The sequence below is a fragment of the Enterobacter cloacae complex sp. S2 genome (assembly GCF_015159675.1).
GTDB classification, from domain to species: Bacteria; Pseudomonadota; Gammaproteobacteria; order Enterobacterales; family Enterobacteriaceae; genus Enterobacter; species Enterobacter intestinihominis.
In genome coordinates this window covers 1-56600 of the sequence record NZ_JADDTS010000038.1, presented here as the reverse complement: position 1 = coordinate 56600, position 56600 = coordinate 1, and the positions used below count along the sequence as shown (strand labels likewise).

Here is a 56600-nt window from a genome sequence, read left to right as displayed (position 1 = left end):
ACGCGACAGCACGCGCAGCTTGGTGATGGTTGGGTGGGTCGGAACAGAAACGAAGTCGCACTTCACGTTCACGTCCGCCAGCGACTGGCTCAGCGCACGCGCCGCATCGTCAATGCCGGTCAGGCCCACCAGCCGCGAATGCGCGCCCAGCGAGGCTATGTTCATCGCCACGTTTGCCGCGCCGCCTGGACGTTCTTCAATGGTGTCGACCTTAACTACCGGCACCGGCGCTTCCGGAGAGATACGGCTGGTCGGCCCATACCAGTAGCGATCCAGCATCACATCCCCGACAACCATAACTCCAGCACGTTCAAACTCTGGCAGTGTTACTTTCATTCCTGACTCCAGAAAGATTCACAATTTGCGCGCGATAATATCACACTTGTTTTGTTACGCACGGTTCCACCAGCCACTTCTGCCAGCTTGCGGTCACCTGCGCGCGTTCATCGGTGAAACCGTCCAGCGCCACATGGCCCGGCTGTTCCTGTAAGGCCAGATGGTGCAGCTCGTCACGCAGCGTGCTGTAGGCGCGGGTTAATGCCTGCGCCTCCTGCTCATCCATAATGTCGTTCTGCGCCAGCAGTTCCAGTATGCGCACGTTATCCGACCAGCGGGTCAGCTTCGGCTTATCGTGCGCGTGCAACAGCACCAGATACTGAGTGATAAACTCAATATCGGTAATCCCGCCCTCATCAGCTTTGATATCAAAGCGATCGCGATGTTTGTTGCCAAGGTGCGCGCGCATTTTCTCACGCATTTCCCGCACTTCGGTTTGCAGCGTACAGCCTTCGCGCGGGGTCGTCATGACCGCCTTGCGGATCGCATCGAACTGCGTTTTGAGCTGCGGATCGCCGTACACCACGCGGGCGCGCACCAGCGCCTGATGCTCCCACGTCCAGGCTTCGTTCTTCTGATAGTCGGCAAAAGCCTCCGTGGAGGTAACCAGCATGCCTGCCGCGCCGGACGGGCGCAGACGCGCATCCACTTCATACAGAATGCCGGATGAGGTGCGAGTGCTGAACAGGTGCATGATGCGCTGGGCCAGGCGCAGGTAGAACTGCCGCCCGTCGATTTCACGCTCACCGTCGGTCATCACGTCAACCGGACAGTCGTGGAGGAAAATCAGATCCAGATCGGAGCTGTAGCCCAGCTCCCAGCCGCCCAGCTTGCCGTAACCCACCACCGCAAAACCGCGGCCTTCACGGTCAGCAAGGTGCTTCGGCTGCCCGTAGCGGGCCACCATCTGCACCCACGCCTGGTGGACTACCGCGTCGATGATCGCTTCCGCCAGCCAGGTTAAGTGATCGCTCACTTTCATTACCGGCAGAGTACCGGCGATATCTGCCGCCGCCACGCGCAACATCTGTGCCTGCTTAAACTGACGCAGCGCCTCAAGCTGTTGCTCTTCGTCCTCTTCCGGCACGCGCAGCAAATACTGACGCAGCTCGTCGCGGTAAGCATCCGTCGCCGTCGGCTGATAGAGCGTATTCGGGTCGAGCAGTTCGTCGAGCAGCAGCGGATAACGCGCCAGCTTGTTCGCCACCATCGGGGAGGCGGCGCAAAGGGAAATCAGATGCTTCAGCGCGCCGGGAAACTCACTTAATAGTTCAAGGTAGGTGGTACGCGTGACGATCCCGCTCAGGAGCGGCATCATGCGCGACAGCGGCACCGGCGCATCCTCGCGGGAGCAGACATCGCTCAGCAGATGCGGCATCAGATGATCCAGCACCTGACGACCGCGCGGGCCAATGGCGCGTTTGTTCAGTTCGAGGCGGAAGTCGGCGATTAACGCCACCACGCGATGGCGGGCATCGTCGCTTAAGTGCGCCAGCACCGGCGTGGTGTCATCTTCCTGAAGCGCGTCCTGCCACAGTTCGCGCCAGTGCTCGGAGAGCGCATCGTCCTGCGATTCACTTTCGTCGTCGCCGATCAGATCGTTAAAGATGCGGCGCACGCCCGCCATATGCGCTTCCAGCCGTTCCGTCAGCGCCGCCCAGTCATCCACCCGCATCCCCCAGGCCAAACGCGCCCGGTTCAGCTCATCGCCCGGTAACGTCTGGGTCTGTTCGTCGTTGATACTTTGCAGCAGATTTTCCAGACGACGCAGGAAGAGATAAGCGTCACGCAGCGTTTGCGCGTCGCCTTCCGGCAGCAGATGCAGCTGATCGATAGCGCTGAGCGTTGGCAGCAGCGAACGGGATTGCAGAGAAGGTTCTCGCCCGCCGCGTATCAGCTGGAAGACCTGAACGATAAATTCGATCTCACGAATACCGCCCGCGCCGAGCTTGATGTTGTCCTTCAGGCCACGGCGACGCACCTCGCGGGCAATCATCCCTTTCATATTTCGCAGGGACTGGATCACGCTGAAGTCAATGTAGCGGCGGAACACGAACGGGCGCAGCATGGCGCGCAGCTCGTTGGCGTAGGCATCGTCGCTGTCGCCCATGATCCGCGCTTTGACCATCGCGTAACGCTCCCAGTCGCGCCCCTGCTCCTGGTAATAATCTTCCAGCGCGGCAAAGCTCAGCACCAGTGGCCCGCTGTCGCCAAAAGGACGCAGACGCATATCCACGCGGTAGACAAAACCATCCTGGGTGGGCTGATCCAGCGCCTTAATCAGCCGTTGCCCCAGGCGGGTAAAGAACTGGGCGTTGTCCAGCTCGCGACGACCACCGCGCGTGGAGCCGTTTTCCGGCCAGGCAAAAATCAGATCGATGTCTGAGGAAAAATTGAGCTCGCAGCCGCCCAGCTTGCCCATCCCCAGTATCAACAGCGGTTGCGGAACCCCGTCTTCGCTGCACGGCGTGCCCCACTCTTTACAGCAGGCGGCGTAGAGCCAGTCCCGCGCGGCGACGATCAGCGTCTGCGCCAGCTCGCTCAACTGCTGCAAGGTGCTCTCTTCACTCACCAGCTCCAGCGCCTGCGCCCAGGCAATGCGTACCATCACCCGGCGGCGGAACTGACGCAGAACGCGCATCAGCGTGGGTTCATCTGCCACCTCTGCCAGCGCGGTTTGCAGCCAGCCAGCATAATGCCGCCACTCGTCAGCCTGCGGCGGCGCGCTTTCCAGCGCTGCCAGCCAGTCCGGGTTAGCGCTGACGCTCTCCTGCACAAAATCACTGAACGTGAGCACGCTTTTCGCCTGCTCGCTTAACGATGACGCGGGTAACGACTCAGGCAGGCGTTCGCAAACGGTCTGCCAGTGCTGCTGTAACTGCGAAGAAAGCGGCATATCAGGGGTTCCTTGCCAGAATTAACGTTTTCCGCTGTGCAGCCAGTACGGATCCTGCGAAATGGCCTCGTTGCGGAAATGCTCGATCTCGATCTGCTGACGGGTCTCGATGGCATGCTTCAGCCCCTGCCAGTTCTCCAGCCAGGCCTGCGCCTTCACGCCCTCATACGCACCTGACAGCAGCAACATGCTGTCGATGTTACGCGCCAGGCGGGGAAGCTGATCGCCATACTGGTCGCCCAGCGGATGCGCAAAGGTGGTTCGCAGCTCGGCCGCGTGACGGGAGAGGTGGATATCCGCAAAACGTTTGAAGTTTTCCGCGATTTTGGTCTGCCCTTTCGCATCGAGGAACGTGCGCCAGCCGCGCGTCACCAGAAACTCGGTCAGCGCCAGTTTCGCGCCGGCGTTTTGCGGGCTGTAGATCGCCGTTTGTGCCGACACGTCGGAAAGCATCAGCGTTTCGGTTTGAGTGAGCAAATCACGTAAGTGAGTGCTGGCTTTACGCGGTACAATGCCGCCAAAGAGCGTCAGGGTATGACGCACCAGCCCCATAGCGGCCAGCACCTGTTTTTTGGCATTTTTCACGTTACGCGCCCACAGCTCCTCGTGGTACTGCCACTGAGAGAGCGCCAGCTCCAGCGCCGCTTCCATGCCCTGCTCAACGGAGGCTTTCGGCACAACGCGCAGAATCGGGGTTTCTCGCAGCACGCGCGGCGCATTCCCGGCGGCCAGGTGATAGCCGCGTGCCGCTTTACTCAGGCTGCCCTGACGCAGGCCAGGCTGGTTCACCAGCTTGTGCGCCAGCTTCAGCACATCACTCGCCTCGCCTTCCAGCAGTTCGAGTTCCAATTCGCAGATCGGCTCCTGCTCTTCACCCGCCTTAATTTCACCCCGATCAAACGCGATCTCAATGCGGCTCTTGCCTTCCGACACCAGCCATTTTTCGCGCCAGAAATCGGTGCTGAACAGCGGTTGCGCCTCTGCCGACAGCGTTGCGGGCAGCGTCCCTTCCGGCCACACTTCCGCCGGAAAACGATCCAGCTCAAGTTCTGGCTTACTGATGTCGATATTGTATTCCGGACGCTGGTGCAAACCGCCCACCACGCGACCGGCGATTTTCATCGTCATCTCGTAGCGCCCGTTCGCACCACGGATGCGCAGGCCCATATCGTGGTTGCGCAGCCAGTTGTCCGGCGTTTCGTAATAGATGTTGAGCAGCTGTACGGGTTCATGGTGCTCGCCGGACAGCGTATTCAGATGCTGGCGGAGCGCGTCAGCGCTGTCTTTTTCGACGATAAACTTTAATTCGATCTCTTGTGCCATAGCCTTGTACTTTTGCGTGCGTCACAGACGCGTCGATGAAGGCGAACTTCCTCGCCATTTGTTTGTCAGTACATAGTATTTTGCGCCAAATTGCCACGCAATGAGCAATTTGACGGGCGTAAAAGTTTAAAGCGGTGGAAATCATGACACAGATGATTCCGATTGATGATGAATCCTTTGCGTAGCGACACTGATACCACTACTATCGTTCCACTTTTTATGAAAATAACGACTGATATGCTTAAATTACGCCTGATTGGACTTACTTTACTCGCTTTTAGCGCCGCAACCGCGGTCCACGCTGAAGAGAAACGTTACGTTTCTGATGAACTGAATACCTGGGTACGCAGCGGCCCTGGAGACAATTATCGCCTCGTGGGTACGGTAAATGCCGGCGAGGAAGTGACTCTGCTGCAAACTAACGCAGACACCAATTACGGTCAGGTTCGTGACAGCTCTGGCCGCACCTCATGGATCCCGCTGAAAGAGCTAAGCACAGTGCCAAGCCTGCGCACCCGCGTGCCGGATCTGGAAAATCAGGTGAAAACCCTGACCGATAAGCTGAACAACATTGACGGTACCTGGAACCAGCGCACCGCAGAGATGCAGCAGAAAGTGGCGCAAAGCGACAGCGTGATCGCCGGCCTGAAAGACGAAAATCAGAAGCTGAAAAATGAGCTGATCGTCGCACAGAAGAAAGTAAACGCCGCGAATCTACAGCTGGATGACAAACAACGCACCATCATCATGCAGTGGTTTATGTATGGCGGCGGCGTACTGGGCGTCGGTCTGGTGCTGGGTCTGGTGCTTCCTCACCTTATCCCAAGCCGTAAACGTAAAGACCGCTGGATGAACTAACTCGTCTTCTCTGCCACACTTACGTATCATCTTGCGAAAAGAGAAAACGGGAGTGTTGGCGTGAAGAGTTATCTGGTCGGTGGTGCGGTACGTGATGCGTTATTAGGTCTGCCGGTCAAAGATAAAGATTGGGTCGTGGTCGGTGCCACGCCCGAAGCGATGATTGACGCGGGCTACCAGCAGGTAGGCCGCGATTTTCCTGTGTTCCTCCATCCGAAAAGCCGCGAAGAGTACGCCCTGGCGCGTACCGAACGGAAATCGGGTTCCGGTTATACCGGCTTCACCTGCTATGCCGCGCCGGATGTCACGCTGGAGCAGGACTTACTGCGCCGCGATCTCACCATTAACGCCCTGGCGCAGGACGAAAACGGACATATCATCGACGCCTACGGCGGCCAGAACGATCTGCGCGATCGTCTTTTACGCCATATTTCCCCCGCCTTTTCTGAAGATCCGCTTCGCGTACTGCGCGTGGCGCGTTTTGCCGCCCGTTATGCCCATCTGAGCTTCCGTATCGCCGACGAGACGATGGCGCTGATGACGGCCATGACCGACGCGGGCGAGCTGGAACACCTGACGCCAGAACGCGTCTGGAAAGAGACCGAAAACGCCCTGACCACCCGCAACCCACAGGTCTTTTTCCAGGTTCTGCGCGACTGCGGGGCGCTGAAAGTGCTGTTCCCGGAAATAGACGCGCTGTTTGGCGTGCCCGCCCCGGCGAAATGGCACCCGGAAATTGATACCGGCATTCACACCCTGATGACGCTTAGCATGGCCGCTATGCTCAGCCCTGAAGTGGACGTGCGCTTTTCCACCCTCTGCCATGACCTCGGCAAAGGTTTAACGCCAAAGGAGTTGTGGCCACGCCACCACGGGCACGGTCCGGCTGGCGTAAAGCTGGTTGAAGGGCTTTGCCAGCGCCTGCGCGTGCCGAATGACATTCGCGATCTGGCAAAACTGGTCGCCGAGTTCCACGACCTGATCCACACCTTTCCGATCCTGAAACCCGCCACCATCGTCAGGCTGTTCGATAACATCGACGCATGGCGCAAGCCGCAGCGCGTGGAGCAAATTGCGCTGACCAGCGAAGCGGACGTGCGCGGCCGTACCGGGTTTGAAGCGTCCGATTATCCGCAGGGTCGTTTGCTGCGCGAGGCGTGGGAAATCGCAAAAGCGGTGCCAACGAAAGAGGTGGTGGAGGCAGGGTTTAAAGGCCCGGAGATCCGCGAAGAGCTGACGAAACGGCGGATTGATGCGGTTGCGGCGTGGAAGGAAAAACGTTGCCCTCAGCCGAAAGACTGAGGGCGGTCGGTCATCAGAAGAAGACCACGTACACGGCAGCCGCGACGATAAAACGGTAGATCGCGAACGGAATAAACGAGATACGCTTAATCAGTTGCAGGAAGGTTTTGATGGCAATCAGCGCCACGATAAAGGCGGTGATAAAGCCCACGGCGAACATCGGAATGTCGCCTACGGTCAGGAAGCCGATGCTTTTGTAGAGATCCAGTGCGGTGGCGCCCATCATCATCGGTACCGCCAGCAGGAACGAGAACTCAGACGCCGCGTAACGGCTCACGCCCATCAGCATCCCGCCGGAAATGGTTGCCCCTGAACGGGAGAAGCCCGGCCACAGCGCCAGACACTGGAAGCAGCCAATCATAAACGCCTGGCGATACGTCATATCGTCCAGACCTTCTGCACGCGGGGTTTTTGGCTTCAGCACTTCGGCGGCAATCAGCAGGAAGCCGCCGACAACCAGCGCGTACATCACGTTAATCGGGTTGAAAAGCGATTTTATGGTGTCGTGGAACACCAGCCCCAGCACCACCGCCGGGATCATCCCCAGCAGAATATGAATCAGCGTCAGGCGCCCCTTGCCCTCTCCTTCACGCTGCGGTAAACGCCCGAAGTGGATGCCGATCAGACCAAACAGACGACGCCAGAACATGACGACCACCGCCAGAATAGAGCCCAGCTGAATCACCACCTCAAACGTCTTTGCGGTATCGCCTTCAAAGCCCAGGAGATGGCCAACGATAATCATATGGCCCGTACTGGACACCGGCAAAAACTCCGTCAATCCTTCGACCACACCCAGAATTGCCGCCACCAGCAGCGAGTGCATATCGCTCATCTATAAACCCCTAAAAAGATATAAAAAAACGGTGTCCCACGCGGACAACCGTGAAAGATACAGCTTTAAGACCGATATAACCTAAAATGGTTTAGCTATTATGACGTTAAATCTTTTCCTTTCAGATTTGTGCCACGCTCGATAATCACGCCCACATTGGCGGCGCGCGCCACCGCGCCCGGCTTGCTTAGTTTGATGCGCACCCACGGGGAGTTAAATTTGCTCAGTAGCAGGTCCGCTACCTCTTCCGCCACGCGTTCCACCAGCGCAAATCGTTGCCCTTCCACGTGGCCGATGACCGCTTCACTGATGTCGGCGTAGCTCAGACAGTCATTCACATCATCGCTTTTTGCTGACTTGCGGTTATCCCAGCCCATTTCGATATCGAACACCAGTTTCTGCTCGATGGTCTGTTCCCAGTCGTAAACACCAATTGTGGTGATTACCGAAAGTTGCTCTATAAATACAATATCCATCACGACCTGCCTGCTTTTTGGCTAAACCGGATACCACTTCCGGCGAATTATGCGTATTATCCACAGATGCTGAGAATACAGATACATTTTCAAAACGGAACAGCGTTATGAGTGCAATCGCGCCTGGAATGATTATCCTCGCCTACCTTTGCGGCTCAATCTCCAGCGCCATTCTGGTCTGCCGCATCGCCGGGTTGCCTGACCCGCGTGAAAGTGGTTCCGGGAATCCGGGGGCGACCAATGTACTACGAATTGGCGGCAAGGGAGCAGCCGTAGCGGTTTTGATTTTTGATGTTCTGAAAGGAATGCTCCCCGTCTGGGGTGCGTATGCGCTGGGCGTCACACCCTTCTGGCTGGGGCTGATTGCTATCGCCGCCTGCGTCGGCCATATCTGGCCCGTTTTCTTTGGTTTTAAAGGCGGTAAAGGCGTTGCAACCGCGTTTGGCGCGATTGCGCCGATCGGCTGGGATCTCACTGGCGTGATGGCGGGCACCTGGCTGCTGACCATCCTGCTGAGCGGCTATTCATCGCTGGGTGCCATCGTCAGCGCGCTGATCGCTCCGTTTTATGTCTGGTGGTTCAAACCGCAGTTTACCTTCCCGGTATCGATGCTCTCGTGCCTGATCCTGCTGCGTCATCATGACAACATTCAGCGCCTGTGGCGTCGCCAGGAGACGAAGATCTGGACGAAGCTCAAGCGTAAAAAGAAAGACGCTCAGTAAACCGTTCGTTATGCCTTATAACCAAATGTGATTTTTGTCCCCTTCTGCCTGTGGTAACTGTTAGGTACACAACACAACCACATAAAAGAAAATGGCAGAAATCACAGACACAACTCCCCTCCCAACGGCAGGAAACACCCCGGATGGCGACATCAAGTGGGTACGCAGCGCATCGGACGTTTCACGTCTCGTTAATGACGGCTCTCAGGGCCGGGCCAATGCCCGCATCGTGGTCGGTATCGCGCTTGGGGGAATTTTTCTCGATGCCTACGATCTCGGCGCGCTGGCATTCGGCATCAAAGACATCACCCGCGAATTTAACCTGACGCCCGCTGGTACCGGCATGGTGGCTTCAGCCATTACCTTTGGCGCGATTGTCGGGGCGCTGCTTGGCGGCTATCTTACGGATAAAATCGGGCGCTACCGCGTCTTTATGGCCGACATGGTGTTCTTTGTCGTCGCCGCCATCGCCTGTGCGCTGGCTCCGAACGAATATGTGCTGGCGGGCGCGCGCTTTGTGATGGGTCTTGGCGTCGGGATCGACCTTCCCGTGGCGATGGCGTTTCTCAGCGAGTTCGCCAGGCTGAAAGGCCCGGGGAATAAAGCCTCCAGCGTGGCAATGTGGTGCCCCACCTGGTATGCGGCCATCAGCATCTCTTATCTTCTGGTGCTCTTCTTCTACGCCGTGCTGCCGGAAGGCCACAGCGACTGGCTCTGGCGTCTGATCCTTGGCTTCGGCGCGGTGCCCGCGCTGGTGATTATCGCCATCCGCAGCCGCTATATGAGCGAATCCCCGGTCTGGGCGGCGAATCAGGGCAATCTGAAAGAGGCGGCGTCCATCCTGCGGCAGTCGTACAACATTAATGCCCACGTGCCGCAGGATGCGCTTGACCAGCCCGCGCCGGTGGTCAATAAGGCAAAATGGTCGAACTACCTGAATCTGTTCCGTGGTATCTACCTGCGACGTACCACGCTCGCCACGCTGCTGTCGGTTGTCTCCTCGTTCGCCTATAACGCCGTAGCCTTTGGCCTGCCTGTGATCATTTCCAGCTTCTTTGTGCAGTCGATGCTGACCACCATTCTGATCTCGCTGGCGCTTAACCTGCTGTTTGCGTTTGTCGGCGGGCTGCTGGCAGTGCGCTATGTTCCGCGCTTCGGCGCGTGGCGGATGTCACTGGCGGGTTACGCCTGCCAGCTGGTGGCGCTGCTCGGTCTGGCGCTGATTGGCCGCCCTGACGGGGCCACGGAAGGCGTGGTCGCCATCGCGATGCTGGCGCTGTTCCTGTTTGGCCAGGGTTTTGGTCCGGGTGCGCATACCATGACGTTTGCCTCTCTGAGCTACCCGACCTCGCTGCGCGGCGTGGGCGTGGGGCTTAACCAGACGCTGATGCGCAGCAGTTCAACGCTGTCACTGTTTCTGTTCCCGCTACTGGTCGCGTCGCTGGATACCGCCGTGTTCTGGGTGATTGCGCTGGCGCCGTTTATCGGCCTGGTATCGCTGCTGGCGATCCGCTGGGAGCCGTCGGGGTATGATGTGGATGCAGAGGATTATCGCTAGCCTTTCTTGCCGGGTGTCGCTGCGCTTACCCGGCCTACACTACTGAAACCGGCTCACATGAGCCGGTTTTTTATCCATAAGCGACTCATATGACAGCCTTCATTTCCGCCAGGGCATACTGAAACGTATCCCGATAGTGCGGAAGTGGAAGCACCATGTTAGCAACTCAGGTCACTGATAATTCATACAAAGGCTGGCAGGCCACGCTTGCCCTCCAGTTTTGTTATACCCCTGAGAAAACCCTCCTCCATTCCGCGCGTCACACCGGGCCGCTCACCGTTCAGCGCCCGTTTTATCCCGAAGGGGAAACCTGTCACCTTTACCTGCTGCATCCGCCAGGCGGGATTGTGGGCGGGGATACGCTGGATATTTCCGTGCGGCTCGACGCCAAAAGCCATGCCCTCATCACCATGCCCGGCGCCAGCAAGTTCTATCGCAGCAGCGGCCCGCAGGCCTGTCTGAATCAGCATCTTTACCTCGACGAAGAGGCCACGCTGGAGTGGCTGCCGCAGGACACCATAATTTTCCCCGGCGCTAACGCCGCGCTGCGTTCCGTCTTCCACCTTAAGGCCACCAGCACGCTGCTGGCGTGGGAGCTGTACTGTCTGGGCCGTCCGGTGATAAACGAATCCTTCAGCCACGGCACGCTGGAGAGCCGCCTTGAGGTGTGGGTGGATGGCGAGCCGCGTCTGATTGAGCGACTGCATCTTAGCGATGGCGATCTGTCGCCCGTCGCAGGCCATCCGTGGGTCGGCACGCTGCTGTTCTACCCGGCCCGGGAAGCTCATCTTGATACAGTGCGCGAGCGGCTCGCCCCACTGGAAAACTTTGGCGGGGCGACGCTCACCGACGACCTGCTGTCGGTGCGTTTTCTCTCCCACGACAACCTCATTTGCCAGCGGGTGATGCGCGATATCTGGCAGTCGCTTCGCCCGCTTTTAACCCCCAAAACCGCCTGTTCGCCGCGTATCTGGCAGACATAAGAGAAACGCTATGGAACTGACTCCCAGAGAAAAAGACAAGCTGTTGCTGTTCACCGCCGCGCTGGTTGCCGAACGCCGCCTCGCGCGCGGGGTAAAGCTCAACTACCCGGAATCGGTCGCGCTGATCAGCGCCTTTATTATGGAAGGCGCGCGCGATGGCGAAACCGTCGCCTCGCTGATGGAAGCCGGCCGCCACGTCCTGACGCGCGATCAGGTGATGGAGGGCGTGCCGGAGATGATCCCGGATATCCAGGTGGAAGCCACCTTCCCGGATGGATCCAAGCTCGTCACCGTCCACAATCCGATCGTGTAAGGAGCGCGTGATGATCCCAGGCGAATACCGGATCCAGTCCGGCAACATTGCGCTCAACGTCGGGCGCGAAACCCGAAGTGTGATCGTGGAAAACCACGGCGACAGGCCGATCCAGGTCGGCTCGCATTACCACTTTTACGAGGTCAACCCGGCGTTGAAATTCGATCGCGAAGCCACCCGAGGCTACCGACTCAACATCCCGGCCGGTACTGCCGTGCGCTTCGAGCCCGGCCAGAAGCGGGAAGTGGCGCTGGTGCAGGTGACGGGCGCGCAGCGCATTTTTGGTTTTCGCGGCGAGGTCATGGGCGAGGTGAAACATGGCTGAGATTTCACGCCAGGCGTATGCCGATATGTTCGGCCCCACTACCGGGGATAAAGTGCGGCTGGCCGACAGCGAGCTGTGGATCGAAGTGGAGGACGATCTCACGATCTACGGCGAAGAGGTTAAATTCGGCGGCGGAAAAGTGATCCGCGACGGCATGGGACAGGGGCAGATGACCGCCGACGACTGCGTGGATCTGGTGCTCACCAACGCGCTGATTGTCGATCACTGGGGGATTGTGAAAGCGGATATCGGCATAAAAGATGGGCGGATCTTCGCCGTCGGCAAAGCCGGAAACCCGGACATTCAGCCCGGCGTGACGATCCCGATTGGCGCGGCAACGGAGGTGATCGCCGCAGAAGGGAAGATCGTCACCGCTGGCGGGATCGACACCCACATCCACTGGATCTGTCCGCAGCAGGCGGAAGAGGCGCTGGTCTCCGGCGTCACCACCATGATCGGCGGCGGCACCGGCCCTGCGGCAGGTACAAACGCCACCACCTGCACGCCGGGGCCGTGGTATATCGCCCGCATGTTGCAGGCCGCCGATACGCTGCCGGTGAATATTGGCCTGCTGGGCAAAGGGAACGGTTCAAACCCGGACGCGCTGCGCGAGCAGATCGCGGCTGGCGCCATCGGGCTTAAGATCCACGAAGACTGGGGCGCGACGCCTGCGGCAATCAACTGCTCGCTGGAGGTCGCTGAAGAGATGGATATTCAGGTGGCGCTACACAGCGACACGCTGAACGAGTCCGGTTTTGTCGAAGACACGCTGGCCGCCATCGCCGGGCGCACCATCCACACCTTCCACACCGAAGGGGCGGGCGGCGGCCATGCGCCGGATATCATCACCGCCTGCGCGCACCCGAATATTTTGCCCTCCTCCACCAACCCGACGCTGCCCTACACGGTGAATACCATCGACGAGCACCTGGACATGCTGATGGTCTGTCACCATCTCGACCCGGATATCGCAGAGGACGTGGCGTTTGCGGAATCCCGTATTCGTCGGGAAACCATCGCCGCCGAAGACGTGCTGCACGATATCGGCGCGTTCTCGCTCACCTCGTCAGATTCACAGGCCATGGGCCGCGTGGGGGAAGTGATTATCCGCACCTGGCAGGTGGCGCACCGCATGAAGGTGCAGCGCGGCGCACTGCCGGAAGAGACAGGCGAGAACGACAACTTCCGCGTGAAGCGCTATGTCGCCAAATACACCATTAATCCGGCTCTTACCCACGGCATCGCCCATGAGGTCGGTTCTATTGAGGCGGGCAAGCTGGCGGATCTGGTGGTCTGGTCCCCCGCTTTCTTTGGCGTCAAACCGGCCACCATCGTCAAAGGCGGGATGATCGCCTGCGCGCCGATGGGCGACATCAACGCCTCGATCCCCACGCCGCAGCCGGTGCATTACCGCCCGATGTTTGGTGCACTTGGTGCCGCACGCCACGCCACGCGGCTGACGTTTGTCTCGCAGGCCGCTGATGCCAGCGGCATTCCGCAGCGGCTCGGATTGCAAAGCGCCACTGCGGTGGTGAAAGGCTGCCGGACGGTGAAAAAGGCCGACATGATCCACAACGATTTACAGCCGAATATCACCGTTGACTCGCAAACCTATGAGGTTCGCGTCGACGGCGAATTGATCACCAGCGAACCGGCAGAAGTTTTGCCGATGGCGCAACGCTATTTTCTGTTTTGAGGAGTGATGATGATTTATTTAACCCAACGCCTGGACCACGCGCACCCCGTCACCGCCAGCGTTACGCTGCCGATTGACGTGCGGGTAAAAAGCCGCGCCCGCGTGGCGCTGAACGACGGCCGCGAAGCCGGGCTAATGCTGCCGCGCGGCCTGCTGCTGCGCGGGGGCGACCTGCTGACTACCGACGACGGCAGCGAAGTGATCGAAGTGATCGCCGCCCCGGAGTCGGTTTCCGTGGTGCGCTGTGCCGACCCGTTCCTGCTCGCCCGCGCCTGTTATCACCTGGGCAACCGCCACGTACCGCTGCAAATCATGCCCGGCGAACTGCGCTACCACCACGATCACGTTCTCGACGACATGCTACGTCAGTTCGGGCTGGAGGTGGCCTTCGCCAGCCTGCCCTTTGAACCGGAAGCGGGCGCTTACACCAGCGATGCCCACAGCCATGGTCACTCCCACGCTCATTCACATTAAGGACTCATCATGCGTAAGTATTTACCGCTGTTTCTGCTGGCCTTTTCCGTTCCGGCGTTTGCCCATCCCGGTCACGGGACCGACAGCTTTCAGGCAGGTTTTCTCCATCCGCTGACCGGGCTGGATCACCTGCTGATGCTGACGGGGGCTGGCGTGCTGTCCGCCCTGAGCGGCCGCAAGCTGCTGCTGCCGTTAGCAACGCTCGGCATGATGCTGGCTGGCGCCGTTGCGGGCAGCCTGCTCGGCGGCTTTAGCGGCATGGAGATGCTGATTATCGCCTCGCTGGCGGTCTGCGGCGTGATGATGTTTAAGACTGAAAATCGCCTGCTGCTGGCAGTGCCAGCCCTGGCGATGTTCCACGGCTGGGCGCACGGCGTGGAGATGTCCGGCCACAGCTTCTGGCTCTTTACCAGCGGATTTATGTTAGCCAGTGCCACGGTGCTGTGCGCCAGCTTCGCGGCAGGGCTGCTGCTGCGCCGTCACGACGGCCTGCGTAAAACCTTCGGCGGCGGGCTGATCGTCTCTGCCCTGCTGGCGCTGATGAGCTGATGGAGCACGCCCGCCAGCGGCTGCGCCTGATGCAGCTCTCCAGCAGTAGCCTGCCGGTCGGATCGTATACCTGGTCACAGGGGCTGGAGTGGGCTGTCGAGGCCGGGTGGATCACGGACGCTGAGGCCTTCAGGCGCTGGCAGATCCAGCAGATGGAGCAGAGCTTTTTCTGCGTCGACCTGCCGCTGTTTATCCGCCTGTACTGTGCCTGCGAGCAGCAGGACGTCGCGGCAGCAAAACGCTGGACGGCATACCTGCTCGCCTGTCGGGAAACGCGCGAACTGCGCGAGGAAGAACGCAACCGCGGCGCAGCCTTTACGCGCCTGGTTAAAAGCTGGGAACCCGCCTGCCCGCCAGAATGGCTGCCGCTGTTGATGCAGAGCCAGCTCGGCGGTATGGCGTGGCTCGGCGTGCGCTGGGGCATTAGCGCGCGCGAGCTGGCGCTGAGCCTCGGCTACAGCTGGATTGAGAGCGCGGTGATGGCGGGCGTCAAGCTGGTGCCGTTTGGGCAGCAGGCCGCACAACAGCTGATTATCGACCTGAGCGACCATTTTGCCGCCGAGTTTGAACAGGCATTTTTACGTGGCGACGACGCGCTGGGGGCAGCTACGCCGCTGTCCGCCATCGCCTCCGCACGCCACGAAACCCAATATTCACGACTATTCCGTTCCTGAGGAGTCAATATGGCTGATTACAAACATCCCCTGCGCGTTGGCGTGGGCGGCCCGGTAGGGTCGGGCAAAACCGCCCTGCTGGAAGCGCTCTGCAAGGCGATGCGCGACACCTATCATCTTGCGGTGGTGACTAACGATATCTACACCAAAGAGGATCAGCGCATCCTGACCGAGGCGGGTGCGCTTGAGCCAGAGCGCATCGTAGGGGTGGAAACGGGCGGCTGTCCGCACACCGCCATCCGCGAAGATGCCTCAATGAACCTGGCGGCGGTGGAAGCCTTGAGCGAGAAGTTCGGCAATCTGGATCTGATCTTCGTCGAAAGCGGCGGGGATAACCTGAGCGCGACCTTCAGCCCGGAGCTGGCGGACCTCACCATCTACGTGATCGACGTGGCCGAAGGGGAAAAAATCCCGCGCAAGGGCGGGCCGGGGATCACCAAATCCGATTTTCTGGTGATCAATAAAACCGACCTCGCGCCGTACGTGGGGGCGTCGCTGGAGGTAATGGAGCGCGACACTAATCGCATGCGCGGCGAGCGTCCGTGGACCTTTACCAACCTGAAGGCGGGTGACGGGCTGGCGACGATTATTGCGTTTCTGGAAGAGAAAGGGATGCTGCGGATGTAGTGCGGTTTATTGCCGGGTGGCGGCTTCGCCTGACCCGGCCTACGATTTTTGCAGACCCGGTAAGCGCAGCGCCACCGGGCAAAAGACTTACGCCTCAGGCAGCTCCGCCAGCGGCCAGCGCGGACGCACGGACACGCTCAGGTCAGCCGTGGCGCCAGCGTTCAGGCGCACCATCCCGGCGTAGGCGATCATCGCCCCGTTATCGGTACAAAATTCCGGACGCGCGTAGAACACTTCCCCACGACGCTTTTGCATCATTTCGGCAAGCTTCGCGCGCAGCGTACGGTTGGCGCTCACGCCACCGGCCATCACCAGGCGCTTAAAGCCCGTCTGATCCAGCGCACGCTTGCACTTGATCATCAGCGTATCCACCACCGCATCTTCGAACGCGCGGGCGATGTCGGCACGCGTCTGCTCGCTGTCGTCGTTATTGCGAATGGTGTTCGCCGCGAAGGTTTTCAGACCGGAGAAACTAAAATCCAGCCCCGGACGATCGGTCATCGGACGCGGGAAGACAAAGCGCCCTTCCGTTCCCTGCGCGGCCATTTTCGACAGCATCGGGCCGCCAGGATAATCCAGGCCAAGCAGCTTGGCAGTTTTGTCGAAGGCTTCACCGGCCGCGTCGTCTATTGATTCGCCCAGCAGCTCATACTTGCCAATGCCCGTTACGCTAATCAGCTGCGTATGACCGCCGGAGACCAGCAGCGCCACAAACGGGAACGCTGGCGGATTGGCTTCCAGCATCGGAGCCAGAAGATGTCCTTCCATATGGTGAACCGGAATGGCCGGAACGTCCCACGCGAAGGCCAGCGAACGCCCTACCGTTGCGCCGACCAGCAGCGCGCCAACCAGGCCCGGTCCTGCAGTATAGGCCACGGCATCAATATCTTTTGCACTTAACCCGGCCTCTTTCAGTGCCGCCTTAATCAGGGGAACCGTTTTACGCACGTGGTCACGAGAGGCCAGTTCAGGCACGACGCCGCCGTAGTCAGCGTGCAATTTCACCTGACTATACAGTTGGTTGGCCAGAAGCCCTTTTTCGTCGTCGTAAATCGCGATGCCGGTTTCATCGCAGGATGTTTCAATACCCAGTACACGCATGACTTGTTTTACCTCGTTTCAGTACCGCGCAGTGTAGAGCCTGGGCGGGTTGATGTAAAACTTTGTTCGCCCCAGGAAGAAGCCTCGTGTATACTCTTCCCCCTTATAAAAGTCCCTTTCAAAATCGCATCGGTGCTTTACAAAGCAGCAGCATTTGCAGTAAAATTCCGCACCATTTTGAAATAAGCTGGCGTTGATGCCAGCGGCAAACCGAATTTATTAAAGGTGAGAGTTACATGCCGGTAATTAAAGTACGTGAAAACGAGCCGTTCGACGTAGCACTGCGTCGCTTCAAACGTTCATGCGAGAAAGCAGGTGTTCTGGCTGAAGTTCGTCGTCGTGAGTTTTATGAAAAACCAACGACCGAACGTAAGCGCGCTAAAGCTTCCGCTGTGAAACGTCACGCGAAGAAACTGGCTCGCGAAAACGCACGCCGTACTCGTCTGTACTAATCTGTTGAGGGCCACAGCCCTCAATTGACAGACAGAGTTGTAGTCGTAAGGCCGTGCTTCCGGAAGGAATGCGCGGCTTGTTTTCGTTTATAAGTCGCTTAAATTTTTGGGGCATATGGCCGGAAGAATCCCACGCGTTTTCATCAATGACCTGCTTGCCAGAACCGACATCGTCGATCTCATCGACGCGCGGGTGAAGCTAAAAAAGCAGGGCAAGAACTACCATGCGTGCTGTCCGTTCCATAACGAAAAAACCCCCTCTTTCACCGTAAACGGTGAAAAGCAGTTCTACCATTGCTTCGGCTGTGGCGCACACGGTAATGCCGTCGATTTTTTGATGAACTACGATAAGCTCGAGTTCGTTGAAACCGTCGAAGAGCTGGCGGCGATGCATAACCTTGAAGTGCCGTATGAAGCAGGCAGTGGGCCAAGTCAGATCGAGCGCCATCAGCGGCAAACGCTATATCAGTTGATGGATGGCCTGAATTCGTTTTACCAACAGTCTCTTAAGCACTCTGCGGCTGAGCCTGCGCGTCAGTATCTGAACAAGCGCGGACTGAGCGACGATGTGATTGCGCGTTTCGCTATTGGTTACGCCCCGCCCGGCTGGGACAACGTGTTAAAGCGTTTTGGCGGCAATAGCGAAGATCGTAAATCCCTCATCGACGCAGGCATGCTGGTCACCAACGACCAGGGACGAAGCTACGACCGCTTCCGTGAACGGGTGATGTTCCCGATCCGCGACAAGCGTGGCCGGGTGATAGGTTTTGGTGGTCGCGTGCTGGGTGATGCCCTGCCGAAATACCTTAACTCCCCGGAAACCGATATTTTCCATAAGGGCCGCCAGCTTTACGGTCTTTATGAGGCACAGCAGGATAATGCGGAACCTCCGCGTCTTCTGGTCGTCGAAGGCTATATGGATGTTGTTGCGCTGGCGCAGTACGACATTAACTATGCCGTTGCGTCGCTGGGAACGTCCACCACGGCGGACCATATCCAGTTGCTGTTCCGCGTCACCAACAACGTGATTTGCTGTTACGACGGTGACCGCGCAGGACGCGACGCCGCCTGGCGAGCGCTGGAAACCGCGTTGCCGTATATGACCGACGGGCGTCAGCTACGCTTTATGTTCCTGCCCGACGGTGAAGACCCGGACACGCTGGTGCGTAAAGAGGGCAAAGCGGCATTTGAAGCGCGGATGGAGCAGGCTCAGCCGCTCTCCACGTTTCTGTTTAACAGCCTGATGCCGCAGGTGGATTTGAGTACCCCTGACGGGCGCGCGCAGCTCAGCACGCTGGCGCTGCCGTTAATCAGCCAGGTGCCCGGCGAAACGCTGCGCATCTATCTGCGTCAGGAGTTAGGCAACAAGCTCGGCATTCTGGATGACAGCCAGCTTGAACGTTTAATGCCTAAACAGGCTGAAAACGGCACGGTACGCCCCGCGCCTCAGCTAAAACGCACAACCATGCGTATACTGATAGGGTTGCTGGTGCAAAACCCCGAACTTGCTCCGCAAGTGCCGTCACTGGCGGGTTTGAACCACGAAAAATTGCCCGGACTTGGCTTATTTTCAGAATTGGTCAACACTTGTTTGTCGCAGCCAGGTCTGACCACCGGACAACTTTTAGAGCATTATCGCGGCACAAAAGAGGCCGCTACCCTTGAAAAACTGTCGATGTGGGACGATATAGCAGATAAGGATATCGCAGAAAAAACGTTCACCGACTCACTCAACCATATGTTTGATTCGATGCTTGAGTTGCGCCAGGAAGAGTTGATAGCTCGCGAGCGCACCCATGGCTTAAGCAGCGAAGAACGCCGGGAGCTCTGGATGATTAACCAGGAACTGGCGAAGAAATAAAAAATTTAACGGCTTAAGTGCCGAATATCGATCGGGAAGCCCCCGGCAGCCGCACTGAGAGGCAGCGGCAAAAATATAAGTACGCCCTCGCTTTAAAGGTTGGCAGCCCTATCGCCGACACCAATCAAACGAATTAAGTGTGGATACCGTCTTATGGAGCAAAACCCGCAGTCACAGCTGAAACTTCTTGTCCAACGCGGTAAGGAGCAAGGCTATCTGACCTATGCCGAGGTCAATGACCATCTGCCGGAAGATATCGTCGATTCAGATCAGATCGAAGATATCATCCAAATGATCAATGACATGGGCATTCAGGTGATGGAAGAAGCACCGGATGCCGATGATCTGTTGCTGGCTGAAACCTCCAACAACACTGACGAAGATGCGGAAGAAGCTGCTGCACAGGTACTGTCCAGCGTGGAATCTGAAATCGGGCGTACCACTGACCCGGTCCGCATGTACATGCGTGAAATGGGTACCGTTGAACTGTTGACCCGCGAAGGCGAAATTGACATCGCAAAACGCATCGAAGACGGGATCAACCAGGTTCAGTGCTCTGTTGCCGAATACCCGGAAGCGATTACCTATCTGCTGGAGCAGTACGATCGCGTTGAAGCGGAAGAAGCGCGTCTGTCCGATCTGATCACTGGCTTTGTCGACCCGAACGCTGAAGAAGATATGGCGCCAACCGCCACTCACGTCGGTTCTGAGCTGTCTCAGGAAGAGATGGATGACGACGAAGACGAAGATGAAGAAGAAGACGACGACAGCAGCGACGACGACAACAGCATCGACCCTGAACTGGCGCGCGAGAAGTTTGCCGAGCTGCGTACTCAGTACGAAGTGACGCGTGACACCATCAAAGCGAAAGGCCGCAGCCATGCTGCCGCTCAGGAAGAGATCCTGAAGCTGTCGGAAGTGTTCAAACAGTTCCGCCTGGTGCCAAAACAGTTCGACTACCTGGTGAACAGCATGCGCGTGATGATGGATCGCGTACGTACCCAGGAACGTATCATCATGAAGCTGTGTGTTGAACAGTGCAAAATGCCGAAGAAGAATTTCATCACCCTCTTCACCGGCAATGAAACCAGCGAAACCTGGTTCAACGCCGCTATCGCGATGAACAAGCCGTGGTCTGAAAAGCTGCACGACGTGAAAGAAGACGTACAGCGCGGCCTGCAAAAGCTGCATCAGATTGAAGAAGAGACCGGCCTGACCATCGAGCAGGTGAAAGACATCAACCGTCGTATGTCCATCGGTGAAGCAAAAGCCCGCCGTGCGAAGAAAGAGATGGTTGAAGCGAACTTACGTCTGGTTATCTCTATCGCCAAGAAATACACCAACCGTGGCCTGCAGTTCCTGGATCTGATTCAGGAAGGCAACATCGGTCTGATGAAAGCGGTAGATAAGTTTGAATACCGTCGTGGTTACAAGTTCTCCACCTATGCTACCTGGTGGATCCGTCAGGCGATCACCCGCTCTATCGCAGACCAGGCGCGCACCATCCGTATTCCGGTGCATATGATTGAGACCATCAACAAGCTCAACCGTATTTCTCGCCAGATGTTGCAGGAGATGGGTCGCGAGCCGACGCCGGAAGAGCTGGCTGAACGCATGCTGATGCCGGAAGACAAGATCCGTAAAGTGCTGAAAATCGCTAAAGAGCCAATCTCCATGGAAACACCAATCGGTGATGATGAAGATTCGCATCTGGGTGATTTCATCGAGGATACTACCCTCGAGCTGCCGCTGGACTCTGCCACCACCGAGAGCCTGCGTGCCGCTACGCACGACGTGCTGGCTGGCCTGACCGCCCGTGAAGCGAAAGTGCTGCGTATGCGTTTCGGTATCGATATGAACACCGACCACACGCTGGAAGAAGTGGGTAAACAGTTTGACGTGACCCGCGAACGTATCCGTCAGATCGAAGCGAAGGCGCTGCGTAAGCTGCGCCATCCGAGCCGCTCTGAAGTGCTGCGTAGCTTCCTGGACGACTAACCCATGTAAACAGCAAAAAGCTCCCAATCGGGAGCTTTTTTTTTGTTTATTCCCTCTCCCTGTGGGAGAGGACCAGGGTGAGGGCATCAGGCCGCAGAGGAGCTAAAGCCCCCTCACCACCAGCGCCTCATCAAGTTCCCGATACGCCTCCACCAGCTTGTCCAGCGTCGCCCTGTTCAGCCCGCTCGGATTCGGCAACACCCAAACCTGCGTTACGCCAATGGTAATGTTCTGCTTACCCCACTTCGCACCGCGCTGGCTGAACGCCTGCTCGTACGCCTGTTTGCCGAGGATCGCCAGCGCCGCGGGCTGGTAGTCTTCAATCTTCTTCACCAGTTCCCGCCCGCCAGTACGCAGCTCATGCAGATTTACTTCGCTCGCCTGCACCGTTGGACGCTCGACCAGCATGGTGATGCCACAGCGCGTATCCAGCAGCTGCTGCTCTTCTTCCGGCTTAAGCTGTTTGTCGGTAAAACCGGCCTGGTGGATCACCTTCCAGAAGCGATTTCCCGGATGAGCAAAGTGAAAACCGGTGTGCGCCGAGGACTTGCCCGGGTTGATTCCGCAGAACACCACCCGTAGGCCAGGGGCCAGAATATCGTTGATCATCTCTACTCCTGTCTATGCATCTTAAGATAAGTATAAAGGATTGATTATGCGTTGTTTATAAAAACAGCAGGCAGGTGTGAATGGCTGGATTGCTGAGGTGAGTTACTTTATAATTCACCGCCACGGCCCCTTAGCTCAGTGGTTAGAGCAGGCGACTCATAATCGCTTGGTCGCTGGTTCAAGTCCAGCAGGGGCCACCAAATAAAACAAGGAGTTAGATGAGAAATCGTCTAACTCCTTTTTCTTTTCCTGCGATTTGGGTCAGGTAATGGGTCAGGTAAGGAATTGCCTCCTTGCTCTCTTCATCTCGCTGCAAGCATCCCCGGATAGTGATGAAAGCCAGTAGCACTGCCCGTATTATTCACCGTACCAAATTTTTACGGCTTTGCTGTAACAGACCAGTTGCCTGCCGCGCTCGCAGAATATCGACAGCCCGAATATAAGGAGATTGCTCCTGCCAGCTAAATCCCATTCTGTCGATACGCACCAGCTCGTATTTCTCCACCAGAAAATTAACGGCATCGGCCAGGGTGATACCGGCATCGATGTGTTCCTTAATCACAGCCTCATTGCAGAATGGCGTGTCGTTTATTGTCAGACCATAGTGCTGTTCCAGCAGACGTGTCAGTAACATTTGCCAGACAGCCACGGGTGACAGGCAGGGCTTCACCGCCCGCTGAGTTGTTGCAGGTAAAGTTTTCATGTTTGCTCTCGTGAAGGTAATTAACGCTGAGTGGGGTAAATGGCGATGTATACGTAGCCGCAACTGCCAAGGGTGTCGGCTTCGCAGGTTAAATCGTTGTGGTACAGGGTAACGCAGTGGGCATGGTGGGTGCTGAGTTCACCAGTGGTCAGCATCGATTCCATCTGGCGGATAAAGTGCGGGAATGTTTCATCCAGCTTCCGGCATTCGATGTCACTGAACTTGCCGGTCATGCTGGCCCGGTCAGCCAGATAATGCAGTCGGTTGCCTTCCTGCACCAGACGGGCTCCCAGACGTGGCGTGATATCACGCTGCAGACCCCATGTGATTTTGCTCATTGATAACCTCTTTATTGTCAGTTCAGGGTGATGCTCATCAGGCAGGCATAAGGCCCCTCGCGGTCCTGGCGGCGTTCGTCGTATACCGCCAGAACTCCTGTGATATCCGGAACGTCCCTGCCGGTGTAATGACAGACGCTGCCATGCCACAGGTATTTGCCGGTGCAGTAGCGAAAGATTCGGGACTTAGGATGCTGGCGGTATATCGTCATTGCCTTGCGTTTACTAATAATTTTCATGTCATACCTCACAACAGACCGTGTTCTGCGAACGAATAGATTTGCCTGCCGCCGACAATCAGGTGGTCAGGGACACGGATATCCACCAGCTGAAGTACCTGAACCAGTCGCTGCGTGAGGGTTTTGTCAGCCTGGCTGGGCGTCGTCTCGCCGGAAGGATGGTTATGGGCCAGTATCACCGCTGCGGCATTGAAGTGCAGTGCACGTTTGACCACTTCCCGGGGATGGACCTCGGTGCGGTTAATCGTGCCGGTGAAAAGCGTCTCATGGGCAATCAACTGATTCTGGTTGTCCAGATACAGCACCCGGAACTCTTCCCACTCAAGCGCGGCCATATGCAGTCCCAGCCATTCACGTACGGCGTGGGTGGAGGTGAAGGCTACCCCGGGCTCACGCAGGTGCCGGTCCAGAGCCCTGAGTGCCCGCTGGATAAGACGCCGGTCCTGTGGCGTCATTTCGCCGGGTAAAAAGGAAAGCTGTTTCATTCGTTGTTCCTCCGGTCAGTCAATGATGCGCAGAATGGCGTGGGCTTCTGGATGCTGCAGGGCGTAGTCCCGCAGACGGTAATAGTGCGCGGTCATCGCGTCACACTCTGTACGGCAGGCGTGATGGCTGTATTCAATCAGGCAGACGGCAATACCTGCGGCTTCTGCGCTCATTTCCACGCCATTACCGTTCAAATTATTGAACAGACTCCATGTCTCATTGCGGTCAGCATCGGGTGCCATAAAGGCCCCGCCGTTGCTCAGCGTGTAAAACTGCCAGATGCCACCGCTGTAATCCGCGCAGAAGCGGTTCATCCAGGCGAAGATGCGGGGCTCCAGGGTTATCCACTGCGGAATAGTGCCGAAGTGCTGCGGCCAGAAGCTGATACGCATTCCATCAGGCATCACAGTGGCATGAAGTAATTTATCTCCGGTCGGCTCTTTCTGGCTGTGATTATGATGATCATTGTGTTTTGACGTTGTGTCGTTATACATAGTGATTTTCCTTTCGGTTATTACAGTCGCAGATATGCCGCAGGCGGGTTTCCTGTCAGGGCTTACAATGCGGTATATGAGAAATTCCCGCGAACGGGATATGGATTTGGAGAGAATGGAGAGTGTAAAGTCAGGCTATCTGGCCCCAGTACCGGTGTATTTTTTTGCCTGCAGCTGACTGAACAGAACGAGCATGTTCTCCGTCATCAACCACAGTGCACTATTGAGCTTCACATCCCCGTCGATACGCCAGCGTGACGTTACGATAAAGTGTTTATCCACCGATAAGGGGCGATCATCGGTTCGTACTGCTTAGGGTGTGAGGTATCGAAGTCAGCAATTGCTAAAAGGCCTGAGAGCAGCCAGATTTTTGCATACGGAGATCTCTGCGTGAAAAATAAAAAACCTCGCAACCAATAATGGATGCGAGGGATTCACAGAGATAATATCTATATGAAATAATTTATAATTCAAGCAGATAATTTAAAGCTGTAGTTGCGTCAATTATAAATTTCAGATCGTGGGTGACTGGCAGCCATGTGCCAGAAGCGGACACTGTTCACAATATCGAGTTAATCATTGGATATGTTGATCGCTCCCATTGAAAATTTTCACATTATCCAATATATCAATGTTGAGGCTTCCCTCTTACACCTCTAAAGGATAACTATCATGGGTCTTAAACCTGGTCCAAAACCAATTGCTAAATCGACAGGAAAACCGGATCAACGTCGACGTGATAATAAAGATACTCCTGGTAATACCCCGGGACTAAAGCCTAGTAAATCTACAGGGAAATAAAAAATTCAGGGTATATATGTCTTATTTATACCCTGATTACATATCCAGATTACTAAAGATATTTCTGCAACCAGATGCGCGTACCTTCTGTTTCATACGCCTTTGCACCATACCCTTTCGCAAGAAGGGACTCTGGTAAATACTCGTCATATTTATCTAAGTACTTTTCTGGAACATCTGTGGCAAGATCAAATGCAGATGGCAAGCCTGACAACAGCATTTCTTTGAGCGCGTGCTGAACGGAAGCTACACTGGAGTTATCGATTTCTATAACGCCAGCAAATGAATTTGCTTTAAAACCACAACGTATGAGCAAGGCTGTAATCGTATTGACAACTTTATCCCCCATCCAGGGTATTACGTAACAGTGTTGTCCACTCGTAATAAAACACTCATTTTGAAGTTTAAAACGCTGAAAGTTACTACAGCCTTCCGCAAATAGGTTTCTGGCGGCAGTATCGGCATAATCTACTTTCTTGCTACCTATTGCTATGCGGTAATCACCTTCCCTATAGATAGCGAGCATTTCCTGACGAACGGCATCATGAACAGACATACCTCCCCCACTAAATTGTGGTGGCTGACCGCCTTTGGTTGCCTCTACATAGATAACTTTTTTCTCTGTCTCGATCTCTGTCACTTTCCAGCGCCGCCCACCGAAGATGATGTGTTGGTCTGGTAGCAGTGGGGAGTCCACAGGCACTGTTCCAAGGGTTCTGTTTCCGGTGATAATGCGGAACTCTTCTGGTGTATTGAACACGGCATAAAAAGTGTAATGGTTAGTCAGTTTCTCCCCCTCTGCCCCAACAACCATTTCGCCGCTAGCAAGTTGAGTGAGCAGGCCACATGCTCCCATATGTTTAAGCAGGCTTTTGAAATCGTTTAAATCTACATTTCTGAACGGCCCTGTCTGGCATAGTTGTGACCAGAGCTGGTCGGCACGAACTCCACCCCATTGTGCGGTAATTGCAAGAATCTGGTGTAGCAGCGTGGAGTAATGCATCTGCCGGGAATCGGCAGGCTCAAACCATTGTTTAGAGATCATCAACCTGATCATTGCCATCGACTGCACCAACTGGAGTCGTAGGTGATCAACGATACTGCTACTCACAGTAAGCTCATTTTCTGTAATTAGCATTCTGAGTACTGACGGGGAATCGCGTCGCCCAGAACGCCCCATTCGCTGGCGCAAACTGGAAACAGAATGCGGAGGCGTAACTTGGATAACCGACTTAACCTTACCGATATCAATTCCCAACTCAAGCGTCATTGTACAAACAGCTGTTGTGGGCAAATTTCCTTTCTGAAGACGAGATTCAAGCACCTCACGTAATTCCTTGGCAAGGGAACCATGGTGGGGGAAAAATTCATTCGGAACAATTTGTTCCTCACACATGTCGCTCAGCGTTGCCGCAATGCTTTCAGTGCGTTTTCGGCTGTTTGCAAAGACCAAATGAGAATCGCCACGGCAAAGTCTAAAAATGTCAGCGCAAACGTCATGTTCAGCTGAACTCTGAAGTTCTTCCTCATTTTGGATCACTCGCTCCAGGTACCCTTTGACCTGTACCTGAAGAGTGGCCATGCTATTACTATCTGTAACAGTTACGCAGGGGAGTCGTTTGTCCGGACGCAACATTTCGGGCACTTTCTCCAGTTCCCCCAGCGTGGCACTCAACGCAACGCGGGGAATTGGATTTACCTGGCATCCTAGCACATGGTCAATTCTATTGAGCAGAGAAAGCAGCTGTACACCACGCTCTGAACCAATAAAAGCATGAAACTCATCAATAACGATGTATGCGACTGAAGAAAACGCCTGTTTGAGCCAGCCCATTGAATTTATGAGCAAAGACTCAAGTGACTCAGGTGTAATCAGTAAAATGCCAGCAGGGTTCGTCCGAGCCTTCTTCTTTTTGCTTTGTGGTACATCCCCGTGCCAGGGAGTCACTGGCATTTCCAATGCATCTCCAAGGCTCCCAAGACGACGGTACTGATCGTTAATCAATGCCTTCAACGGACTGATATAGACGATGCCAAATCCATTCGTGAGATCTGCAACTGCCGAACAGGCAGGAAGAAAGAAAGCCTCTGTTTTACCCGCTGCTGTACCTGCACTGATTAGCACGTCTCGATCACGGGCTAAAATTGCCGGGATAGAACTCTCCTGCAAGGGCCTTAATGTCGACCACCCCTGCTTGTAAACCCAATTACGGACGCGGGGATCGAGGCTATCGTAGGCACTGCTCATAGTTTGAAGTTCGCCAGTCCGTCGTCGTCATCGCTTTCCTCCGTAGTGGTGTCATCCATATCGCTGGGCCGGTCCTCTTCAATCGCCACACCCTCGATTAGTGTTTGCCAGTTCATCGTTCTGTTTTGTTCCAGCACGGCCAGCATGTCCAGGAAACCTTTTATGGTATTACGGGGGGTACGGAAGTAAGCGTCTCCAATGGTTTTACTACAGTGATGCAGGAATCCAGTCAGTGCCTCATCTGGTACCAGATAATTCTCTGGATCTCCACCGGCATAAACATGACGAAGATTTCTCAGCAAAATATACAGTTCCTCAGGGGTGAGGCTGGCAAGATGCAAAGTGGGGGATGAGTAGTCAATCACTCCTGCTTTTTGCGCGAACCGGTTTTCCGCCAGACGCGACTGGAGCGCCTCATAGCTGTAAAGACCTTTACGCGGATCGAAAAGAAACTCTGGCGTACCCCCGAGGATAAAACCAATGTTCTCGGCTGAGCCTTGCAGGCAGTCATTCAGGATCCGCAAAATCTGTTCGTAGTTCGCTGTTCTTGCTTGCGTATTATTCAGCTTAAAGAGGTTCACCATTTCGTCGAGGCTGACCAAAAGACCGGCATAGCCTGCCTGGCGGACAAAAAGGCTCATCAGCTTCAAAGAATCATAGAATGATGCGTCTGAGATAATAGTCCGAACGTCGAGATCGTTACGGGCATCAGTTTTGGTGGTGTACTCTCCCCGCAACCAGCGAATAGCATTGGATTTTAGCGTTTCGTTATCCTGCTCATGTCCGCGCCAGAATGCATCAATGACCTTCGCAAAGTCATATCCACCCACCATATCTGACAGAGCTGCCAGGCGTTTATGAATAACTGATGAAACCTCGGAGCCGTCCGTGTCCGCTTCCTTTCTTGCCTCCGTAACGAATCTTTCAACAACGCTAAGTAACGCATTACCATCCGGCTTGTTTCTGGTGGACATGTTTTTCATAAGCTCAGAATAGAGATTACGAGCCTGACCTCCCGATGAGTGAATGCGTCTGTCAGGAGAAAGGTCTGCACTGACTGACACCAGCTTCTTCTCTAGCGCAATAGAGCGCACAACACTCAGAAAGAACGTTTTACCAGAACCATATTCACCGATGATAAGTCTGAAGCTTGCACCACCGTCAGCAGTCCTCTCAATATCCTGGTGGAGAGCGGTGATCTCATTCACGCGGCCAACCTGGATATGCTGAATGCCTATCCTTGGCGTTACACCTGACTTAAGTGACTGAATAATAGCGTCACGTTCTTTCACTCTTATACGTGTTACAGACATTCACTATCCCTCTAATTCTTTGGCAATTTCCAGGTCAACCCAGATATCATCATCGGCATCGTCCAGTACTGGAGCATCAACCACCGCATAGGACCAGTCATTGATCACCTCAAGCGCACCGCCGAGCATCAAATTCAAATTTCCGCACAATTCTGTCGCCTCTTTTCGGGACCACTGTTCTTTCTCCAGCAAACTGCGATAAAGCTGGCTATGTGCGGAGTCAAGCCCCCCCGCCTCCGTTGATGAGGCTGGAGCGCTTTCTGGCTCTTCCGGTTCTTCTTCGGTGAAAATTGTGTTCAGCAATTTACGAACATCATCCGTGGCAGATTCGTGGCGGGCAAGTACATTAGCATCCAGTGTGAACCCTGCTGCTGGCTGATCAGTTGGTACAGACGAGACGAGATCATGTTCAGTTGCGGAATGCTGATGGATATTGCTCGAGACAGATGAGGGATCCAGCCCCAAACTTGAATAAATCTTCTCAAGCTGTTTGATTTCGGCAGGCGCTATTGTCCCATCCGAACAGGCAACACTAACGATAACCTTACCCACAGCAGCTTTTTCCGCGGCCCCCATCAACTCAATCCTGCTTTTCATTCCTGTCATATTGGCTGGGGTATGAAGTTGCCACGTTAAATACGCATGTAGAGAGCGTTTTTCATCATCGGTGAAGCCAGGATTGTTGTTGATGGCATTCTCAAGCACTTTCTGTTCAGCTTGATCAAGAGAATCGTCAATCAAGGCGACCATCGCCCCTAATCTGAGCGTCATTACGGCTGAGATAAATTCAGGAGAAGGTGAGAAGCGTCCACCTTCGGCGGCAGGGAATAGAACAAGTGTCCCATCAACATCCGCCTTCACATGGTGATAATACGGGTCAGGTGCCAGACCGTAACCCATCTTCAGAGCAAAGGCCTGCATCAAATCGGCCTCTTTTTTATTGATCTTATTGGGGCAACTGGCATTCATATGTGCCCAAAAGTCAGCAACTGAGACTAGCCCCTCCTTGACGAGGATCGCCTCATCAGCCCAGCGTTTGAATGAGCTTAATATTTTTTCTGCGCTTTCATTAACGATCTCTGAAGGGAGCAGCATAATTGCAGCCGTATCATTGACTGACGTACCTTTCCTACCAAGGTAGCGACTATAAGCATCAAGTTCATCTGTACATATATCGGCAAGAGCCATAATTTTCTGGACAGGGCTCTTCAACGCACTTGGATCAGGCAGGTCGGGAACAGGAAGTCGAACACCTCGCAAACTAGGACTTGCTGGTGTGTAATCTAACCTTAGGCGTGTTTTATTCGCCTTAACGACCATCCCTTCACCATATTTGAGGGTGTAACGCCGTTTGAAAAGCGCAGCAAACTCTTTAGCACAACGGCGAGCCGGGGTACGCAGCGAATACTCGGTGTGGTTTATTACCCAGTTCAACACCAGTTCAGCTGATACAGGAACTCCTTCATGTACAGTTTTTGCCAGAGCCAGCTTAAATTGCATGCTGTTGCTGAAACCTGAATTGCTATCGAGCTCAGTGGCTAAGCCCATGTTCGGGCGCAGAATAGACATGGCTTCGAGTAATTGGGTCGAATATCCACGGAAGGAGCGGTTCTCAATGAATACCGATCTTAACCGAGCGACTTCATTGAACAGATTACGGAACTCAGCATCAGGGAATTTTGGGTCAGTGGAATCTACGAGCGCTTTTCTTTCCAGGCCGTAGAGGTAGATAAAAACATAGCCGATAGGACACGATGGATCAGACCTATCGCTGGCAAGCCAACTGACATACGCACCGCGTGCTTCTGGGGAAAGAGAGGAAAAACTGGGCCAGTATCCTAATGAACTGTCCTCGTAAAGATAAGAAGTAGGTTTTATCTTACATGTGTCATCAATTAATGATGCCTCACTTCCATCGTCATAATAGCCGCCTGATTCCTGACCGGAGGGCTTCATACGTTGCCCCACGTAAATGTGGCCACCGCTAATTGCTACACCAGCTACAGTTATCATCTCACCCGGAAGTACCCATCGAGCTAGTGCACCTGCTGACTTTGAGGTGTTGCGGTAATGATTGGTTGTCACCCGAAGTTCAACACCCCGGCCACCGCTCAATGTAAAAGTTGCAAGGTTATCGTCTTCACTATCATCGTTTCGCACAACCGCCTCTTTTTTCTTGATGTCAGCGAGCCATTCTTTTGGCGGTGCTTTCACGGGGTCTGAAGCATAAGACTTTGGAGATTTACGTTTTTTCTTTCTAAAAAACAACAAGTAAATGACAAAAATCGCCGCCAAAAACTTCAATAACTCCATGATATATAACCTTAAAATCATTCTTCACGCATATTTACAAGCAGTGATGAAGGCAGGGCAAGTGGATTAATCTCAAAATAATACTTCTAAATTGCGAGGGTTAAAAGCAAATCACAATTAAAATTAACCCAATGATTTAAATGATAAAAATCATTTAATAATGTGTTTAACCAGCAGTGAAATTTTAAGGTGTTAAAACCTGTTAGGCCATTCGTCTCTAAATGATGTTGTACTACTGCTACGTTAACATGCGAGCAAATGTACTGCGGATGCACATCTGACCACTGTATGATGATACTTACCTATTCGCTGAGAATGTCGGCAACTTTATGGCAGGGAAGCTTTTAGAGACTATACCGTCTCGAATTTCCGTTTATCGCTCTCAGCAGACCTTCAGCATCCTAAGCTTGTCTGCTGTGGGCCAGGAGCGGTCATTTATACGTAGTAGCTCAATGACTGCTTCGTACATAAAGCTGTCATTGGACTTTCTGACCTTACAAAGTAATCTGGCTTGCAAGGAAGCCGACCTTGCGGGACCGGTATAACGCTCTGTTATATGCTATAGGAGGACTAGTGGAAACGACAGACATTGTTCGAAAACTTTTTGACGGTGTTGTTCCGGAGAGAGCATCAGAGATTGAATCTATCGCTAACGATTATGATGCCCAGTTCCGACTGATTGCTGACCGCGAAGGATTTAACTTAGATGCTGGAGGGTTCTCCGCAATCCAGTACACCAGCAGATCAATGCGTCAAATGTGGCTTTTCGGTTATGCGGGAAGGCAGGCGTTACATTGTTATACTTCGTTGATCGTATTGTTCAAATCATTCGGTACCACTCTCGACATAAACGAAATCAACAAGATTCCAGATCAGGCAGCAGAAGATGAAGCCTTCAAGTCGATACTTGATGCAGTGAAAGACCTGAGCACTGCATTTTATGAAGACGACTTTGAATGGCCAGTGGCTACTCCTGATCCTGAGAAGGGTAGGCCGTCAGATTTAGAGCGCGCTGCAGTATATGATCTCACGTGCATGGCCACGGCATATGTATTTTTACATGAACTGAAGCACGTAATTTTCTCAGCTGAAGGAAATGCACCTGAAGACCCGAAGGACGAAGAATATCTGTGTGATCAGTTCGCTAAAGATATGATGATATCCAAGATCGATCAGTACGCCGCAAGCAGTGGGTATCCCCCGGAAAAGGTTAGGATGAAGCGTATGATGGGGATCACTCTAGCATCCGCCTTTATCCTTTTCGCAACAGGAAGAAACCGCCTCGCGGGTTCAGAGACTCATCCTCCCATTTACGGGCGTTGGTCGGCGACTGTGCAAGATGTCAATTTACCGGAAGATGACTGGTTCTGGCTGTATTTTTCCTCATTCGCCCTTACGTTGCTGAAATATCATTCAATAACCATTCAGCCGAAGATCGTAAAGGATTATAAATCGCTATGCTTTGACCTAATCGCAGATCTTGAAAATGGCATATAACAAGGTAATCAAATTCGGTCGCCGGACGCTCATTCCTCGCGCCGTTTATTGCGGGAGTTACTGAGCGGCAGCTTCTGGCACAAAAATGAAATAGAATCTTCTATCATTGAATGACCGCTCTTTGTCTGAAGCAGACCTTATTGACCTTGATTTCTGTCCGCTCTGTGCTGTGAGTTCAACGGGTCAAAGCTCATTCTTATAATGTAAATAATACCGGTCGGGACATTTCAGGCTATGGGTAAAAGAAAACCCCGGCAGCCAGGAGGTTGTCGGGGTTGGTTTGTGGGAGAAAATGCGGGTATCAGTCGTTACCACACTCTCCGGGAGTGGGCAGGACCTTCGCTGCATTCGTCGAGTCAGCACTGAAAGAGCCCGCTTTGCGGTCATTGACGTAGACCTCAAACTGTCGGGCTTTGCGGATATCGCTGATGAAGTCATACCAGGCGTTATCCCCATTTCGCCAGCCTAGTCTGGACGGAATAACGTACTGCTGGTGATTCATTACCACGGTGATCGTGGTGCCGTCATCGTGCGAACTGACCATCCTGTTATCCGTCTGGGTCAGAAAAACAGAATGCTGGTAGAAACCGTTCTGGTCCGGATTTCCCGTGCAATTGATGGTAAACATTTTCCCACTGGCATCCGTCACGTTGTATTCCGTATTGCCCTGGCCATAGCCCTGCTGCCAGAGTCCAGGAACCGCAGAGGCTGTAAAACTGGTAAACAGTGAACATGCCAGTACAAACCGGCTTAGTGAACCTATTGTCATTTCTGTCTCCTTTATCGTTGTTTTTTATTCGTGGTTCTCAGGGTTTGAGGGTATCAGCAGCCGACCCATCAGTTTTCCGTCATGGGAGTACTCAAAGTATTTTTCCTTCGTATACCGGTCCGTAACCTCGTGGTATTCCAGTTTGATATTGTCGGCAATACAAAGCGCATTCATCAGCGGCTGGACGGTTTTTTCCTGCATATCCACGAGGTAGTAGTAACTACCGCCCTCGCAGCCATCGGGCGACTGGCGGGTACGTAAGACCTGCAGGGTGAGACCGGATGAGAAGCCAACCTGTGACCATTCTTCGCTGACATCATCCTGACGACTGACCACATCGCTGAAGCGCGGCGGGGTGAGATCTTTGAACTTGCTGATGGCCTTCAGTTCATCACTTCTGTCATCGCAGGCGCTCAGAAACAGAGTGGTGGCAACCAGTGCCAGCAGAGGTAGTGTTTTACGTTTCATTATTTTTTTCCTGAAATCAGACGAACCACTTTGGCAAAGACATAAATCCCCACAAAAATACCCACCGGCACACCGGCGAACGGCGTCAGTGCAACACTGGCAGCACCGGCTGCACCTCCGCCCGTCAACAGTGCAGCAACGGTGGCAAGTGTCGGGCCGTGAGGCTGTCGGACACCCCGGTTTTGTTCAGAATGATGACGATGGCAACAATGGCGATAATGGCAATTACGGGCATAGGGCTCCTCCCTGTTGCCGGGTTGATAACAACGCTTACGCTATTCTGGTGGGCTGTCGGCCGGAACAAACGTAAGCAGTGACTGCTGGATAAAGCGAAAATGGGGTAAGGTCTGAATAAAGACCGGGTCTTCAACAAGACGACACAGACTGTCGTTACGCCGGAAACTCTCCTGCAGGAGCTGAACCAGATGGATCTCATCCAGGGTGAATACGGCGATATGTCCGTCGTGTTCCGCCACCAGATACCAGGCCTGCTGGTGGATGAGTAACCGGCAGGGAGCCAGCCGCTCACAGCGCTGCCCCTCGGCAATCAGCGTCACCCGCCTGCGCCCGGTAATGGCCTGAATCAGTCTCCAGAAAGACAATGCTCCTGAAGGCGAAGGAACCGGACTAGCTGGTGCTATCACGCAGGGAGACTCATCGCACATCAGCAGTGCGTTCACCAGACGGCGGTCAAGGCCGGGGAAAAGTCCGGCCAGCCCGCTGCGGTGGGCAAAGATAAGCACGTCGGGCACCATCTGCATCTCGCTGCCAGCAGTGCGTAAGCGGCAGTATCCGGACTGATACTCCAGGTCCAGATACATCAGTCGCTCACGAAAATCACGCCGCAGCGTGCGCACTGACACGCCAAACTCAGCGGCCAGTTTGCGCACACTCAACGTTTCACCCGCCACCAGACGGCTGATTATCAGTGACAGCCTGACAGCCAGCCGGTCATGGCGGCGTTCTGCCTGTGTCATGAGAGGTTCTCCAGGAAAGTTAACTGACTGAAAATGATGTGATTACTTTAAACAGGGGGGCGGACAGGGTATGGACAACGCAGAAACTATTTTTTATTTCTGCAAAAGCCAGATGTAACGGGGTTACAGGCTATTACCGGGAGATTGAGGCACACGAGCACGTAGCAATTCGGACAGGTGGTGTCCGATAATAACAATGTGGCAACATAAAACGTCTACTGCAGTTGTGTGAGCAGTGTTTCAGCCATCACCCACAGCGCACGGTTAAGCTTCACGTCCCCGTCAATGCCACGCACGGCACGAGTATGCGTTCGTTCGCCTTTAACATTACGCCCGCTGAGTCCGCCCTTAATCAGGTTTTCCTGAATCCGCTGGTACGTGGTCCACAGGTCATTGCTCTCATCCTGCCAGCGGCGTGGGGAGAGTATTTGCGACTCAGTCACCGGCTGGTGGTCTTCACCAAAGCGGTATGTGAGAGCGGCTTTTGCCAGTGCCTGCTGTGCCGGAGGCGGCAACAGCAACGACTGCATGGCATCCCGTTTCTCCTCCACCCGGTCAAAAATCCCCAGTACCTCATACGCGCCTTCAATCACCTGACTCACCACGTCCCCCTTGTGCGGCACCCGTACCTCGCCAAACGACTCGCCACAGACAAGGCCGTTCTGACAAACCGCACGAAATAGTCCCGGCAGCATCTGGTACGAACTGCTGCCATCGTGAGAGTTGAGCAGGATTATTTCCGGCACCTGCTTACCGGTTATCTGTCCCTCACGCCTTAGACGCAGCATATGCTTGGTGTGTTCGCGACGCTCCGGATCACGCACACGGGTCTGACAGGCAAAGAATGGCTGGAAGCCTTCTCGCTGCAGGCTGTCCAGCAAGGAGATGGTGGGTATATAAGTGTAGCGTTCACTACGGGATTCATGTTTGTCCTCGCTGAACACACTGGGCACCACGCGAAACAGCTCCTCGCGGGTTAACGGACGGTCACGACGAATAATGTTTGCAGCGCCAAAGCGCGAAGCCAGACGGGTCATAAGCAGACTCCTCATAACGGGAAAACAAATAAAGGGGATCCCCGTCGCATCGGCGACAGGGTCAGGGAAATAACAGGGATGGATTAAATACTCAGAAGAAGAAATCCCAGACGGCGCGGGCCACAGAGACCACGGTGGTGCGCACGGCCTGAATGACGGCCCGCACAGGTGTGGGTATCAGAGGAAAGGCACTGATGCTATCGAGTAGAGCACCGACGGTTTCACCAAAATCGCTTCGAGCCTGTTCCCGGACTACCGTCGTGCGAAAGGAAGGCTGGAGTTGCGACACCACCGGGCTGGTGGCCTCACGTGGCAGGCACTTAATCATCCGCTCGGCCATCACCCTAAGCCCCCATTGTAGACGGACCGACACAGCACACACCGGATGTACGGGCTGGAACAGCTCATGCAGCAGGCAGATTTTGCGGCTGATATTCTGCTTCTGCGCGGTGGACAACGGTCCCCCACCGCTGGTGGGTTCGGCCTTGTCCGACTGGCTTATAACAAACAGCACTTTATGCCGGTATGCCTCCCCAATCACCTGATGATAAAAGTGCTCATCCACTGCCAGTGCCCGGTCATCAGCCTTAATCAGCCACAGCACCAGGTCGAGGCGAGAAAGCTGCTCTCGGTACAGCGCAGCATACTCGGTATCGCGAGTGCCACTTTCGCCCACGCCGGGTAGATCCATCAGCGTCATATAGCGGTCGCCAACCTGCAGTCGAAAGCGCAGTGGCTCACGTGTACAGGCCGCGACATCGCTGACCGGTGATACCTCACTGGCAAACAGGGCATTGCAGAGTGAGGATTTACCGGCACCGCTCTTACCCATAATGCCGATTACTGGCTCGTAATGGGTTAACTGATTTATCTGCTGCAATATACGTTCAGACACCCACTGTGGCAGGCCAGCAAGCGATTGCTGAAACGACTTCAAACCTTCAGAATTGTTCATTAGCTACTCCTCTGAAAAATTATACAAAAACGGCAGAATCGTGAGATTCTGCCGTTAATCGGGTATGTTCAGAAGAATGATATCTATCTGAAAATAATTTGAATTAAGGTAAGCGACGAGCCACGGTTGCCTGTGATCCCAGTCCCTGAGTCGTTAGGTTATTCTGATATCCCTCATCCCCAGACCAGAACAGTGGATAAGGGCAAATTGCCTGAGGGAGCTATAGGGCATTGGGCAGCAAGGTTTTATAGTTGGATGGCATCAATTTAACGGTATAGAAACATCAGCCCATACGATGACTGTCTACGTTTGAGACATAAATTCTTGCTGTTACATAAGTATTAATGCTGATTATCATCAATTTGATTATAATCATGGCACTTTATGGATTACCGTATTAAATATTCATTTTTTCCCTATAGTGATGATTCATGCTTGGTTCCCTTTCTAAGCGGCTTGAGGACTTGAGTTTGGTCCAGCGCGAGAGGTTGGCCTACATCGATTTTCGGCTCTATTTCTTCGGTGAGATCGGACGCCCTGATCTGATTGAGCGCTTCGGTGTGGCTCCGGCAGGGGCGACACGCGATTTGGCTTTGTACCGGGAAATTGCGCCGCATAACATCACCTTCGATGGTAGCAACAAGATTTATCGCATCGGGCAGGAGTTCTCACCGTTGTTCGAGCACGCATCGCTGCGCGTTCTGTCGGCGCTGTCTCTCGGTTTTGGCGATGGCGTGAACGGCTCAATGCAGGCGCTGCTACCATGCGAATCCCCCGCAGCCCTAAGCATTCCCAAGATGGATGTGTTAGCCACGATTTGCCGAGGCATCCACGCTAAGCGACCCGTCGCCATCCGCTACTACTCGATGAGCAGCGGCGAGTCCGAGCGGGTAATTGTGCCCTTTGCTTTGGTTGATACCGGCATGCGCTGGCACGTCCGGGCCTTTGATCGCAAGAGTAGAGAGTTTCGGGATTTCGTCGTCACCCGCATCGAAGCACCAACATTGCTCTACGAGGAGCCACAAGCCAACGAACGACAGGATAACGACATCCAGTGGACGCGCATCGTCGAGCTGGATTTCGTGCCGCACCCGAGCGTTGAGCGGCCCGATATTATCAAGATGGACTATCGTCGATGCCACGCTGATCCACGCGCCCAGTTCAACCAAGAACCAGGACGGCAAGCGCGACCCGGAAATGCACCAGACCAAGAAGGGGAACCAGTATTACTTTGGCATGAAGGCGCACATCGGCGTTGATGATGAATCGGGGCTGGTACACAGCGTGGTGGGCACGGCACCCACCGTGGCGGATGTCACCCACGTCGACAAGCTGCTGCACGGCGACGAGAACGTCGTCTGCGCCGATGCCGGCTACACCGGCGTCGAAAAGCGCTCCGAGCATGCCGACCGAGAAGTGATCTGGCAGGTCGCAGCACGCCGCAGCACCTACAAGATGCTCGATAAACGCAGCGCCCTGTACAAAGCCAAGCGCAAGATCGAGAAGGCCAAGGCGCAAGTGCGAGCGAAGGTAGAGCCCCCGTTTCGCGTGATCAAGCGGCAGTTTCGGCTACACCAAGGTACGTTTCCGAGGGCTGGTGAGGAACACTGCACAACTGGTGACGCTGTTTGCCCTGTCGAACCTATGGATGGCCCGCCGACATTTGCTGGCAAGCGCAGGAGAGGTGCGCCTGTAATGCGGAAAATGGCCGTCGCAAGGTGCTCGCGACGGCTGAAAGCACCGAAATGAGCGGGTGATCCGATCGTTTTTGATCGGTTCACCGCTTTCAAAATCAGCAGTGGCTGAAGTCAGCCGGAAATACAGGGCTACTTCAGACCATCCCTAGCTAGGGCTCGTAGTTCGGCGCAAGGCTGAAGTCGCTTGGCTGCTTCGCTGTGCAGATCCATGACCCACTTTCCATCAAACTCCCGGTTGTAGTTCCACAAGCATCTCGCGAGTCTTGCCGGCCCGCTCCACTAACAAGACCACAACATCTCCAACGTTCTTGTCGTCTAGCCGGGCCTGTAATGTGGTGACGTCGTCGACGGCGATACCGTCGATGCTGATAACGCGATCGCCGGGCACGATGCCGCCTGCGGTGACCTCGACGCCGACGAGCCCGGCCCTGTGCGCCGCCGAGCCCGGCGTCACGCGCAATACGAATACGCCCTTACTGCCGGTCAGCGCCTGCAGACGCGCGTTGAGCTGCTCATCCACCTCGATGCCCAGCGCCGGACGGATGTACTTGCCGGTCTTTATGAGTTGCGGCACCACGCGCATGACGGTATCGACCGGCACCGCAAAGCCTATGCCGGCCGAGGCGCCAGACGGACTGTAGATGGCGGTATTGATTCCGATCAGCCGCCCAGCCGAATCGAGCAGCGGGCCACCGGAATTGCCGGGGTTGATGGCGGCGTCGGTCTGGATCAGGTGATCGATGGCCGGGCCGCCCGCTTCTCCCGGCAACGAGCGGTCGAGCGCGGAGACGATACCAGTTGTGAGCGTCCAGTCCAGGCCGAAGGGGTTGCCGATAGCGAACACCTTCTGACCCACCTTGAGGTCGGCACTGGTGCCGACCGGCACGGCCGGCGGGCGCTTGAAACCGACGCCGATCTTGAGCACGGCGATGTCGTGCGCGGGGCTCGTCCCCACCAGCGCGGCCTGGTAGTCGCGGCCGTCGGCCAGTTTGACGGTGGCTTCGGACGCGCCCTGGATGACGTGGAAGTTGGTGACGACGTGGCCGGCGTCGTCCCAGATGAAGCCCGATCCAGTGCCGCGCGGCACGGAGAACACGTTGCGCGTCCAGACATCGCGTACTAATTGCGCGGTGGTGATGTAGACCACCGAGGCGCGCGATTTTTCGAACAGTTCGATGGTGGTTTTCTCGTCCGCCGCCAGATCGCCACGCGCCATCACGGTGCGTTCTGCTGCCTCGCGCGGACTGAACCATGCTTCGATGGCGGGCAGAAACTGCCACAGCAGCATGAGCGCGGCAATGCAGGCGGTGATGAAGAGCCCGCGCCGGACGAAGCGGTCCGGCGCGGGGCGTTGGTACGGGTCGAGATAGGCCATGAGACGTCTCCTGTTGATGGGCAATCAGCGCCACAGCCCGCTCGGGCGCCAGCGCGGTGGGCGCGTCGCCAAAGCGGATTCCGGCAAAAAATGGGGCGCGCGGAGTGGCAACGCTGATGCTGGCCCAGGCGCCAACGTCAGCAGGCGTGCGATGCGCTCTTGCGTTGCCGGACGCGTGCGCAAGCAGGAGGGCTCGGGATTGCCCCATCCCGGCCATAGCCAGGCACGCCAGGAGCGGCTGACCCGCTCGATTTTCGCCAGCGCGGACGCCAGCCCCTGCGGGTCGCCAGTCAGTTCCGCCGCAAGGCGGTCAGCGTCGAACTCACGCACGCGAGACAAGCCGAGCAGTGCGAGCAGAGCCAGCTGGGGCGATGCGGCCAATAACAATAGACCAGGCCAATAGACCTCCGCCGCGCCAACCAGCTGCGCGGGCAGGCTGAGCAGGATCGCGATCTGTCCCATAAGGGCCAGTAGGCTCGTGAGGCGACTGTCGGAATCCGCCAGCCCCATGACACGCAGATCCTCATTAGCGATGTGCGCGACCTCGTGCACGAGCACACCCGCCAGCTCGCGTGGGCTCAGGCTGCGCAGCAGGCCATCGGTGAGGGCGATCGATGCCTCCTGCTTCGATCCGGTGGCGAAGGCGTTGACGACGGCACTGGGCACATAGTGCGGCACCGGCGTGGCGGGCAAACCGGCACGGGCGGGCAGCTCGCGCAACCGGGCCCACATCTCGTGGGCTTCTTGCGGGTGCAAGGCCCGTACGCGGTACAGGCGCAAGCTCAGCGCCGACGCGGCTACCGGTTCCAGCAGCAACGCACCTGCAACGACAAACAGCGCGAGCCACAGGCAGCCTTCCCCAAACGGCAGTCTCCCTGCTGCGGCTGCGATCCCGACCAGGGTCAGGACCAACAGCCCGGTCTGCAGGCGGTTGAGCCAGCGGTGTTGCAAGAGCGCCGTGCGCGGATCACTGGGATGATGACGGGTCATGCTCAGAGGTCTCGGCGGCGCGGTCGCCGCGCTTGCGCAGCAGCCAGTAGGTCGCACCCAGAGCCAGCGTGGCGCTTGCCAGCACGGCTATCTTTGCGGGGCTCGCGTCGGAGTCGAGGACCACGAACTTGCGGGAGAGTGCGATCAGCGCGATCAGGACCACTGTCTTGACCTGGATGATGCTGTCCCGACGCAGCGCCACGCGCACGATGGAATGCTTGAACTCCATCGCGATCAAGAGCGTCATGATCATACCGAACACGCTCTGGAATACCTTGTGGTCCAGGGGATTGAAGGCATCGAGAACCAGCAGCGTGAAGACGATGGAGATGAGCTGGAACAGCGACACCACGATGATGACGGCGATCACCGCCGACAGCACGAGCGCGACGACCTGCTCGAAGCGCTCGTAAAAACTCATGATGGCCAATTGGTCACGCAAGACCTGAAATGGGTTAAGGCGTGTTGATTTCATGACGATGAACTCCCTGGAAAACGGCTGCTGTCGAGACGGCGGCGCATTGCGTTGATGTGTCCTTCAATCAGCTCGGTCGACATGCCAAGCGTCGACATCACCTGTTCCGCCAGCCCAATAGCTGCGGCAAAGGATTGCTGATACACGCGCACGTTGGGCATGGCGCGAAATGCATCGGCCGCGGTCGTACTTCTGCATGACACCCACAAGGTCAGCGCCGGACGGCGCTCGGCAATCGCCTGGGCGATGCGCAACGCTTGCTGGGCATGGGCGAACGTCAGCACCACCAAGTGCGCATGCGTCAAGCCGGCAGCCAGCAAGGTATCGGGCCGACTGGCATCGCCATGGAACACCGGCGCGCCGGCGGCACGCGCGGCCTCGACCTTCTGCGCGTCCGCCTCCAGCAGCAGATGCGCCACGCCGGCGTGGCGAAGAATCTCGCTGACTGTAAGGCCAAGCTCGCCCGCGCCGCAAACGATGACATGGTCTCGATATCGCGTCGTCTGCGCGGCGATCTCGACTTCTTCAGCCTGGGGTGGCTGAATGACGCCGCCGGTGCGGCTCGAGAACCGGGCAAGTACATCGTGATGGCGGATCAGTAGCGGTGCCAGAGCCATGCTGAGCACCAGCGCGACCAGCATGGGTTGGACGACGGTCGCGGGGATCAGATGCTGCTGCAAGACCGTGCCCAACAACAGCAGGGCGAACTCGCCGCCGTGCCCCAACGCTATGCCCGCGCGCCAGGCATCGAGGGCGGACAGGCGCGTCGCCCGCAAGGCCAGCGTATTGAGCAGGATCTTGACTGGTACCAGCACCACCAGCCACGCCAGCACCGCCAGCGGTGCCGAAAGAATCTGTGCTGCGTCCAGTTGCAGGCCGATGGTCACGAAGAACACGCCCGACAACACATCGCGAAAGGGCCTGAGGTGGCTTTCCATGTGGTGCCGGAAGTCGCTCTCGCCCAGGACCATCCCGGCGAGGAAGGCCCCCAGGGCGGCGGATACGCCGACCGCGTGCGCAGCGGCGGCGGCAGCCACCACCACGCACAAGGAGACGAGCACGAACGATTCCTCGTGGCCCCGCCGCGCCACCCAGCCCAGCAGGCCATGCAACAGACGGCGCGAGGCGAGGGCCGCTGCCGCGAACAGCAGCAGCACACCGAATACTTCGAGCAGCACATGCTCGATCTTCGGCGACTCGCCGCGCGCCCAGATCGCCAGCAAGGCCAGCAGGGGCACGCTGGCCAGGTCCTGAAAGACCAGCACGGCGATGGCACTGCGGCCGTGGCGGGTGGTGAGCTCGCCTTGGTCGGCCAGTTGTCGGCTGACCAGCGCCGTGGACGACATGGCCGCCGCAGTGCCGAGCAGCGCGGCGCTCTGGCCGGGCTGCCCCAGCCACATCAATAGCAGGATCAGCGGCGGGGCCACGGCGATCATCTGCAGAGCGCCCGCCATCAGCACCGTCCTGCGGGCGAGCCAGAAGTGTCCGAGGGAGAATTCCAGTCCGACCATGAACAACAGCAGCGCCACGCCCAGCTCGGACAGAAAGCTCAGCGTCTCCCCCGGCGCGATCACGCTGATGACTGAGGGGCCCAGTACAACGCCGACAGAGAGATACCCCAGCAAGGCGGGCACTCTGAACGCCGCCGTCGCCATCGACGCCAGGCTGCAAGCCGCCAGCAGGATTAGCGTATCGCCGAGTAAGGCCTGCATCGGTCAGCGTCCCACTTGCGTCGACGTCCAGCGCACGATGTCCTGCGCGCCCATCGCGCCGGCCTGACGGGCGATCTCCCGCCCACCCTGGAACAGGGCGAGCGTCGGGATGCTGCGGATACCGAACTGCGCGGCCAGGTGGGGCTCAGCCTCGGTATTCACCTTCGCCAGCCGGATCCTCGGTTCGAGCTGGTGCGCCGCTTGCTGGAACTGTGGCGCCATCATCTTGCACGGCCCGCACCATGGCGCCCAGAAATCGACCAGTAGCGGCAGATCGCTGCGCTCCACGTGGCGCGAGAACGTCGCCGTGGTCAACTCGATGGGCTCGCCCGTGAACAAGGGCTGCTGGCAGCGGCCACAGTTGGGATGTTCCGATAGCTTCGCAGTCGGTACGCGGTTGATGGACTGGCAATGCGGGCAGACGAGGTGAAGATCATTCTTCATGGTTCGCCTCCTTGGACCACAGTGAGGCTGCCTCGCTTCGGGTCACAGACAATGCCGACCAATCAACGCCTTGGAGCCAATCGTTCCCGTTTTTGCTTACTCCGGCCTCTTCCAGATGAGCAGCGATGAATGCTTCTGCCTGCATGAGCCACCTTCGGACAGCATCTTCCTTACTAGGAATCAGCAGGATTTCAGAGACGCTGCTGGCATTCAGCCCGTCCACACGGATAAGCAGAAAAATGCGCCGCCACAAACGCGGCATGTCCTTCAGCAGGTCAAATGCAAAAGCGAGCTCGCTCGACCGATCAATCAGCTCCTCCTGTTCCGCGATCGTTGCGACATCGGGATGCTGACTGCCAGCGAAGATATCGGCCAGCTTGAGTGTGTCATCGGGCTGATAAAATTCGAAGATTTCCTCTTCCACCATGGCCTCGGCCACGTCTTGGGCATCCGGTTCGACCGGTGCGTCCAGAGAAACGAATTCGCCAAATTGCCGGCTGCTTGCCACTTCGTTATCCAGGACGGCGAACAGATGCTTCAAAAGATCGGTGTAAGCCTCTTTTTCCCCCGGCACGGATTGCCATTCCACCTCAGCTCGGACAATCGCTTCATCCACCACGTCGCGCAGCGTCGGATAATCGCGCGGTAAATCGCCGACGGCCCGCAGATAAGCCAGCTCACGCCTTGCGACAGCCTCAAGTTTCGACAGTAGAGGCATTCGGGTCACCTCGGCCTCATGGGCGGCTGATGCGGGTTTTGCGGCAATCCGCACCTTGAGCTCGCGCAAGCGCTCGCGTCGTGCTTTGCGCTTGATTTGATCCTGAGCATGCAGTCGGTCAAAATGCTTCCTGGCCTGACGGAACAACGACTGTGCGAGCATCTTCGCGAGGGGCGTCAGCTCGTCATGTGATGCAGTAACGCTGACAATCTTTTTGCCGGGCAGGTGCATATAGCCACTGGCCAGAAATTGCCGCTTGATCTTGTCGCGATCAAGGACGATTTGAAGTTGCGCTGAATCTTTAGTGTGTTTGTCGAGCAATGGCTTGAGGGCGTGCTCGATCACATTTCCCAAAGTTCTCTGCCAAGGTTCATGAAACTCTTTGTCGATAGCTCGATAGCTATATTGCATCTGCATGTATGACTCCTTCGATGTCATTTCTATGGAGGTATGAATCGAGGATGCTCATATCCATAGATTTTGGTTTGGCACGCTCTTACCCCAGGCGCGTTTTGCGAAGACTCCAACTCAAGAACAAAAGCGTGACGCCATAGACTGCCGCATGGAAACCCAACAGCCAGCCTGCGGCCACGAATGACTCGACCGGACGGGTAAAAAATATCCACAAGACGATAGCGCCAAGGATAATCGAGAGCAGTCCACTGAGGGCAAGCCAGATTTCACCCTTGATTTCCCGACGCAGCCGAACGGCGGCGGATATCTCCAGCACACCGGTGAAAATCGCCCAGAAGCCCACGCTAGCCCATAAAAAAGAAGCCAAGACTATCGTGGCGGCCCAAGGAGCAACCAGGACGACGACGCCCGTAAGTATGCCGACAATGCCGCTGAACAGCAGCCAGCCCCAGCGCTCTTTTTTCTGGATATGGCGCACCGCTGCAAACAAGTTGAACGCGCCATTGACCAAGGAAAATGCGCCGAACATGATGGTCATGGCCAACAGAGCCGATTGTGGCATCCAGAACGCGAGGGCTGCAAAAATCAATGCCAAGACACCGCGCAGCACAAAAAGCCACCAATTTTGGCTCAGCGAACACAGTGCTTTGGTGGGGTCATCCGCATTGGAATTAGCGATGGTGTCTGTGTTCATGCAATATCTCCTAAAGATCTATACAGAATAAAAAATCAAACACTCATGGAACAAGAGAGGGGGCGCTATGCGCCCCCTATCCAGGGGTTTCAGAACAACTTGGACAGTTTTGCCTTGACTTCATCGAGCCAGCCTTTTCCGCAGCCTCCCCCTCCCGTCTTTTCCTTGATTTTCTTGAGTTCAGCGTACAGGGGCTCAAAGTCCTTCCTTTTTCCATAGCCCAGCAGTTCTGCCATTTCCAATTGCTGCCGGGCTTCGTTCAACAATGTCTCCAGGCGCTCATTGGATGCTTCGCTGCGCTGACCATCTTCTACCAGGGGCTCGGCGCGCTTCAGGAGCAGCTTCGCACGCAGGACGGGCAGCGGAAGCACGCTGCGCTCCTCGACCAGCGTGCTGAGCGCTGACTGCAGCGCGGCTTTGGCTTCTTCGATCTTGCCCTGATCGATCAGCGGCACGACTGCCTTCACGGCTGCGGGATAGGACGCCAAAGGGATGCTGGTGACCGTGATCACGATTTCACTGGCCAGCAAAGCCAGCACGTGGCGAGCCTGTTGCACCTCGCCATGTTTGAGGGCATCCAGCGCCTCGTCGGTCATCGCCTCAATGGTTTCCGTGTTGGCGAACAAGTCGTGCACGATGGTGCGCACATCAACGCCGGCCAGGGCGAGCGTGGGTTCGCGCGCGACGATCAGCTCCAGCTTTCCCGTCACTTCGGCCAGCGTTGCCAATGCGCGTGCAGTGTCCTTGCCGTCAAGTGCGGCCAGCGCGGATTTGGTCAGCGACAAGGCCGAGACTGCCTCATCGAGGACTTGTTTACGTTTGTCTTCCGCCTGCGAGTCCGTTTCTTTCTGAACCTCAGGCTGTACCTCCGTGACGACTTCAGGCTTGGACTCTGGACTGACAGGAAGGCTGCTTACCGCGGCCTGTTCGTTTATTCCTTCGTTCGTCGCATTGGGATTCGGTGTTTGCTCATTCATGGTGATATGCCTCGTATGAGATAGTGAAAATAGGCGAATCTATTGGGGCTGAATGCGAACATCGCGAGACTGACCGACAGAGCAGTCAGCCCCTTCATCACCTCAAAACAGCTTTTGGATGCGCGTCTTCAACTCGTCGAACCATCCCTTGCCGCTTTTGCCACCAGCCGACTTTTGCTCAATGGACTTCACCTGATCGAAGATGGGTTTGAAGTCCGCCTTCTTGCCATAACCCAGGATCTGCGCCATCTCGATCTCCGTGCGCACGGACGACAGCAAGGTGCTGAGCTCCTCGTTCTGCTTGGCATCGCGCCTGTCGGTCTCGGCCAGCTTTTCAGCTTTTGCCATCGCGGCTTCGGCCCGTAGCACGGGCAGAGGAAAGGCGACCGAGGTCACCACCAGCGTGTTCAGTGCTCGGGCGAGTTCCGCTTTGGCGTTGTCGATCTTGCCGCTGTCGATGAGCCGTGCGGCCGACTTGATCGCTGCCGGGTACGTTGCCATCGGAAGGTTGTCGGTTTGGATTACGATTTCGCTGGCCAGATTGGCAACGATGGGCCGGGCCTTTTGCACCTCGCCATCACCCAACAACTCCCGAGACAACTTGACCGCTTTCTTTACCGATTCCACGTTGGCGTGGATATCGTGGGTGATGACGCGTACATCGACCGGCGCCAAAGCAAGTTTGGCGTCGCGTGCCAATACCAGTTCCATCTTTCCGCTGGCCAGTTCCAGCGCAGCAAGCGCCTCCTTGGTCTTATTTGCATCAAGGAGGGTCAAAGCCTCCTGGGTCTTGGTGAGCGCCGTGATGGCGTCTTGAGTGAGCTCGGCACGCTTTTTATCGGCTTCCCGGGCGGCCTTGTCATCTACCTGTGGCTGTGCCGCCTTGGATGCGGCAGAGGGTGCTGCAGCACCTGGGCTAGAACCTGCCGCCGATTGGGCCAGAGCCGGTCCGCTCAGTCCGACGACGACCGCCAGGGCAAGTGCGGAGAAGGTGTATTGTGGCTGTTTGATATTCATGATCTTGGGCTCTTGATTGAAGTTAGTTGACTGAGATTTCAATCTGTTTCGGTTTGGCTTGCTCGGCCTTGACAAGCCGCACTCCCAGCACGCCGTCTTTCATGGAAGCCGTCACCTTGGTCGGATCAACGTTGTCAGGCAAGACAAAGCTGCGCACAAAGCGGCCATACGCACGTTCGATGCGGTGGAACTTCTTGCCCTGCTCCTCTTTTTCCAGTTTGCGCTCGCCGCTGATGGTGAGCACACCGTTTTCCGCGCTGACGCGCACGGCATCCTTGGGGACCTCCGGCAGATCCAGCTTGAGGAGGAATGCGTTCTCATCCTCGCTGATGTCCGCCATTGGTGCCCAGTCCGCCGTGGTCATGGCTTCGTTGCCGGTACGGGCGCCCTGTCGCTGGGGTATTCGTCCGAACATCGTCGCCAGGCGGTTTTGCAATTCATCCAGTTCCCGGAAGGGGTCCCACGGTGTCAATGCAGACATATCGGTTCTCCTTGAACAATGCCGACGAATTGGATGACGCACTGAACAGAGCCGTCGGTTTACTCTGAATGGCACCTACTACTGTTTTCAGTTCCGAACAAGTCCTTGAGTCAATTGACGGATATCGCTTTCGTCGAGCGTTTCCCGCGCCAGCAGCTCGCGCGCACAGCGCTCCAGCACCGCGCGGTTGATGTCGAGAATCCGGTAGGCGCGCTCGAACACGCCCATCACGATGTCGCGGATAGCCTGATCGATGCGCGCCTGGGTCGATTCGGCCAACCGGCAACCGCCGTGGGCCAGTTCAGGTGTATCGAGAAAGCGGGGCCGCTGCGCCTCGAAGGCGATGTAGCCCAGGCCCTCGTCCATGCCAAAGCGGGTGATCATGTCGCGGGCGATGTCGGTGGCTCGCGCCAGATCGTCCGCCGCCCCGGTAGACAACTCGCCGAACACCAGCTTTTCGGCGGCACGCCCGCCCAGCAGTACGGCGATCTTGTGCTCGAGATCGGTACGCGTCATCAGGAAGCGGTCTTCGGTGGGGCGCTGCAAGGTGTAGCCCAGCGCGCCGATGCCGCGCGGGATGATCGAGATCTTGTGTACGGGGTCGGTTTCGGGCAGCACCAGCGCATGGCCCATCTCGTGATGGGCCACGGTTTCCCGCTCCTTGGGGTTGAGCACGCGGCTCTTCTTTTCCAGGCCCGCCACGATGCGCTCGATGGTCGCGGTGAAGTCCTGCAATTCCACGGCGGACGCACGGCGTCTCCTCGCCGCCAGCGCCGCCTCGTTGACCAGATTGGCGAGGTCCGCGCCGGAAAAGCCCGTGGTCAGTGCGGCTACCTGTTCGAGGTCTACATCCTGGGCCAGCGTCACCTTCTTGACATGAACCTTCAGGATGTCCAGCCGCCCCTTCTTGATGTCGGGCCGGTCCAACAGCACCTGGCGGTCGAAGCGGCCGGCACGCAGCAGCGCCTGGTCGAGGATTTCGGGGCGGTTGGTGGCGGTGAGGATGATCAGCCCGACCGAGCTGTCGAAGCCGTCCATCTCCGTGAGCAGCTGGTTGAGGGTCTGCTCGCGCTCGTCGTGGCCGCCTACGCCGCGCGCGCGGCCCAGCGCATCGAGCTCGTCGATAAAGATGATGGCCGGCGCCTGCCCGCGGGCCAGCTCGCACACACGGACCGCACCCACGCCGACGAACATCTCGACAAACTCTGAGCCGGAGATGGAGAAGCAGGGCACCGCCGCCTCGCCGGCAACAGCCTTGGCCAGCAATGTCTTGCCGGTGCCCGGTGGGCCGACCAGCAACACGCCCTTGGTAATGCGCGCCCCGAGACGGCCATAGTCCTGCGAATTCTTCAGGAAATCGACGATCTCGACCAGCTCCGCCTTGGCCTCATCCCCCCCCGCGACATCGGCGAACGTCACACCGGTGTTCTTTTCCACGAACACCTTGGCGCGGCTCTTACCGATGTTGAGAAACCCGCCCATGCCCTGCTTCTCGGCGAAGCGGCGGAACAGGAAGAACCAGACGCCAAAGAAGGCTACCGCTGGCAGGATCCACGACAGCACATCGCGCAGCCAGGTGCTCTCCAACACGCGGGCATAGGGCACGTCGTACTTCGACAGGCGATCGGCAAGATCGGGTTCGACCCTCGTTGCAACGATCGTCGTCTTGCCCCGGCTGTCCGGCGACTTCAGGCGCCCGGTCACCGTACGATCCGACACCAGCACTTCGGCCACGCGCCCCTCGGCCAGCGCCTTCTCGAACTCGCTGTAGGGCACCGGCTCGACGGTTTTCGCCGTCTGCCAGTAGCTCTGCAAACTCAACAACAGCAGGAGTGCAACGATCCAGTAGCCGGTATTCCATTGATTCTTTTTTTCCATGGGCCGTGTTCCTCGAAAGTCGAGTTGCCAGAGGATCAGGTGAACAGACGGGCCGCACCGTCACGCAAACGGATGGCCAGCGAGCGGGAGAGCAGTGCCGCCGCTGATGAGCAGCCCCCACGGCGTGGCCGACCGCGGATCACGCTTGTAGACGACCGCTTGACCCGCGGCCACGACCGCCACCGCGATCGAGGCCAGGGAGGCTGCCCATGCCAGGCCGATGGGGTCGGACACGGCAGCCTCGCCCGCCATCAAGATGCGTCGCTCGCCGACTTCTTCTTGCGCGAGCCTTTGCCAGCGTCGCCGTGCGGCGTCTCGGTCGCCTTCGCGGCATCCGGCAGCTCCGGCTCGGCCGGGGTCTGCGGTGGCTCTTTGCGTTCGAACACCACGCGTTCGGCCTTGTCGTCCCAGCGTGCGCTGGCGTGATCGCCCTTGCCGATGCCGCCACCGAGCATCTCGCGCGCCAGCGCAGTTTCCAGCTCGCTACGGATCAGGCGCTTGAGTTCACGCGCACCGAACTCGGGCTTGTAGCCTTCTTCCGCGAAATGGTCGATCAGCGTCTGATCGAAAGTGAGCGTCACGCCCTGGCTGGCGGCGCTGCGCGCCACGCGATCGAGCTGCAGGCCGACGATGTGGCGGATCTCCTCCTTGCCCAGCGCATGGAAGACGATTATCTCGTCGATGCGGTTGAGGAACTCGGGCCGGAAGTGGCCGCGCAGCACGTCCATGACCTCGGCCTTGGTCTTTTCGTACTCCTCGCCAGCCGCCTCACGCGCCTTCAGCCGTCGCTGGATGATGTCCGAACCCAGGTTGGACGTGGCGATGATGATGGTGTTGGTGAAATCCACCACCCGGCCCTTGCCGTCGGTGAGGCGACCGTCGTCGAACACTTGCAGCAGGATGTTGTAGACGTCAGGGTGTGCCTTCTCGATCTCGTCGAGCAGCAGCACGCTGTAGGGCTTGCGCCGCACCTTCTCGGTGAGCTGACCGCCTTCGTCGTAACCGACATAGCCCGGAGGCGCGCCCACCAGCCGCGCCACGGTATGGCGTTCGCCATATTCCGACATGTCGATGCGCAACAGGGCGTGCTCATCGCCGTAGATAGATTCGGCCAATGCCTTGGCGAGCTCGGTCTTGCCCACCCCGGTCGGGCCCAGAAACAGGAAGGTAGCCACCGGTTTGCTGCCTTCGCGCAGGCCGGCGCGGGACAGCCGCACGGCATCGGCCACGGCACGGACCGCCTCGTCTTGTCCCACCAGGCGCTCGTGCAGCCGTTGTTCCAAGTGCAGCAGCTTTTCGCGCTCTTCCACCGTCAACTCGTTGACCGGGATGCCGGTCAGGCGCGAGACGATCTGCGCCACGTGTTCCGCCTTTACCTCGGCACTGCCGGAGGCCCGCTCCCGCTCCCAGTCCTCGACGAGCTTCTTGAGCTCGGCCTCCTTGGCTTCGATGCGCTTGCCGAGCTCGGCGGCCTGGTCGTACTGCTTGCGCGCGGCCACGTAATCCTGTTCACGCCGCAGCTGGTGCAGTTCGGACTCCAGCTCCTGCACGGCCACCGGCCGGGCCGTGGCCGACAGCTTCACGCGCGCGGCCGCCTGGTCGAGCAGGTCGATCGCCTTGTCCGGCAGGAAGCGCGCCGTGATGTAGCGGTCGGACAACTCGGCCGCCGCGATGATCGCGTCCTCGGAGATGCTGACCTTGTGGTGCGCCTCGAAGGTGTCGCGCAGGCCGCGCAGAATCATGATGGTCTGGGCCACCGTCGGCTCGGGCACCGTCACCGGCTGGAAGCGCCGCTCCAGTGCGGCATCCTTCTCGATGTATTTCTGGTACTCGTTCAGCGTCGTGGCGCCGATCAGGTTGAGTTCACCGCGCGCCATCATCGGTTTGAACACGTTGGCCACGTCCAGCCCGCCTTCGCCACCGCCCTGGCCGGCACCGACGATGGTGTGCACCTCGTCGATGAACAAAATCAGCTCGCCCTGGTGCTCGGTCACCTCCTTCAGCACCTTCTGCACGCGCTCCTCGAACTCGCCGCGATATTTGGCGCCGGCCACCATGGCGTTGATGTTGAGTTCCACCAGGCGCTTGTCGCGCAAGGTCTCGGGCACTTCACCCGCCACCATGCGCTGCGCCAGCCCTTCGACGATGGCGGTCTTACCCACACCCGGCTCGCCGATCAGCACCGGGTTGTTCTTCTTGCGCCGGGCCAGCACCTCGATGGTGGTTTCGATCTCCTGCGCGCGGCCGATCACCGGGTCGAGCTTGCCGTCGCGCGCCATCTTGGTCAGGTCGCGCGAGTACTTGTCGAGTTCTGGCGTGTTGGTCGGCGTCTCAGCGCGTCCATCCTCGGCGCCCTTGCCGACCACCTTGCTGACCTGTTGGCGCAGCGCCTGCGGCGTCAGGCCGTAGCGGCGCAGCAGGTTGGCGGCCAGCCCTTCTCCTTCCTCGGCCAGACCGATCAGGAAATGCTCTGGACCGACATAAGAATGGCCGAGTTCATTGGAGGCCACGAAGGCGCGGCTGAGCGCATCCTTCACGCGCGGCGACACGCCGATCTCGCCCTCGAAGGGCTTGTCCCCGCGCTTGGCCTCAGACTCAATCTGCCGCTTGAGGTCATCGACCTTGATCTTGAACTGACCCAGGATGGTCTTGACCACGTCGCTGTCGGCCAGCGCCAGCAGCAGATGTTCGGTATCCACCTCGGAGCGGCCAAATTCGGCAGCGTGTTTGGCGGCCTCCTGCAACAAGGCTTCCGACTGTTCGCTGATGCGGCTGGCCAGCCCACTGCCGCGACGGCGCGGCGCACCCGAACCTGCGGCGGCGGGCTCGCCAAACGAGGCATCGACCACGTCATCGGTATCGGCGGCAACTGGCGTCGCGTCGTCGCCGATGCGGAAGAAGTCACTGCCGAGGAAGTCCTCGAACAGGCCACTGCGCGAACCGAACAAGGCTTCCAGCGGCGAAACGGTGCGCTTTTGCTGGCGCACTAATTGCCGGTAATGGTCGTCGCACAACAGCATGGTGCTGTGACGACCGTTGAGATTGGCTTCCACCCGCACGGTGGCGGGTTGGCCGCAGACCTGGCATTGTTTTCTGGCCATGCTGATGCTCCTGAGAAGGTTGACAAGGTTGAGGCGACGAGGCATCGCGAGCCGCGACACCTCGTCTCGGGCCGGGTTTTTCTTGTGACGAACGAGCCGGCGACGTCAGCCGTTGATCGGGATCGAGCGTCCCTGCTTCGGCGCACTGACCTCGCGCTTGTCGATCGTGACCGTGAGCACCCCGTTCTTGAACGATGCCTTGATCGAATCCTGGTTGGCGTCGTCAGGCAGGTTCAAGGCACGCTGAAAGCTGCCGTAGGAGCGCTCCACACGGTGGAAGCCACCTTCCTTCTTCTCCTGTTCCTGGCGCTTCTCGCCACGCACCATCAGCACGTCGTTGTCGAGGGTGATCTGGATGTCCTTCTCCTCGACACCGGGCACTTCCAGGGCAATCTTGTACTGCTTGTCGGTTTCCTGGATGTCCAGGGCCGGCTTCAGCATGCCCGACCAATCGGATGGCCACTGCGGCATGTTCAACGCCGGAAAACCGAAGCCCCGGAATGCGTCATCGAACAGCCGGTCGATTTCCCGATGCAGTTGCAGGATCGGGCTGACTGGCCCGCTCGCCGCTGGCAGGTCATTGCGCTGCACCGGCAGGGAAGAGGCGGTCTGCTGCTCTTGCTGCTCGTTCTTGAACCAGTTCCAGGGAGCCAACTTCTTGAAATCGATGTCCATGTCATACCTCCAGAAAAATTGGAAAACGAGTTACTCAAGCCCTTTGCCTGCTGCGACGGGCAGTGCGCCCAGGCGACACGGGCTGCTCGGATGACTTCTGCTGTTCACGCTTGCGCATCACCTCCTTCTTTGCTCCGGCTCGGGTCTGATCATTGAGCCACTGATCGATTTCACTTTGACGAAACCGCCACGTCCCGACCACCTTGAAAGCCGGAATTTCCCCGTGCGCGGCGAGCCGATAAAGCGTCCGCTTGCCGACTTTCAAGTACGCAGCCAATTCATCGAGCGTGAAAATCACCTGTAGGTGCGCTTTCATCTCACCCTCTCCAATCGCGTCGCTTTGCGGTTCCGGCCAAGGAAATCCTTGCAATACTTTGTAAAATATTAGACCTAACATGACAAACTTCAAGAGTCAATTTACAGCGTTCTCCCGCCTCATTGATGCAGGTCAACTGCTCAGGCAAGGCGCAGGGGGGCGGCCTGATCAGGCAATGGACAGCGCCTGGCTCGTCAGCCTGCGTGTGCCACAGGCGCCTCGATCAAACACCGATCCTCACGTTGTAGCCGAGTGTCCGCAGCCCCTTGCTCGTCTGCATGTTCCTTTGCGGAAACTCGTCTGGGCGCGCCCAGACGACGATTTCCCCGAGGCTGCTCAGGCCAACTTGCGGAATTGCCCAGTCGCCGCTGCGGATCGCGTTCCAGAGTCGGGCTGAAACACTTCCGTTGCCCCAGACAACGTAGTTCAACAGTATCCGTCCGGCCAACACACCTTCCCGACACCGCCGCCGAAGGCCATGGCCCATCAAGCGGATTTTCCGTGCGCCCTCAGCGCCGTACCTACAGCAAATCTTTCAAGGCCCAGGTCATTCAGGAGTGTTCTGAACACGGTGCCTCCATCGCAAACATCGCCTTGGGCTACAGCCTCAATGCCAACCTCGTCCACAAATGGATTCGCCTGCTTACCCAGAAAACCACGGCTATCCAGCCAGCGTTCATCCCGTTGCCTTCTCAAATGCTCGGCGCGGGTTCGCATGCTCAAGCGCGCTGCTGCGATCATGAGTTTGATCCAGTCGGCCCGTAATAATGGGCACGATCCGTATGCCTATCTCAAGGATGTGCTGACACGGTTGCCGACGCAGCGGGCGAGTGAGATTGCAGAGCTGCTGCCGCATAGGTGGCATCCGGCATAGTCGCGCAAGACGGTTTGCCCGCACGCTTACGTTCAACAGCTCAAGCACCGTCCGCCCTTCGCGGGATCGTTGCCGCCAGAGCCACACGCCGAACTTTTCCACCTTGTCGTCGCCGGCCTGCGGTCAGTCAGGCAAGCCCAGGTGCTCCTTTTCCTGCTTGATCGCGTGGTCTCGGATCGCGTGCACCCGGGAAACGGCATCACGAACTGCCACCATCTCTTAGCTTGGCGGGGGCAAGCCAGCCGGGATGCCCGGACGGTTACGCTGGTCCGCGCCCAGTTGCAGCACCAAGGTCGGCCGCAGTGATGAAGCGGGTCTTGATGCCGCACTGCGCCGCCCGATAGCGCAGTGCGATGGCCAGATGCGTCTTGCCGACTCCCAAGGGGCCTATATCGCCTTGGCATGGCTCCGGGCAGTTTCGGGGAGGCTGCACGCAGTGCGCGACAAGATGTATCGCAGCCGAACTGCGGTGTATTCTGCAATCAGCCTAGGGCCGCGTGTATCCGCTACTTCCGGTCGAACACCCGGGCATGGTTGGCCCCAGATGAGCTTTCTTTCGGGTGATGCACAGAGTGCAAAGGCTCACAGTACTTCGCCATGGCGCCTGGCCAACGCAACGAGCCTTTCACTGTCTCCCTCAAGATCCTGTCTATGCATTTTCCTGCCTCAACACCTACTTTGAAGCCCATGATCCGCGTTGACATGGTCTTCCGGTTGTCTGAGGTATCTATTTCTAGAAGGTAGCGTTGATCGCCGTTTTGCAGCTTGAACCTTGTCAGCAGATAACAGCGTGATTTTTTGTGATCAATCATGTGGTAGCTGCAACGTGGAACGGGCGGCAGAGGCCTCACTTCCAGTGCTACCAGCGCAACTCCAGACTCTTGGGTGATTTGTTCAAGAATCTCTCGGAGCAGCGAGAAGCGATCTGCAAGCCGTTCATGCTCGTCCCCATCACCCTCTCCCTCACCCAATTGTTGGAATTCTCCTGACGCTATGCTGCCCTCGCTCACAGGATCAGCCACGCCGGAGAGTTGGATTTCTCTGCTCGGGCATTGCTCGTCGTCGACCTTCTTGCCATGACCGTTGGCACGATCCCCGTTGTAGGCGATCTTGGTGCGCAGCTGAGCATCAAACGTGACTCCCTCAACGGGCAGATGAATCAACCTCTGCTCCTTGGCAGCAGTCGGCTCTTCGTCAGCATCCACCTCCAACTCCAACTCTTTCGCTCCCGATGGCACGGATACACAGCCTGTGTTCTCTCCCCTGACGGGTAACTTGAGAGCAGGGTGACGGAAAAAAATATCACCTCGATGGCTAAACCGGAGCTCCTGAAGCTTTTCGATCTCCCAGACCAGCAATTCGTTGCTTTCCGGATCAAAGGGGCCTCGCACATCCATGGTGGTACCCGCAAGGGAAGTGGGTGCCTGAAAGTCGAACTGCCACCTGGCATACGCCGACTCTTGCAGTACCCGCTCTTGCCTTTGATTGAGGCTTTGCCAGATTGACTCGAAGGATCGCCTCACATCCTGATTCAGCAGCAGCCAACTGAAATGGTCTCTGTATCCCTTGATTTTGAGAAGTATAGTGGTCAACTAAAACTGGCCACCGCTTTAGAGTTTTTCCTGAACCGCCCCGGGTTTCCTGGAGAGTGTTTTATCTGTGAACTCAGGCTGCCAGATCATCGTTTCCGATGGAAGCATAATAAGCTTTTTCTGCTTCTGCCGGTGGGATATGGCCCAGCCTTTCCAGCAATCGTCGATTGTTATACCAGTCCACCCACGTGAGTGTGGTCAGCTCCACTTCTGTCCGGTTTTTCCAGCTCTTACGGTGTATTACCTCCGCTTTGTAAAGGCCATTGATGCTCTCCGCCATCGCGTTGTCATACGAGTCACCAGTACTTCCTGTTGATGCCAGTAATCCGGCTTCCTTAAGCCGCTGTGTGTAGGCCAGCGATACATACTGAGAACCTTTATCACTGTGATGGACTGTGCCGGACGGTCGACGGGCCCATAACGCCTGCTCCAGTGCATCCAGCACGAATGTCGTTTCCATGGACGATGAGACCCGCCACCCCACGATGTATCCAGCAAACACATCAATGATGAACGCCACATAGACGAAGCCCTGCCATGTGCTGAGTAGAGTAAGAGGCAGGG

55 protein-coding genes, 1 tRNA gene and 5 pseudogenes (1 of these 61 running past the window's edge) are annotated in these 56600 nt (G+C 56.9%); 21 read left to right on the top strand and 40 right to left on the bottom strand.

The features are described 5' to 3' along the window. The 3 genes in view from hldE to IPZ49_RS18160 are tightly spaced (at most 40 nt apart) and all read right to left on the bottom strand, a layout consistent with a single transcriptional unit that may run on beyond the window. Nucleotides 1-336, bottom strand: the 5' end (the start) of a protein-coding gene (gene hldE / locus IPZ49_RS18170; RefSeq protein WP_015571898.1) for a bifunctional D-glycero-beta-D-manno-heptose-7-phosphate kinase/D-glycero-beta-D-manno-heptose 1-phosphate adenylyltransferase HldE. 1095 nt of this gene lie to the left of the window's left edge; only the first 336 of its 1431 coding nucleotides appear in the window; the start codon lies at nt 334-336; its stop codon lies off the left edge, out of view. Nucleotides 337-376: 40 nt separating this feature from the next. Beyond that, nucleotides 377-3232: a bifunctional [glutamate--ammonia ligase]-adenylyl-L-tyrosine phosphorylase/[glutamate--ammonia-ligase] adenylyltransferase gene (glnE, locus tag IPZ49_RS18165; RefSeq protein ID WP_063146970.1), complete on the bottom strand. Its 2856-nt coding sequence runs from the start codon at nt 3230-3232 to the stop codon at nt 377-379. Nucleotides 3233-3253: 21 nt separating this feature from the next. After that, complete coding sequence (locus tag IPZ49_RS18160; RefSeq protein ID WP_023295460.1) at nt 3254-4555, bottom strand: inorganic triphosphatase; 1302 nt, start codon at nt 4553-4555, stop codon at nt 3254-3256. A gap of 237 nt (nt 4556-4792) precedes the next feature. On the opposite strand from IPZ49_RS18160, the gene IPZ49_RS18155 reads away from it, so the two are divergent. Continuing rightward, nucleotides 4793-5413 carry a TIGR04211 family SH3 domain-containing protein gene (locus IPZ49_RS18155; protein WP_001303390.1) on the top strand — a complete coding sequence of 207 codons (621 nt, stop codon included), beginning with the start codon at nt 4793-4795 and terminating at the stop codon, nt 5411-5413. Nucleotides 5414-5473: 60 nt separating this feature from the next. Then, nucleotides 5474-6715, top strand: coding sequence for a multifunctional CCA addition/repair protein (locus IPZ49_RS18150; RefSeq protein ID WP_023298627.1), 1242 nt, complete (start codon nt 5474-5476; stop codon nt 6713-6715). 13 nt (nt 6716-6728) lie between these two features. Here IPZ49_RS18150 and bacA read toward each other — a convergent pair whose 3' ends face one another. Continuing rightward, on the bottom strand, nt 6729-7550 hold the full coding sequence (bacA, locus tag IPZ49_RS18145; RefSeq protein ID WP_003862545.1) for an undecaprenyl-diphosphate phosphatase: 822 nt from the start codon (nt 7548-7550) through the stop codon (nt 6729-6731). 98 nt (nt 7551-7648) lie between these two features. Beyond that, the gene (folB, locus tag IPZ49_RS18140) at nt 7649-8026 is read right to left on the bottom strand and encodes a bifunctional dihydroneopterin aldolase/7,8-dihydroneopterin epimerase (protein ID WP_023306975.1); all 378 of its coding nucleotides are present in this window, start codon (nt 8024-8026) and stop codon (nt 7649-7651) included. 107 nt (nt 8027-8133) lie between these two features. Between folB and plsY the strand changes: the two genes are divergently transcribed. From plsY to ureG, 10 genes are all read left to right on the top strand, one after another. After that, nucleotides 8134-8748 carry a glycerol-3-phosphate 1-O-acyltransferase PlsY gene (plsY, locus tag IPZ49_RS18135; RefSeq protein ID WP_022649440.1) on the top strand — a complete coding sequence of 205 codons (615 nt, stop codon included), beginning with the start codon at nt 8134-8136 and terminating at the stop codon, nt 8746-8748. 91 nt (nt 8749-8839) lie between these two features. Then, on the top strand, nt 8840-10306 hold the full coding sequence (locus tag IPZ49_RS18130) for an MFS transporter (protein ID WP_063146969.1): 1467 nt from the start codon (nt 8840-8842) through the stop codon (nt 10304-10306). A 155-nt stretch (nt 10307-10461) separates the two neighbouring features. After that, nucleotides 10462-11289: an urease accessory protein UreD gene (locus tag IPZ49_RS18125; protein ID WP_063146968.1), complete on the top strand. Its 828-nt coding sequence runs from the start codon at nt 10462-10464 to the stop codon at nt 11287-11289. A 10-nt stretch (nt 11290-11299) separates the two neighbouring features. After that, nucleotides 11300-11602 carry an urease subunit gamma gene (locus IPZ49_RS18120; protein ID WP_003862556.1) on the top strand — a complete coding sequence of 101 codons (303 nt, stop codon included), beginning with the start codon at nt 11300-11302 and terminating at the stop codon, nt 11600-11602. Between the two features lie 10 nt (nt 11603-11612). Further along, on the top strand, nt 11613-11927 hold the full coding sequence (locus IPZ49_RS18115; RefSeq protein WP_022649443.1) for an urease subunit beta: 315 nt from the start codon (nt 11613-11615) through the stop codon (nt 11925-11927). Next, a complete protein-coding gene (gene ureC, locus IPZ49_RS18110; RefSeq protein WP_058646839.1) occupies nt 11920-13623 on the top strand; it encodes an urease subunit alpha in 1704 nt (567 codons plus the stop codon). The genes IPZ49_RS18115 and ureC overlap by 8 nt, the downstream gene beginning before the upstream one ends. A 9-nt stretch (nt 13624-13632) precedes the next feature. Further along, nucleotides 13633-14097 (top strand): urease accessory protein UreE, encoded by a 465-nt coding sequence (gene ureE, locus IPZ49_RS18105; RefSeq protein WP_022649445.1) that lies wholly within the window; start codon nt 13633-13635, stop codon nt 14095-14097. Between the two features lie 9 nt (nt 14098-14106). Continuing rightward, nucleotides 14107-14646: a HupE/UreJ family protein gene (locus tag IPZ49_RS18100; RefSeq protein ID WP_022649446.1), complete on the top strand. Its 540-nt coding sequence runs from the start codon at nt 14107-14109 to the stop codon at nt 14644-14646. Then, nucleotides 14646-15320 (top strand): urease accessory protein UreF, encoded by a 675-nt coding sequence (locus tag IPZ49_RS18095; protein ID WP_063146967.1) that lies wholly within the window; start codon nt 14646-14648, stop codon nt 15318-15320. Before IPZ49_RS18100 ends, IPZ49_RS18095 begins: the two co-directional genes overlap by 1 nt. Nucleotides 15321-15329: 9 nt before the next feature. Beyond that, entirely contained in the window at nt 15330-15947 is a 618-nt protein-coding gene (gene ureG / locus IPZ49_RS18090) for an urease accessory protein UreG (RefSeq protein WP_023298635.1), read from the top strand. A gap of 87 nt (nt 15948-16034) precedes the next feature. Here ureG and tsaD read toward each other — a convergent pair whose 3' ends face one another. Then, nucleotides 16035-17048 (bottom strand): tRNA (adenosine(37)-N6)-threonylcarbamoyltransferase complex transferase subunit TsaD, encoded by a 1014-nt coding sequence (tsaD, locus tag IPZ49_RS18085; protein ID WP_048966111.1) that lies wholly within the window; start codon nt 17046-17048, stop codon nt 16035-16037. A gap of 236 nt (nt 17049-17284) precedes the next feature. Between tsaD and rpsU the strand changes: the two genes are divergently transcribed. The 3 genes from rpsU to rpoD all read left to right on the top strand — a co-directional run bounded on the left by rpsU (nt 17285) and on the right by rpoD (nt 21359). Beyond that, the gene (rpsU, locus tag IPZ49_RS18080; protein ID WP_001144069.1) at nt 17285-17500 is read left to right on the top strand and encodes a 30S ribosomal protein S21; all 216 of its coding nucleotides are present in this window, start codon (nt 17285-17287) and stop codon (nt 17498-17500) included. A 115-nt stretch (nt 17501-17615) separates the two neighbouring features. Continuing rightward, a complete protein-coding gene (dnaG, locus tag IPZ49_RS18075) occupies nt 17616-19361 on the top strand; it encodes a DNA primase (RefSeq protein ID WP_003862574.1) in 1746 nt (581 codons plus the stop codon). A gap of 153 nt (nt 19362-19514) precedes the next feature. Then, nucleotides 19515-21359 (top strand): RNA polymerase sigma factor RpoD, encoded by a 1845-nt coding sequence (gene rpoD, locus IPZ49_RS18070; protein WP_006812010.1) that lies wholly within the window; start codon nt 19515-19517, stop codon nt 21357-21359. 102 nt (nt 21360-21461) lie between these two features. Here rpoD and mug read toward each other — a convergent pair whose 3' ends face one another. Further along, on the bottom strand, nt 21462-21968 hold the full coding sequence (gene mug, locus IPZ49_RS18065; RefSeq protein ID WP_023298636.1) for a G/U mismatch-specific DNA glycosylase: 507 nt from the start codon (nt 21966-21968) through the stop codon (nt 21462-21464). A 124-nt stretch (nt 21969-22092) separates the two neighbouring features. On the opposite strand from mug, the gene IPZ49_RS18060 reads away from it, so the two are divergent. Continuing rightward, a tRNA-Ile gene (locus IPZ49_RS18060) sits at nt 22093-22168 on the top strand. 161 nt (nt 22169-22329) lie between these two features. Here IPZ49_RS18060 and IPZ49_RS18055 read toward each other — a convergent pair. The 8 genes from IPZ49_RS18055 to IPZ49_RS18020 form a co-directional block, all read right to left on the bottom strand. Further along, nucleotides 22330-22671, bottom strand: coding sequence for a toxin (locus IPZ49_RS18055; protein WP_063146966.1), 342 nt, complete (start codon nt 22669-22671; stop codon nt 22330-22332). A gap of 20 nt (nt 22672-22691) precedes the next feature. Beyond that, nucleotides 22692-23009 carry a type IV toxin-antitoxin system YeeU family antitoxin gene (locus IPZ49_RS18050; RefSeq protein ID WP_063146965.1) on the bottom strand — a complete coding sequence of 106 codons (318 nt, stop codon included), beginning with the start codon at nt 23007-23009 and terminating at the stop codon, nt 22692-22694. 17 nt (nt 23010-23026) lie between these two features. Continuing rightward, a complete protein-coding gene (locus IPZ49_RS18045) occupies nt 23027-23248 on the bottom strand; it encodes a DUF987 domain-containing protein (protein ID WP_063146964.1) in 222 nt (73 codons plus the stop codon). A gap of 8 nt (nt 23249-23256) precedes the next feature. Beyond that, nucleotides 23257-23733 carry a RadC family protein gene (locus IPZ49_RS18040; RefSeq protein WP_063146963.1) on the bottom strand — a complete coding sequence of 159 codons (477 nt, stop codon included), beginning with the start codon at nt 23731-23733 and terminating at the stop codon, nt 23257-23259. A gap of 15 nt (nt 23734-23748) precedes the next feature. Beyond that, complete coding sequence (locus IPZ49_RS18035; RefSeq protein WP_015063037.1) at nt 23749-24228, bottom strand: antirestriction protein; 480 nt, start codon at nt 24226-24228, stop codon at nt 23749-23751. An 853-nt stretch (nt 24229-25081) separates the two neighbouring features. After that, nucleotides 25082-27277, bottom strand: coding sequence for a DEAD/DEAH box helicase (locus tag IPZ49_RS18030; RefSeq protein ID WP_063146962.1), 2196 nt, complete (start codon nt 27275-27277; stop codon nt 25082-25084). Continuing rightward, complete coding sequence (locus IPZ49_RS18025; RefSeq protein ID WP_015063045.1) at nt 27274-28590, bottom strand: ATP-binding protein; 1317 nt, start codon at nt 28588-28590, stop codon at nt 27274-27276. The genes IPZ49_RS18030 and IPZ49_RS18025 overlap by 4 nt, the downstream gene beginning before the upstream one ends. A gap of 3 nt (nt 28591-28593) precedes the next feature. Next, nucleotides 28594-30903, bottom strand: a complete 2310-nt coding sequence (locus tag IPZ49_RS18020; protein WP_063146961.1) for a TerB N-terminal domain-containing protein — start codon at nt 30901-30903, stop codon at nt 28594-28596. A 573-nt stretch (nt 30904-31476) separates the two neighbouring features. On the opposite strand from IPZ49_RS18020, the gene IPZ49_RS18015 reads away from it, so the two are divergent. Next, the gene (locus tag IPZ49_RS18015) at nt 31477-32400 is read left to right on the top strand and encodes a phage exclusion protein Lit family protein (protein WP_237765440.1); all 924 of its coding nucleotides are present in this window, start codon (nt 31477-31479) and stop codon (nt 32398-32400) included. A 301-nt stretch (nt 32401-32701) separates the two neighbouring features. On the opposite strand, the gene IPZ49_RS18010 is transcribed toward IPZ49_RS18015, so the two are convergent. The 6 genes and pseudogenes from IPZ49_RS18010 to IPZ49_RS17985 form a co-directional block, all read right to left on the bottom strand. Beyond that, nucleotides 32702-33169: a hypothetical protein gene (locus tag IPZ49_RS18010; RefSeq protein WP_015063048.1), complete on the bottom strand. Its 468-nt coding sequence runs from the start codon at nt 33167-33169 to the stop codon at nt 32702-32704. A 24-nt stretch (nt 33170-33193) separates the two neighbouring features. Then, nucleotides 33194-33637 carry a YfjS/YafY family lipoprotein gene (locus IPZ49_RS18005; RefSeq protein ID WP_057064437.1) on the bottom strand — a complete coding sequence of 148 codons (444 nt, stop codon included), beginning with the start codon at nt 33635-33637 and terminating at the stop codon, nt 33194-33196. Further along, nucleotides 33637-33872 (bottom strand): annotated as a pseudogene (gene ypjK / locus IPZ49_RS23380) (protein YpjK). Before ypjK ends, IPZ49_RS18005 begins: the two are co-directional and overlap by 1 nt. A gap of 40 nt (nt 33873-33912) precedes the next feature. Continuing rightward, nucleotides 33913-34614, bottom strand: a complete 702-nt coding sequence (locus IPZ49_RS17995; RefSeq protein WP_015063051.1) for a WYL domain-containing protein — start codon at nt 34612-34614, stop codon at nt 33913-33915. 215 nt (nt 34615-34829) lie between these two features. Then, entirely contained in the window at nt 34830-35651 is an 822-nt protein-coding gene (locus IPZ49_RS17990; RefSeq protein WP_063146959.1) for a DUF932 domain-containing protein, read from the bottom strand. A 91-nt stretch (nt 35652-35742) separates the two neighbouring features. Further along, nucleotides 35743-36606, bottom strand: coding sequence for a GTPase family protein (locus tag IPZ49_RS17985; protein WP_063146958.1), 864 nt, complete (start codon nt 36604-36606; stop codon nt 35743-35745). Between the two features lie 431 nt (nt 36607-37037). On the opposite strand from IPZ49_RS17985, the pseudogene IPZ49_RS23425 reads away from it, so the two are divergent. Continuing rightward, nucleotides 37038-37736: pseudogene (locus tag IPZ49_RS23425) on the top strand (helix-turn-helix transcriptional regulator); the annotation flags it as partial. Further along, a pseudogene (locus tag IPZ49_RS17975) lies at nt 37726-38302 on the top strand (IS5 family transposase); the annotation flags it as partial. The pseudogenes IPZ49_RS23425 and IPZ49_RS17975, both read left to right, overlap by 11 nt. Nucleotides 38303-38526: 224 nt before the next feature. Here the strand turns inward: IPZ49_RS17975 and IPZ49_RS17970 are convergent. The 16 genes from IPZ49_RS17970 to IPZ49_RS17895 all read right to left on the bottom strand — a co-directional run bounded on the left by IPZ49_RS17970 (nt 38527) and on the right by IPZ49_RS17895 (nt 54057). Beyond that, nucleotides 38527-39678, bottom strand: coding sequence for a S1C family serine protease (locus IPZ49_RS17970; RefSeq protein WP_003847784.1), 1152 nt, complete (start codon nt 39676-39678; stop codon nt 38527-38529). A gap of 24 nt (nt 39679-39702) precedes the next feature. Next, nucleotides 39703-40668: a zinc metalloprotease HtpX gene (locus tag IPZ49_RS17965; RefSeq protein WP_063146957.1), complete on the bottom strand. Its 966-nt coding sequence runs from the start codon at nt 40666-40668 to the stop codon at nt 39703-39705. Further along, a complete protein-coding gene (psiE-GI, locus tag IPZ49_RS17960; RefSeq protein WP_063932877.1) occupies nt 40646-41143 on the bottom strand; it encodes a heat resistance protein PsiE-GI in 498 nt (165 codons plus the stop codon). The genes IPZ49_RS17965 and psiE-GI overlap by 23 nt, the downstream gene beginning before the upstream one ends. Further along, a complete protein-coding gene (gene kefB-GI / locus IPZ49_RS17955) occupies nt 41140-42855 on the bottom strand; it encodes a heat resistance system K+/H+ antiporter KefB-GI (RefSeq protein ID WP_063146955.1) in 1716 nt (571 codons plus the stop codon). Before kefB-GI ends, psiE-GI begins: the two co-directional genes overlap by 4 nt. Before the next feature lie 3 nt (nt 42856-42858). Further along, entirely contained in the window at nt 42859-43299 is a 441-nt protein-coding gene (trx-GI, locus tag IPZ49_RS17950; protein ID WP_000786814.1) for a heat resistance system thioredoxin Trx-GI, read from the bottom strand. Continuing rightward, a complete protein-coding gene (locus IPZ49_RS17945; protein ID WP_003847774.1) occupies nt 43289-44434 on the bottom strand; it encodes a hypothetical protein in 1146 nt (381 codons plus the stop codon). The genes trx-GI and IPZ49_RS17945 overlap by 11 nt, the downstream gene beginning before the upstream one ends. Before the next feature lie 79 nt (nt 44435-44513). Beyond that, a complete protein-coding gene (gene hdeD-GI, locus IPZ49_RS17940) occupies nt 44514-45125 on the bottom strand; it encodes a heat resistance membrane protein HdeD-GI (RefSeq protein WP_003847772.1) in 612 nt (203 codons plus the stop codon). 89 nt (nt 45126-45214) lie between these two features. Further along, nucleotides 45215-46102, bottom strand: a complete 888-nt coding sequence (gene yfdX2, locus IPZ49_RS17935) for a heat resistance protein YfdX2 (protein ID WP_003847770.1) — start codon at nt 46100-46102, stop codon at nt 45215-45217. 102 nt (nt 46103-46204) lie between these two features. Next, on the bottom strand, nt 46205-47119 hold the full coding sequence (gene yfdX1, locus IPZ49_RS17930; RefSeq protein ID WP_003847769.1) for a heat resistance protein YfdX1: 915 nt from the start codon (nt 47117-47119) through the stop codon (nt 46205-46207). Nucleotides 47120-47141: 22 nt separating this feature from the next. Continuing rightward, nucleotides 47142-47600, bottom strand: a complete 459-nt coding sequence (gene hsp20-GI / locus IPZ49_RS17925) for a small heat shock protein sHSP20-GI (protein ID WP_063146954.1) — start codon at nt 47598-47600, stop codon at nt 47142-47144. An 87-nt stretch (nt 47601-47687) separates the two neighbouring features. After that, complete coding sequence (ftsH, locus tag IPZ49_RS17920) at nt 47688-49478, bottom strand: ATP-dependent zinc metalloprotease FtsH (protein ID WP_063146953.1); 1791 nt, start codon at nt 49476-49478, stop codon at nt 47688-47690. Nucleotides 49479-49538: 60 nt separating this feature from the next. Continuing rightward, a complete protein-coding gene (locus IPZ49_RS17915; protein ID WP_063146952.1) occupies nt 49539-49730 on the bottom strand; it encodes a hypothetical protein in 192 nt (63 codons plus the stop codon). Further along, complete coding sequence (gene clpK, locus IPZ49_RS17910) at nt 49730-52579, bottom strand: heat shock survival AAA family ATPase ClpK (RefSeq protein ID WP_003847763.1); 2850 nt, start codon at nt 52577-52579, stop codon at nt 49730-49732. The genes IPZ49_RS17915 and clpK overlap by 1 nt, the downstream gene beginning before the upstream one ends. A 105-nt stretch (nt 52580-52684) precedes the next feature. Further along, nucleotides 52685-53254 carry a small heat shock protein sHSP20 gene (gene hsp20, locus IPZ49_RS17905; protein ID WP_000350435.1) on the bottom strand — a complete coding sequence of 190 codons (570 nt, stop codon included), beginning with the start codon at nt 53252-53254 and terminating at the stop codon, nt 52685-52687. A 34-nt stretch (nt 53255-53288) separates the two neighbouring features. After that, nucleotides 53289-53570, bottom strand: coding sequence for a helix-turn-helix domain-containing protein (locus IPZ49_RS17900; protein ID WP_063146979.1), 282 nt, complete (start codon nt 53568-53570; stop codon nt 53289-53291). A 223-nt stretch (nt 53571-53793) separates the two neighbouring features. Beyond that, on the bottom strand, nt 53794-54057 hold the full coding sequence (locus IPZ49_RS17895; RefSeq protein WP_063146951.1) for a hypothetical protein: 264 nt from the start codon (nt 54055-54057) through the stop codon (nt 53794-53796). A 14-nt stretch (nt 54058-54071) separates the two neighbouring features. Here IPZ49_RS17895 and IPZ49_RS17890 point away from each other — a divergent pair, with 14 nt between their 5' ends. Together IPZ49_RS17890 and IPZ49_RS17885 are read left to right on the top strand one after the other, a co-directional pair. Continuing rightward, a complete protein-coding gene (locus IPZ49_RS17890; RefSeq protein ID WP_071843346.1) occupies nt 54072-54335 on the top strand; it encodes a transposase in 264 nt (87 codons plus the stop codon). Further along, nucleotides 54280-54444 (top strand): annotated as a pseudogene (locus IPZ49_RS17885) (transposase domain-containing protein); the annotation flags it as partial. The gene IPZ49_RS17890 and the pseudogene IPZ49_RS17885, both read left to right, overlap by 56 nt. A gap of 289 nt (nt 54445-54733) precedes the next feature. Here IPZ49_RS17885 and IPZ49_RS17880 read toward each other — a convergent pair. The 3 genes and pseudogenes from IPZ49_RS17880 to IPZ49_RS17870 all read right to left on the bottom strand — a co-directional run. Further along, a pseudogene (locus tag IPZ49_RS17880) lies at nt 54734-54835 on the bottom strand (ATP-binding protein); the annotation flags it as partial. A gap of 115 nt (nt 54836-54950) precedes the next feature. After that, a complete protein-coding gene (locus tag IPZ49_RS17875) occupies nt 54951-56036 on the bottom strand; it encodes a Tn7-like element transposition protein TnsE (RefSeq protein ID WP_224774939.1) in 1086 nt (361 codons plus the stop codon). A 73-nt stretch (nt 56037-56109) separates the two neighbouring features. Further along, nucleotides 56110-56600, bottom strand: a 491-nt coding sequence (locus tag IPZ49_RS17870; protein ID WP_193762859.1) for an IS3 family transposase, incomplete at its 5' end; no start/stop codon positions are given.

Coding starts and splice junctions, on each gene's coding strand:
- mug (WP_023298636.1), bottom strand. CDS start 21,968: ATGATCAACGATATTCTGGCCCCTGGCCTACGGGTGGTGTTCTGCGGA.
- psiE-GI (WP_063932877.1), bottom strand. CDS start 41,143: ATGAAATCAACACGCCTTAACCCATTTCAGGTCTTGCGTGACCAATTG.
- IPZ49_RS17990 (WP_063146959.1), bottom strand. CDS start 35,651: ATGACCCGTCTGGCTTCGCGCTTTGGCGCTGCAAACATTATTCGTCGT.
- kefB-GI (WP_063146955.1), bottom strand. CDS start 42,855: ATGCAGGCCTTACTCGGCGATACGCTAATCCTGCTGGCGGCTTGCAGC.
- glnE (WP_063146970.1), bottom strand. CDS start 3,232: ATGCCGCTTTCTTCGCAGTTACAGCAGCACTGGCAGACCGTTTGCGAA.
- IPZ49_RS18050 (WP_063146965.1), bottom strand. CDS start 23,009: ATGAGCAAAATCACATGGGGTCTGCAGCGTGATATCACGCCACGTCTG.
- IPZ49_RS18115 (WP_022649443.1), top strand. CDS start 11,613: ATGATCCCAGGCGAATACCGGATCCAGTCCGGCAACATTGCGCTCAAC.
- yfdX2 (WP_003847770.1), bottom strand. CDS start 46,102: ATGAATGAGCAAACACCGAATCCCAATGCGACGAACGAAGGAATAAAC.
- IPZ49_RS18160 (WP_023295460.1), bottom strand. CDS start 4,555: ATGGCACAAGAGATCGAATTAAAGTTTATCGTCGAAAAAGACAGCGCT.
- IPZ49_RS18120 (WP_003862556.1), top strand. CDS start 11,300: ATGGAACTGACTCCCAGAGAAAAAGACAAGCTGTTGCTGTTCACCGCC.
- plsY (WP_022649440.1), top strand. CDS start 8,134: ATGAGTGCAATCGCGCCTGGAATGATTATCCTCGCCTACCTTTGCGGC.
- trx-GI (WP_000786814.1), bottom strand. CDS start 43,299: ATGAAGAATGATCTTCACCTCGTCTGCCCGCATTGCCAGTCCATCAAC.
- hsp20-GI (WP_063146954.1), bottom strand. CDS start 47,600: ATGTCTGCATTGACACCGTGGGACCCCTTCCGGGAACTGGATGAATTG.
- IPZ49_RS17900 (WP_063146979.1), bottom strand. CDS start 53,570: ATGAAAGCGCACCTACAGGTGATTTTCACGCTCGATGAATTGGCTGCG.
- IPZ49_RS17970 (WP_003847784.1), bottom strand. CDS start 39,678: ATGGCCTATCTCGACCCGTACCAACGCCCCGCGCCGGACCGCTTCGTC.
- yfdX1 (WP_003847769.1), bottom strand. CDS start 47,119: ATGAATATCAAACAGCCACAATACACCTTCTCCGCACTTGCCCTGGCG.
- IPZ49_RS17915 (WP_063146952.1), bottom strand. CDS start 49,730: ATGGCGGGCGAGGCTGCCGTGTCCGACCCCATCGGCCTGGCATGGGCA.
- ureG (WP_023298635.1), top strand. CDS start 15,330: ATGGCTGATTACAAACATCCCCTGCGCGTTGGCGTGGGCGGCCCGGTA.
- IPZ49_RS18130 (WP_063146969.1), top strand. CDS start 8,840: ATGGCAGAAATCACAGACACAACTCCCCTCCCAACGGCAGGAAACACC.
- bacA (WP_003862545.1), bottom strand. CDS start 7,550: ATGAGCGATATGCACTCGCTGCTGGTGGCGGCAATTCTGGGTGTGGTC.
- rpsU (WP_001144069.1), top strand. CDS start 17,285: ATGCCGGTAATTAAAGTACGTGAAAACGAGCCGTTCGACGTAGCACTG.
- hsp20 (WP_000350435.1), bottom strand. CDS start 53,254: ATGGACATCGATTTCAAGAAGTTGGCTCCCTGGAACTGGTTCAAGAAC.
- folB (WP_023306975.1), bottom strand. CDS start 8,026: ATGGATATTGTATTTATAGAGCAACTTTCGGTAATCACCACAATTGGT.
- IPZ49_RS18055 (WP_063146966.1), bottom strand. CDS start 22,671: ATGAAAACTTTACCTGCAACAACTCAGCGGGCGGTGAAGCCCTGCCTG.
- rpoD (WP_006812010.1), top strand. CDS start 19,515: ATGGAGCAAAACCCGCAGTCACAGCTGAAACTTCTTGTCCAACGCGGT.
- IPZ49_RS18100 (WP_022649446.1), top strand. CDS start 14,107: ATGCGTAAGTATTTACCGCTGTTTCTGCTGGCCTTTTCCGTTCCGGCG.
- ureE (WP_022649445.1), top strand. CDS start 13,633: ATGATTTATTTAACCCAACGCCTGGACCACGCGCACCCCGTCACCGCC.
- IPZ49_RS18005 (WP_057064437.1), bottom strand. CDS start 33,637: ATGAAACGTAAAACACTACCTCTGCTGGCACTGGTTGCCACCACTCTG.
- ftsH (WP_063146953.1), bottom strand. CDS start 49,478: ATGGAAAAAAAGAATCAATGGAATACCGGCTACTGGATCGTTGCACTC.
- IPZ49_RS18035 (WP_015063037.1), bottom strand. CDS start 24,228: ATGTATAACGACACAACGTCAAAACACAATGATCATCATAATCACAGC.
- IPZ49_RS18040 (WP_063146963.1), bottom strand. CDS start 23,733: ATGAAACAGCTTTCCTTTTTACCCGGCGAAATGACGCCACAGGACCGG.
- IPZ49_RS17985 (WP_063146958.1), bottom strand. CDS start 36,606: ATGAACAATTCTGAAGGTTTGAAGTCGTTTCAGCAATCGCTTGCTGGC.
- tsaD (WP_048966111.1), bottom strand. CDS start 17,048: ATGCGTGTACTGGGTATTGAAACATCCTGCGATGAAACCGGCATCGCG.
- IPZ49_RS18020 (WP_063146961.1), bottom strand. CDS start 30,903: ATGGAGTTATTGAAGTTTTTGGCGGCGATTTTTGTCATTTACTTGTTG.
- IPZ49_RS18155 (WP_001303390.1), top strand. CDS start 4,793: ATGCTTAAATTACGCCTGATTGGACTTACTTTACTCGCTTTTAGCGCC.
- IPZ49_RS18025 (WP_015063045.1), bottom strand. CDS start 28,590: ATGTCTGTAACACGTATAAGAGTGAAAGAACGTGACGCTATTATTCAG.
- IPZ49_RS18030 (WP_063146962.1), bottom strand. CDS start 27,277: ATGAGCAGTGCCTACGATAGCCTCGATCCCCGCGTCCGTAATTGGGTT.
- IPZ49_RS17995 (WP_015063051.1), bottom strand. CDS start 34,614: ATGACACAGGCAGAACGCCGCCATGACCGGCTGGCTGTCAGGCTGTCA.
- IPZ49_RS17965 (WP_063146957.1), bottom strand. CDS start 40,668: ATGACCCGTCATCATCCCAGTGATCCGCGCACGGCGCTCTTGCAACAC.
- IPZ49_RS18125 (WP_063146968.1), top strand. CDS start 10,462: ATGTTAGCAACTCAGGTCACTGATAATTCATACAAAGGCTGGCAGGCC.
- IPZ49_RS18045 (WP_063146964.1), bottom strand. CDS start 23,248: ATGAAAATTATTAGTAAACGCAAGGCAATGACGATATACCGCCAGCAT.
- ureC (WP_058646839.1), top strand. CDS start 11,920: ATGGCTGAGATTTCACGCCAGGCGTATGCCGATATGTTCGGCCCCACT.
- clpK (WP_003847763.1), bottom strand. CDS start 52,579: ATGGCCAGAAAACAATGCCAGGTCTGCGGCCAACCCGCCACCGTGCGG.
- dnaG (WP_003862574.1), top strand. CDS start 17,616: ATGGCCGGAAGAATCCCACGCGTTTTCATCAATGACCTGCTTGCCAGA.
- IPZ49_RS17895 (WP_063146951.1), bottom strand. CDS start 54,057: ATGGGCCATGGCCTTCGGCGGCGGTGTCGGGAAGGTGTGTTGGCCGGA.
- IPZ49_RS17945 (WP_003847774.1), bottom strand. CDS start 44,434: ATGCAGATGCAATATAGCTATCGAGCTATCGACAAAGAGTTTCATGAA.
- IPZ49_RS18010 (WP_015063048.1), bottom strand. CDS start 33,169: ATGACAATAGGTTCACTAAGCCGGTTTGTACTGGCATGTTCACTGTTT.
- IPZ49_RS18095 (WP_063146967.1), top strand. CDS start 14,646: ATGGAGCACGCCCGCCAGCGGCTGCGCCTGATGCAGCTCTCCAGCAGT.
- hdeD-GI (WP_003847772.1), bottom strand. CDS start 45,125: ATGAACACAGACACCATCGCTAATTCCAATGCGGATGACCCCACCAAA.